Annotated in this window: 55 protein-coding genes (1 of these 55 running past the window's edge); 22 read left to right on the top strand and 33 right to left on the bottom strand. The window is 42.6% G+C overall.

Annotated elements, in window-relative coordinates; genetic code table 11:
* Together ACTJKG_RS22825 and ACTJKG_RS22830 are read left to right on the top strand one after the other, a co-directional pair.
* On the top strand, window positions 1-208 hold a 208-nt coding region (locus ACTJKG_RS22825; RefSeq protein ID WP_440740486.1), incomplete at its 5' end, for a hypothetical protein.
* A 115-nt stretch (window positions 209-323) separates the two neighbouring features.
* Window positions 324-1,694: a dipeptidase gene (locus ACTJKG_RS22830; RefSeq protein WP_440740487.1), complete on the top strand. Its 1,371-nt coding sequence runs from the start codon at window positions 324-326 to the stop codon at window positions 1,692-1,694.
* A gap of 181 nt (window positions 1,695-1,875) precedes the next feature.
* Here ACTJKG_RS22830 and ACTJKG_RS22835 read toward each other — a convergent pair whose 3' ends face one another.
* From ACTJKG_RS22835 to ACTJKG_RS22850, 4 genes are all read right to left on the bottom strand, one after another.
* The gene (locus ACTJKG_RS22835) at window positions 1,876-2,343 is read right to left on the bottom strand and encodes a GNAT family N-acetyltransferase (RefSeq protein WP_440740488.1); all 468 of its coding nucleotides are present in this window, start codon (window positions 2,341-2,343) and stop codon (window positions 1,876-1,878) included.
* Between the two features lie 81 nt (window positions 2,344-2,424).
* Window positions 2,425-3,042 carry a gluconate 2-dehydrogenase subunit 3 family protein gene (locus ACTJKG_RS22840; RefSeq protein WP_172336844.1) on the bottom strand — a complete coding sequence of 206 codons (618 nt, stop codon included), beginning with the start codon at window positions 3,040-3,042 and terminating at the stop codon, window positions 2,425-2,427.
* Between the two features lie 3 nt (window positions 3,043-3,045).
* Window positions 3,046-4,803: a GMC family oxidoreductase gene (locus tag ACTJKG_RS22845; protein ID WP_440740489.1), complete on the bottom strand. Its 1,758-nt coding sequence runs from the start codon at window positions 4,801-4,803 to the stop codon at window positions 3,046-3,048.
* 11 nt (window positions 4,804-4,814) lie between these two features.
* Window positions 4,815-5,819, bottom strand: coding sequence for a sugar phosphate isomerase/epimerase family protein (locus ACTJKG_RS22850; RefSeq protein ID WP_440740490.1), 1,005 nt, complete (start codon window positions 5,817-5,819; stop codon window positions 4,815-4,817).
* A 140-nt stretch (window positions 5,820-5,959) separates the two neighbouring features.
* Here ACTJKG_RS22850 and ACTJKG_RS22855 point away from each other — a divergent pair, with 140 nt between their 5' ends.
* A complete protein-coding gene (locus ACTJKG_RS22855) occupies window positions 5,960-6,736 on the top strand; it encodes an NUDIX hydrolase (RefSeq protein WP_172336841.1) in 777 nt (258 codons plus the stop codon).
* A 118-nt stretch (window positions 6,737-6,854) separates the two neighbouring features.
* A complete protein-coding gene (locus ACTJKG_RS22860) occupies window positions 6,855-6,980 on the top strand; it encodes a hypothetical protein (protein WP_256367809.1) in 126 nt (41 codons plus the stop codon).
* 43 nt (window positions 6,981-7,023) lie between these two features.
* Here ACTJKG_RS22860 and ACTJKG_RS22865 read toward each other — a convergent pair whose 3' ends face one another.
* The gene (locus tag ACTJKG_RS22865) at window positions 7,024-8,121 is read right to left on the bottom strand and encodes a mandelate racemase/muconate lactonizing enzyme family protein (protein WP_440740584.1); all 1,098 of its coding nucleotides are present in this window, start codon (window positions 8,119-8,121) and stop codon (window positions 7,024-7,026) included.
* 343 nt (window positions 8,122-8,464) lie between these two features.
* Here ACTJKG_RS22865 and ACTJKG_RS22870 point away from each other — a divergent pair, with 343 nt between their 5' ends.
* The 3 genes from ACTJKG_RS22870 (at window position 8,465) to ACTJKG_RS22880 (ending at window position 12,547) form a co-directional block, all read left to right on the top strand.
* Window positions 8,465-9,199 carry a DUF4290 domain-containing protein gene (locus ACTJKG_RS22870; RefSeq protein WP_440740491.1) on the top strand — a complete coding sequence of 245 codons (735 nt, stop codon included), beginning with the start codon at window positions 8,465-8,467 and terminating at the stop codon, window positions 9,197-9,199.
* A 273-nt stretch (window positions 9,200-9,472) separates the two neighbouring features.
* The gene (gene murA / locus ACTJKG_RS22875; RefSeq protein WP_440740492.1) at window positions 9,473-10,780 is read left to right on the top strand and encodes a UDP-N-acetylglucosamine 1-carboxyvinyltransferase; all 1,308 of its coding nucleotides are present in this window, start codon (window positions 9,473-9,475) and stop codon (window positions 10,778-10,780) included.
* A 201-nt stretch (window positions 10,781-10,981) separates the two neighbouring features.
* Window positions 10,982-12,547 carry an ArnT family glycosyltransferase gene (locus ACTJKG_RS22880; RefSeq protein ID WP_440740493.1) on the top strand — a complete coding sequence of 522 codons (1,566 nt, stop codon included), beginning with the start codon at window positions 10,982-10,984 and terminating at the stop codon, window positions 12,545-12,547.
* 316 nt (window positions 12,548-12,863) lie between these two features.
* Here ACTJKG_RS22880 and ACTJKG_RS22885 read toward each other — a convergent pair whose 3' ends face one another.
* The 10 genes from ACTJKG_RS22885 to ACTJKG_RS22930 form a co-directional block, all read right to left on the bottom strand.
* Window positions 12,864-13,742: a hypothetical protein gene (locus ACTJKG_RS22885; protein ID WP_440740494.1), complete on the bottom strand. Its 879-nt coding sequence runs from the start codon at window positions 13,740-13,742 to the stop codon at window positions 12,864-12,866.
* Window positions 13,743-13,836: 94 nt separating this feature from the next.
* On the bottom strand, window positions 13,837-15,198 hold the full coding sequence (locus tag ACTJKG_RS22890) for a pyridoxal-phosphate dependent enzyme (protein ID WP_440740495.1): 1,362 nt from the start codon (window positions 15,196-15,198) through the stop codon (window positions 13,837-13,839).
* A 600-nt stretch (window positions 15,199-15,798) separates the two neighbouring features.
* Window positions 15,799-16,653 (bottom strand): AMP nucleosidase, encoded by an 855-nt coding sequence (locus ACTJKG_RS22895; RefSeq protein ID WP_172336835.1) that lies wholly within the window; start codon window positions 16,651-16,653, stop codon window positions 15,799-15,801.
* Window positions 16,654-16,893: 240 nt separating this feature from the next.
* Entirely contained in the window at window positions 16,894-18,132 is a 1,239-nt protein-coding gene (gene clpX, locus ACTJKG_RS22900; protein WP_440740496.1) for an ATP-dependent Clp protease ATP-binding subunit ClpX, read from the bottom strand.
* A 145-nt stretch (window positions 18,133-18,277) separates the two neighbouring features.
* Window positions 18,278-19,006 carry an ATP-dependent Clp protease proteolytic subunit gene (locus ACTJKG_RS22905; RefSeq protein WP_076374519.1) on the bottom strand — a complete coding sequence of 243 codons (729 nt, stop codon included), beginning with the start codon at window positions 19,004-19,006 and terminating at the stop codon, window positions 18,278-18,280.
* 241 nt (window positions 19,007-19,247) lie between these two features.
* Window positions 19,248-20,606, bottom strand: coding sequence for a trigger factor (gene tig, locus ACTJKG_RS22910; RefSeq protein WP_172336833.1), 1,359 nt, complete (start codon window positions 20,604-20,606; stop codon window positions 19,248-19,250).
* A gap of 102 nt (window positions 20,607-20,708) precedes the next feature.
* The gene (locus ACTJKG_RS22915) at window positions 20,709-21,698 is read right to left on the bottom strand and encodes a c-type cytochrome (protein ID WP_440740497.1); all 990 of its coding nucleotides are present in this window, start codon (window positions 21,696-21,698) and stop codon (window positions 20,709-20,711) included.
* A 233-nt stretch (window positions 21,699-21,931) separates the two neighbouring features.
* Entirely contained in the window at window positions 21,932-22,651 is a 720-nt protein-coding gene (locus tag ACTJKG_RS22920) for a head GIN domain-containing protein (protein WP_172336831.1), read from the bottom strand.
* Window positions 22,652-22,837: 186 nt separating this feature from the next.
* A complete protein-coding gene (locus ACTJKG_RS22925; RefSeq protein WP_172336830.1) occupies window positions 22,838-23,449 on the bottom strand; it encodes a GIN domain-containing protein in 612 nt (203 codons plus the stop codon).
* A gap of 485 nt (window positions 23,450-23,934) precedes the next feature.
* Window positions 23,935-24,231, bottom strand: a complete 297-nt coding sequence (locus tag ACTJKG_RS22930; protein ID WP_172336829.1) for a hypothetical protein — start codon at window positions 24,229-24,231, stop codon at window positions 23,935-23,937.
* Window positions 24,232-24,331: 100 nt separating this feature from the next.
* Here ACTJKG_RS22930 and ACTJKG_RS22935 point away from each other — a divergent pair, with 100 nt between their 5' ends.
* Both ACTJKG_RS22935 and ACTJKG_RS22940 read left to right on the top strand, forming a co-directional pair.
* Window positions 24,332-25,162 (top strand): helix-turn-helix domain-containing protein, encoded by an 831-nt coding sequence (locus ACTJKG_RS22935; protein WP_172336828.1) that lies wholly within the window; start codon window positions 24,332-24,334, stop codon window positions 25,160-25,162.
* Between the two features lie 15 nt (window positions 25,163-25,177).
* A complete protein-coding gene (locus ACTJKG_RS22940; protein ID WP_440740498.1) occupies window positions 25,178-25,717 on the top strand; it encodes an adenylate kinase in 540 nt (179 codons plus the stop codon).
* A gap of 133 nt (window positions 25,718-25,850) precedes the next feature.
* Here ACTJKG_RS22940 and ACTJKG_RS22945 read toward each other — a convergent pair whose 3' ends face one another.
* The 3 genes from ACTJKG_RS22945 to ACTJKG_RS22955 form a co-directional block, all read right to left on the bottom strand.
* Entirely contained in the window at window positions 25,851-27,059 is a 1,209-nt protein-coding gene (locus ACTJKG_RS22945) for an MFS transporter (protein ID WP_440740499.1), read from the bottom strand.
* 82 nt (window positions 27,060-27,141) lie between these two features.
* The gene (locus tag ACTJKG_RS22950; protein WP_172336825.1) at window positions 27,142-28,062 is read right to left on the bottom strand and encodes an AraC family transcriptional regulator; all 921 of its coding nucleotides are present in this window, start codon (window positions 28,060-28,062) and stop codon (window positions 27,142-27,144) included.
* A 116-nt stretch (window positions 28,063-28,178) separates the two neighbouring features.
* Window positions 28,179-29,162 (bottom strand): phytanoyl-CoA dioxygenase family protein, encoded by a 984-nt coding sequence (locus ACTJKG_RS22955; RefSeq protein WP_440740500.1) that lies wholly within the window; start codon window positions 29,160-29,162, stop codon window positions 28,179-28,181.
* Between the two features lie 128 nt (window positions 29,163-29,290).
* Between ACTJKG_RS22955 and ACTJKG_RS22960 the strand changes: the two genes are divergently transcribed.
* Together ACTJKG_RS22960 and ACTJKG_RS22965 are read left to right on the top strand one after the other, a co-directional pair.
* The gene (locus tag ACTJKG_RS22960) at window positions 29,291-30,157 is read left to right on the top strand and encodes a helix-turn-helix domain-containing protein (RefSeq protein ID WP_440740501.1); all 867 of its coding nucleotides are present in this window, start codon (window positions 29,291-29,293) and stop codon (window positions 30,155-30,157) included.
* 60 nt (window positions 30,158-30,217) lie between these two features.
* Complete coding sequence (locus ACTJKG_RS22965) at window positions 30,218-30,892, top strand: SGNH/GDSL hydrolase family protein (RefSeq protein WP_440740502.1); 675 nt, start codon at window positions 30,218-30,220, stop codon at window positions 30,890-30,892.
* Window positions 30,893-30,959: 67 nt separating this feature from the next.
* On the opposite strand, the gene ACTJKG_RS22970 is transcribed toward ACTJKG_RS22965, so the two are convergent.
* From ACTJKG_RS22970 to ACTJKG_RS23000, 7 genes are all read right to left on the bottom strand, one after another.
* Window positions 30,960-31,562 carry a GIN domain-containing protein gene (locus tag ACTJKG_RS22970; RefSeq protein ID WP_172336821.1) on the bottom strand — a complete coding sequence of 201 codons (603 nt, stop codon included), beginning with the start codon at window positions 31,560-31,562 and terminating at the stop codon, window positions 30,960-30,962.
* A 228-nt stretch (window positions 31,563-31,790) separates the two neighbouring features.
* Entirely contained in the window at window positions 31,791-32,645 is an 855-nt protein-coding gene (locus ACTJKG_RS22975; RefSeq protein WP_440740503.1) for an oxidoreductase, read from the bottom strand.
* A gap of 104 nt (window positions 32,646-32,749) precedes the next feature.
* Window positions 32,750-33,346 carry a TetR/AcrR family transcriptional regulator gene (locus ACTJKG_RS22980; RefSeq protein WP_440740504.1) on the bottom strand — a complete coding sequence of 199 codons (597 nt, stop codon included), beginning with the start codon at window positions 33,344-33,346 and terminating at the stop codon, window positions 32,750-32,752.
* 95 nt (window positions 33,347-33,441) lie between these two features.
* Window positions 33,442-35,337, bottom strand: a complete 1,896-nt coding sequence (locus ACTJKG_RS22985) for a RecQ family ATP-dependent DNA helicase (RefSeq protein ID WP_440740505.1) — start codon at window positions 35,335-35,337, stop codon at window positions 33,442-33,444.
* A gap of 227 nt (window positions 35,338-35,564) precedes the next feature.
* Window positions 35,565-36,851, bottom strand: coding sequence for a citrate synthase (locus tag ACTJKG_RS22990; RefSeq protein WP_440740506.1), 1,287 nt, complete (start codon window positions 36,849-36,851; stop codon window positions 35,565-35,567).
* 262 nt (window positions 36,852-37,113) lie between these two features.
* Window positions 37,114-37,647, bottom strand: coding sequence for a DUF3347 domain-containing protein (locus ACTJKG_RS22995; protein WP_440740507.1), 534 nt, complete (start codon window positions 37,645-37,647; stop codon window positions 37,114-37,116).
* Between the two features lie 7 nt (window positions 37,648-37,654).
* Window positions 37,655-38,902 carry an ABC transporter permease gene (locus ACTJKG_RS23000; RefSeq protein WP_172336815.1) on the bottom strand — a complete coding sequence of 416 codons (1,248 nt, stop codon included), beginning with the start codon at window positions 38,900-38,902 and terminating at the stop codon, window positions 37,655-37,657.
* 248 nt (window positions 38,903-39,150) lie between these two features.
* On the opposite strand from ACTJKG_RS23000, the gene queA reads away from it, so the two are divergent.
* Window positions 39,151-40,200 carry a tRNA preQ1(34) S-adenosylmethionine ribosyltransferase-isomerase QueA gene (gene queA, locus ACTJKG_RS23005; RefSeq protein WP_076374303.1) on the top strand — a complete coding sequence of 350 codons (1,050 nt, stop codon included), beginning with the start codon at window positions 39,151-39,153 and terminating at the stop codon, window positions 40,198-40,200.
* A 192-nt stretch (window positions 40,201-40,392) separates the two neighbouring features.
* On the top strand, window positions 40,393-41,121 hold the full coding sequence (locus ACTJKG_RS23010) for a 2-C-methyl-D-erythritol 4-phosphate cytidylyltransferase (protein WP_440740508.1): 729 nt from the start codon (window positions 40,393-40,395) through the stop codon (window positions 41,119-41,121).
* Window positions 41,122-41,163: 42 nt separating this feature from the next.
* Here ACTJKG_RS23010 and ACTJKG_RS23015 read toward each other — a convergent pair whose 3' ends face one another.
* The 3 genes from ACTJKG_RS23015 to ACTJKG_RS23025 form a co-directional block, all read right to left on the bottom strand.
* Window positions 41,164-41,310, bottom strand: coding sequence for a lmo0937 family membrane protein (locus ACTJKG_RS23015; RefSeq protein WP_172336813.1), 147 nt, complete (start codon window positions 41,308-41,310; stop codon window positions 41,164-41,166).
* Window positions 41,311-41,412: 102 nt separating this feature from the next.
* Window positions 41,413-41,634 carry a DUF2795 domain-containing protein gene (locus ACTJKG_RS23020; RefSeq protein WP_002996718.1) on the bottom strand — a complete coding sequence of 74 codons (222 nt, stop codon included), beginning with the start codon at window positions 41,632-41,634 and terminating at the stop codon, window positions 41,413-41,415.
* 92 nt (window positions 41,635-41,726) lie between these two features.
* Window positions 41,727-42,275, bottom strand: a complete 549-nt coding sequence (locus ACTJKG_RS23025) for a cob(I)yrinic acid a,c-diamide adenosyltransferase (protein WP_172336812.1) — start codon at window positions 42,273-42,275, stop codon at window positions 41,727-41,729.
* A 242-nt stretch (window positions 42,276-42,517) separates the two neighbouring features.
* Here ACTJKG_RS23025 and ACTJKG_RS23030 point away from each other — a divergent pair, with 242 nt between their 5' ends.
* Together ACTJKG_RS23030 and ACTJKG_RS23035 are read left to right on the top strand one after the other, a co-directional pair.
* A complete protein-coding gene (locus ACTJKG_RS23030) occupies window positions 42,518-43,528 on the top strand; it encodes a chitinase (RefSeq protein WP_440740509.1) in 1,011 nt (336 codons plus the stop codon).
* Between the two features lie 15 nt (window positions 43,529-43,543).
* Window positions 43,544-44,593: a cyanophycinase gene (locus ACTJKG_RS23035; protein ID WP_440740510.1), complete on the top strand. Its 1,050-nt coding sequence runs from the start codon at window positions 43,544-43,546 to the stop codon at window positions 44,591-44,593.
* A gap of 124 nt (window positions 44,594-44,717) precedes the next feature.
* On the opposite strand, the gene ACTJKG_RS23040 is transcribed toward ACTJKG_RS23035, so the two are convergent.
* From ACTJKG_RS23040 to ACTJKG_RS23055, 4 genes are all read right to left on the bottom strand, one after another.
* Window positions 44,718-46,364 carry a serine hydrolase domain-containing protein gene (locus ACTJKG_RS23040; protein WP_440740511.1) on the bottom strand — a complete coding sequence of 549 codons (1,647 nt, stop codon included), beginning with the start codon at window positions 46,362-46,364 and terminating at the stop codon, window positions 44,718-44,720.
* Between the two features lie 44 nt (window positions 46,365-46,408).
* Window positions 46,409-47,149 carry an ABC transporter ATP-binding protein gene (locus ACTJKG_RS23045; RefSeq protein WP_172336808.1) on the bottom strand — a complete coding sequence of 247 codons (741 nt, stop codon included), beginning with the start codon at window positions 47,147-47,149 and terminating at the stop codon, window positions 46,409-46,411.
* A 124-nt stretch (window positions 47,150-47,273) separates the two neighbouring features.
* Window positions 47,274-47,564 carry an Asp-tRNA(Asn)/Glu-tRNA(Gln) amidotransferase subunit GatC gene (gene gatC / locus ACTJKG_RS23050; RefSeq protein WP_172336807.1) on the bottom strand — a complete coding sequence of 97 codons (291 nt, stop codon included), beginning with the start codon at window positions 47,562-47,564 and terminating at the stop codon, window positions 47,274-47,276.
* A complete protein-coding gene (locus ACTJKG_RS23055; protein WP_172336806.1) occupies window positions 47,561-48,292 on the bottom strand; it encodes a lysophospholipid acyltransferase family protein in 732 nt (243 codons plus the stop codon). The genes gatC and ACTJKG_RS23055 overlap by 4 nt, the downstream gene beginning before the upstream one ends.
* Window positions 48,293-48,404: 112 nt before the next feature.
* Between ACTJKG_RS23055 and trpS the strand changes: the two genes are divergently transcribed.
* The 6 genes from trpS to ACTJKG_RS23085 all read left to right on the top strand — a co-directional run bounded on the left by trpS (window position 48,405) and on the right by ACTJKG_RS23085 (window position 53,439).
* The gene (trpS, locus tag ACTJKG_RS23060) at window positions 48,405-49,400 is read left to right on the top strand and encodes a tryptophan--tRNA ligase (protein WP_440740512.1); all 996 of its coding nucleotides are present in this window, start codon (window positions 48,405-48,407) and stop codon (window positions 49,398-49,400) included.
* 123 nt (window positions 49,401-49,523) lie between these two features.
* Window positions 49,524-50,138 (top strand): deoxynucleoside kinase, encoded by a 615-nt coding sequence (locus ACTJKG_RS23065; RefSeq protein WP_172336804.1) that lies wholly within the window; start codon window positions 49,524-49,526, stop codon window positions 50,136-50,138.
* Window positions 50,139-50,176: 38 nt separating this feature from the next.
* Entirely contained in the window at window positions 50,177-50,857 is a 681-nt protein-coding gene (locus tag ACTJKG_RS23070; protein ID WP_440740513.1) for a hypothetical protein, read from the top strand.
* Window positions 50,854-51,588, top strand: a complete 735-nt coding sequence (kdsB, locus tag ACTJKG_RS23075; RefSeq protein ID WP_440740514.1) for a 3-deoxy-manno-octulosonate cytidylyltransferase — start codon at window positions 50,854-50,856, stop codon at window positions 51,586-51,588. The genes ACTJKG_RS23070 and kdsB overlap by 4 nt, the downstream gene beginning before the upstream one ends.
* A gap of 350 nt (window positions 51,589-51,938) precedes the next feature.
* Window positions 51,939-52,517, top strand: a complete 579-nt coding sequence (locus ACTJKG_RS23080) for a hypothetical protein (RefSeq protein ID WP_172336802.1) — start codon at window positions 51,939-51,941, stop codon at window positions 52,515-52,517.
* Between the two features lie 346 nt (window positions 52,518-52,863).
* On the top strand, window positions 52,864-53,439 hold the full coding sequence (locus tag ACTJKG_RS23085) for a dihydrofolate reductase family protein (protein ID WP_440740515.1): 576 nt from the start codon (window positions 52,864-52,866) through the stop codon (window positions 53,437-53,439).
* A gap of 409 nt (window positions 53,440-53,848) precedes the next feature.
* Here ACTJKG_RS23085 and ACTJKG_RS23090 read toward each other — a convergent pair whose 3' ends face one another.
* Entirely contained in the window at window positions 53,849-56,887 is a 3,039-nt protein-coding gene (locus ACTJKG_RS23090; RefSeq protein WP_440740516.1) for a glycosyltransferase family 117 protein, read from the bottom strand.
* 409 nt (window positions 56,888-57,296) lie between these two features.
* On the opposite strand from ACTJKG_RS23090, the gene ACTJKG_RS23095 reads away from it, so the two are divergent.
* A protein-coding gene (locus tag ACTJKG_RS23095) for a hypothetical protein (protein WP_440740517.1) crosses the window boundary here: on the top strand, window positions 57,297-57,671 show its 5' portion. The gene runs 723 nt beyond the window's last position; 375 of the gene's 1,098 nt are visible here — the first part of the coding sequence; the start codon lies at window positions 57,297-57,299; its stop codon lies off the right edge, out of view.

The following is a 57,671-nucleotide window of genomic DNA, read 5'->3' on the forward strand; positions in this document are numbered from 1 at the left end:
TTTTGCTGCCGGTACCAAGAAAGATTTAGGTCAGGCTGATTTTGCTGCCGGTACCAAGAAAGATTTGGGTCAAGCTGATTTTGCTGCCGGTACCAAGAAAGATTTAGGTCAGGCTGATTTCGCTGCCGGTACTAAAAAAGATTTGGGACAAGCTGATTTTGCTGCTGGCACTAAGAAAGATTTAGGCCAGGCTGATTTTACAGCCTAATTACAGAGATTTATATCTCCAATATTATAGAATAACAGTTCATGTGACTAACCGCATGAGCTGTTGCTGTTTTAAGTCGATAAACATCAATATATTTGCTGCAAATTCTATAACTATGCAGCATATAAAACAGTATGTAAACGAAAACAAGCAACGTTTACTTGACGAATTATTTGAACTATTGCGTTTTCCTTCGGTTAGCGCCGATCCTAAATACAAACCCGAAGTCTTAAAGACCGCTGATTACGTAGCCCAAAAACTACGCGATGCCGGGGCCGACAAAGTAGAGGTTTGCCCAACTGCCGGCAATCCTATCGTTTACGGCGAAAAAATAATTGATCCTTCAAAACCAACTGTGTTGGTATACGGTCATTATGATGTGCAACCGCCAGATCCACTGGAGCTTTGGGAAACTCCGCCATTTGAACCTACCGTACGCGATGGCAAAATATATGCCCGTGGCGCCTGCGATGATAAAGGGCAGTTTTATATGCATGTAAAAGCATTTGAACTGATGATGCAAACCAATACGGTGCCTTGCAATATCAAATTCATGATCGAGGGCGAAGAAGAAGTTGGCTCATCAAACCTGGCCATTTTTGTAAAAGCCAATAAGGAACGTTTGAAAGCCGACGTGGTATTGATATCTGACACCTCGATGATCAGCATGGAGCACCCTTCTTTAGAAACAGGTCTGCGTGGCTTATCATACCTGGAAGTTGAGGTAACCGGCCCTAACCGCGATCTGCACTCTGGTGTTTATGGTGGCGCCGTGGCCAACCCGGCTACTATACTGGCTAAAATGATAGCATCCCTACACGATGAAAATAATCACATCGCTATTCCGGGCTTTTATAATGATGTGGTTGATCTTACACCTGCAGAACGTACCGCGCTGAATAATGCGCCGTATGATGAGGCTGAATATAAAAAAGACCTGGATGTACAGGAACTTTGGGGCGAAAAGGGTTATACCACTTTTGAGCGCACCGGCACCCGTCCTACCCTGGAAGTAAACGGCATCTGGGGTGGTTATATCGGCGAAGGTGCCAAAACGGTATTACCATCAAAAGCAAGCGCTAAAATATCTATGCGCCTGGTACCTAACCAAACCAGTGAAAAGATCACCGAACTATTCACCAAACACTTTTTAAGCATTGCCCCGGCAAGCGTTAAAGTAAAAGTCACCCCACATCACGGCGGCGAACCTGCTGTAACGCCAACTGACAGCGTAGCTTATCGTGCGGCCCAAAAAGCTATTGCCGAATCATTTGGAAAAGATCCTATTCCTACGCGTGGCGGTGGTAGTATCCCTATTGTTGCTTTGTTTGAGGCTGAACTTGGCCTTAAAACCGTATTGATGGGTTTCGGGTTGGATAGCGATGCATTGCACTCTCCCAACGAAAAATATGATATTTTCAATTACTATAAAGGCATCGAAACTATCCCATTGTTCCACAAATATTTCGCGGAGCTAAGCAAGTAGTTAGGGTAAAGGATTTTTGGAGTAAAGAACAAGGATTCCTTCTTGAAGCCTTACGAAGCTTTAAAAACTTCGTAAGGCTTGCTTTTAAATAGGGATAAAGGATTTTTGGAGCAAAGAACAAGGACTTCTCCTTAAAGACTTACGAAGTTTCAAAAATTCCGTAGGTCTTACTTTTAAATTCTTATTCCAACTTAAGTTTCATCCCCTCATGCGAAGCGACGAAACCCAATGATTCATAAAACCGGATAGCATCAGGCCTTTTTTTATCGGAGGTGAGCTGCACCATATGGCAACCCTTTTCCTTTGCCCTGTTGATAGCATACTCAAACACCCTGGTTCCTATGCCTTGTCCACGATATTTGGAATGGGTTCTTACCGCCTCTATCTGTCCTCTTAAGCCGCCCTCATAGGTAAGGTATTGAATAAATGACAGTTGAAATGTTGCCACTTTCTCACCCCTCATTTCAACAACCGTCAGTTCTTGGTTTGGATCGCTCTGAATCTTTTCAAATGCCTGGATGTATTTGTCAGATATCACCTCTCCTGCTTTCTCTCTTCCCATCCCCAACGTATCATCGGCAAGCATGGCTATAATATCGACCAGATCTTCTTGGGTGGCCAGCCTGAATGTAAGTTCATTATTACTCATATCTAAGCAGATGTTTTGCTCTGGTAAAGTTAACACAAACTATGTCAGCATCAATCCAAGCCCGTTCCTGGATAAAATTACTCAGACACCTTCCAACCCATACTGCTTTAATACATCGGCAGGTACCCCCTCCCATTTACCGGGTGAGTTCCCTTTATAGCCCAGATCAGCAATACCGATCTTACTGGTAAAGAAACCGATAGCAGTCAACTCACGCATTTTATTAAAAAAAGTTACACCCGGCAGCATACCCGGCTTGGCCAACATGGGATAGGCTATCTGGCTGCATATAGCTTCCTGCTGCTGCTGGGTACAACTTTTAAATTCGCTACCGTACAAGTTCAAACACTTTACATCCAGCCAGCGTAAGCCGCCACGCATGGGCAAAGCATGTTCGGGTTCGTCCTTTACGATGAACTCTATAAAATCGGTCACTTTAGCATCTGAGGCGCTGCCGCTATGTTCGTCTTTAGGGATAATGATATCGGCCAGTATGGTTATCGTAGCCAGCTCATGATCAGTAAAGTATTTTTCAGACTGCAGGTGTTTATCCCTTTCCGTTTCATAAGCCTGACGACCAGGCTCGACTATGGTTTTACTATCTTCTGTTGGGGTATCCGGATTTGTTTTGCAGGCATCCAGCAGCACCACCGTTGATACCGATAAACCTATGGCTTTTAAACTCTCTCGTCTGTTCATCACTTATACGTTTAGTTTTCGTTTTTGATCCAAAATATACTCAGCTGTGCGCATCGAGAGCGCGAGGATAGTCCACGTAGGATTCTTTTCGGATTGTTGGGTGAATGCGGCGCCATCCACTACAAAAAGATTTTTACAATCATGCGCCTGGCACCATTTATTCAATGCAGATTTATCGGCATTATCCCCCATGCGCACAGTTCCTACCTCGTGAATCCCTTTACCTGGCTTATCCAATCCATACTTTTTATCGGGGCCCGCAGGCTGCCCAAGAGGGATGCCACCCATAGCTTTTATGATATCCTGAGTGGTTTGCTGCATGTGTCGGGCTTGTTTTATCTCTTCATCGCCCCATTTATAGTTGAACTTCAATACAGGAATACCATATTTATCAACCACGCTATTATCTATCTCGCAGTAGTTATCTGCCTTGGCGATATCCGTGCCGTGACAACCTACTCCGGCCAACGTACCATAAAAGCGACGGTAATCTTCCTTTAACGATTTCCCAAAGCCACCACCCGGTTTCATCTTGCCATCGGCCCCGGGCAAATACCCATTGATATAAGGTACCAGCGTACCTTCAAAACCAAAATACCCGCCGTACGATGGCATCATCATACCGCCAAAGATCTCCAGATGATACCCCCTGGCAAAATCGAGCTTTTTATGATCGCCCCACCAGGGTGCATATAAATGCAGGCTGCCTACTCCATCTTCATCAAACCGCTTGCGATTAAGTAGTTGGGGCAAAATAGCCGCGCCACCCGTCTGTGTGGAATCATGCAAATATTTACCAACTACATTGCTACTATTGGCTAAACCGTTGGGATGCTGTGCCGATTTGGAGTTGAGCAGTATCCGTGCCGATTCACAGGTACCTGCCGCCAGGATCACCGTTTTGGCTTTTACCGAGTACTCCTGCATATCATCCTTAAGAATATAGGATACACCATTTGCCAAACCATCACTTCCGGTCAATATCTCCCGCACTACCGCATTAGTAATTACTTTAAGATTACCCGTTTTAATAGCCGGGATCACCAGGCATGAGGATGCCGAAAAATCGCCATATATTTTACAGCTGCGATTACATTGCCCGCAAAAAAAGCAAGCTCCCCTATCCTTATTACCCGGCAGTGGCGCTGTAAGTACCGAACCCCGACCAGCAATCACTTTAATACCCAGGCCAGTAGCCGCTTTCTTTACAAACAACTCGTTAAGGCGAGGTTTAGGGGCAGGTAAAAAGATGCCGTCGGGGTCATTTTCTAATCCTTCATTGCTACCATACACGCCGATGAGCCGGTCGACCTTATCATAGTAAGGTTTAATGTCATCATAGGTGATGGGCCAATCGTCGCCTGCGCCAAAACTGCTGTAGCATTTAAAATCCTTAGGGCCCATCCTTAAAGATATACGCGCCCAGTGATTAGTACGCCCGCCCAGCATTTTGGCCCTGAACCATTTAAAATCTGTGTCACCTTTTTGGGTATAGGGCTCCCCCTCGATGTCCCAGCCACCGTAAGCGGCGTCAAAATCGCCCATGGGCCGTGTGGCATTACCACCACGCCGGGGCGACTCATAGGGCCATTTCAATTGTGCCGAATCTTTGGCTGGGTCGAAAAAAGGTCCGGCCTCCAGCATCAGTACTTTTATACCCGCGTGAGCCAATACATAACCGGCCATACCACCACCTGCGCCCGAGCCAATGATCACTATATCATATACCTCGGCCGACTTTTTGATCTGAATATCTTTCATACCGGGATGAGTTAAGCCACTTTACCAGCCTTTTCAACTAATTTTTTGGTAGCCAGTACACCGGCGTCATCATCCAGGTAATTGCTTTGGGGTGCGTACATTTTAAACAACCCTCCTTCGTACTCAATGCTCACCCAACCATTAAAACCCGACTTTTTAATAATGCCAAACATTTTATAGAAATCGGTTTCGGTATCATTGCCAGCGGCATCAAACGTATGACTTTTGGCGTGTACACCTTTAGCATAAGGCATCAGCTCGGTGATCCCTTTGTACCTGTCATACTCTTCCAGGCATTTAGTTTTCATATAGGCATCAATAGTTTGCGCCTCGGGTTTGGTGCGGTTGATGCAGAAATTACCAAAATCGGCCAGCGTACCGCAGTGTTTATCGTTAACGCTTTTCATTACCCCGGCCAGCCAGCCTCCGTTACAGGATATGCCTACGTGGTTTTCTACAATAACATCTATCTTACTTTTACTGCCATAGGCTATAAGTTTAGCCAGGCTATCAGCAGCGGCTTTGGCCACTTCTTCGGGTGCACCGTCACCTTCTACATTTACCCTGATCATGGGGCAGCCCAACAGAGCGGCAGCATCTATCCATTTATAATGATTTTCGATAGCTTTTGTGCGTTCGGCGGTATCCAGATGCCCCAGTACGCCCTCACCATCAACCATAATGCGCAGGTTGTAGCAGCCATTATCTGCCGATCTTTTTTTCAGCTCATTCAAAAAGGTGTTATCCTTTGCCTTATCAGCAAAAAACATGGAGCAGTAATCGAGCCCTTCAATACCGAATGCAGTTTTTGTTTTCATCGGAAAGTCGAGCGGGTCGAGCTTTTTGCTCCAGAACTGGCTCGCCAGCGAAAACTGTGATAAAGCCAGTTTAAAAAACAGTTCCTTGTCGGTATTTTCTGTCTTGGCATACAAAAAATCCAGGATAGCAGCAGCTATACTAATTCCCGCCGCGCCCATCGCGGTACGGGTAATAAAATCTCTTCTGTTTAAAGTCATAAGCGGGTTAATGGTAAAAGAAGGTTTCTATTTGGTAAATTTTACACAATAAAGTTATGGCTTAATTTCTATTTTGCAAATTTTACCAAATAGAATTTATTAGTTTTACTTTTAGGTCGATTTTGACGTACTTTAAGACTATGAACTCCATCAGTGAACTACAGGATTTTATTATCAACGGGCATAAGCATTACATGCCGCATATATCTATTGATGCTGCTATATTCGGTTACCACGATCACCAGTTAAAAATATTATTGTCGGGTTATAAAGCAATGGGAGGTTACTGCCTTCCCGGGGGATACATTAAACGTACAGAAACCCTGGACGAGGCCGCCAACCGCATTGTGGCCGAAAGCACAAGTCTGACGGATCTTTACCTGAAACAATATAAAACCTTTGGCGATCCCGACCGCATTAAATGGAACGAACTTGATTTTGAAAAATTCTCGAAAGAGGTGGGCGTACCCTATATTAAAGATAGCTGGTTGATAGACCAGACCATTTCTGTGGGATACTACGCCCTTACCGATTTTTCGTTGGTCACACCGAAGGCCGGTCTGCTCTCTGACTCTTGCAATTGGTTTAACATCGACAAGATACCTCCCCTGTTATATGATCATGATCAAATGGTTAAGGATTCATTGCATACCCTGCGTACGCAGCTGTATTATTATCCCATTGCCGAAAAACTACTGCCCGCTAAGTTCACCCTGACCGAAATACACGCGGTTTATGAAACCCTGTTAGGCAAAAAACTGGACATCCGGAATTTCCCTAAAAAGCTGGTGTTTTTAGGTTTGATTAAAAAATTGAATGAGAAACGAAACATTGGCCCACACCGGGCACCATTTTTATACAAATTTGATTTGAAAAAATACACGAAGGCCCTGGAAACCGGCACAACCTTGACGTAAATATGACAACGTTTTGTTCACATTAAATAAATACAATAATATGACACATTTCCTTATATTTACGTAAAACAAAAGCACCAGATAGGCAGTATTATTCATATATATAAAACATACTATTATGGAAACTAAGGAAAAATCAAAAGGCGAAGCCGTAAAGGAAGTAAGGGAAGTTAAAAACACTAAAGCCGAAAAGATCACAACGGCAAAAACCGCCAGTCGATTTAAGCGTAAGCCCTTGTTATAAAACCACACGATGGGGCTGTCGGCAAACGCCGTGCCCCCATTGCCTAAATCTTAAAATGCTCGCAACGGGCCAAAAAGGCCTCATTAGTATCAGCGCCTATACCCGGCTCATCGCCTATACTTAACTGGTAACCTTCATAATTTACGCCACCAATACAAGGGTCTTCCAAATGCCCCAACATACAGGTATCCATATCATAAAATTGAATATTTGGACTGGCATATACAAAATGCAGTTTAGCACTTAGGCCAATACGGCTTTCCAGCATCCCCCCCATCATACAGGCAATACCTTTGGAAGCCGCTTCATCGTGAATTTGTTTCGCTTCCAATATCCCGCCCGATTTTGACATTTTGATATTAATATAATGGCAGGACCTACTATTGATCTGTTTACGCGCATCATGATGATTGTATACGCTTTCATCGGCCATGATCTTCACCGGCGATAGTTGCATCAGCTGGGGCAAACGATCATCGTACCAGGTGCGCATGGGTTGTTCGCAAAATTCAATATCATATTGCCCCATAGCTTGCAGCGCAAAAACAGCATCGTCAAAACTCCAGCCTTGGTTGGCATCAATACGTATCCTGATATCTGAACCTATAGCTTCGCGGATCTGGCGGATGCGCTCCACATCTTCCACAGCATTTTTGCCCAGTTTCACTTTCAGTACAGTAGCTCCGGTTGCTTTAAAATCAAGCGCTTTAAGCGCCATCATATGCGGCCCGGCAATGCCAATGGTGATGTCCGATTCTACTTCTCTGCGTTCGCCACCCAACAAGCGATATAAGGGTACACCTGCATTCTTGGCCGCGATGTCAAACAAGGCGATATCAAAAGCGCTTTTAATAGTTGTATTACCGGCTGTAAAACTGTGGAGCTGCTGCATTCGGGCAGGTATATCCAGGGCATCCTGGCCTTTCCAAAGTTTAGCAAATTCACGGGCCATCACCAGGCAGGTATCCTGTGTTTCACCTACGATCATGGGAAATGCCGAACACTCTCCCACGCCATAAAAGCCAGCATCGGTATGTACGCGAATAAAAACATTCTGTGCATGATTCATCGTTCCCGTAGCAATAGTAAAAGGTTCCATGGGAATGCTAAAGCGGTATATATCAATATGGGTAATGATTATTTTGTTTTTCACGGGGTAGATTTTATGTTTTGATTGCCTAAAGTAACATTTTAGCTCTAATTTAAAGGATTTTGGATCGTTGGACTATGGGACCATGAGACTTTGGGATTATTGGACTATGGAATTATTAGATAGACAGACATTTTTCATCGCTTGTCCCAAAGTCTAACGGTCCCATAATCTAATAATCTCTTTAGAATAATTTGCACATTGATACTATTACCTTATATTTGCGTTACTACAATATAGTAACAATTCAATTTTAGCCTCATATCCCAATTCACGGGCATTTGTCTGGCTAATTTATAACCTTCTTAATAATAACATTACCAACAGCATAAACATGGCTCAACAAAACACGCCTGAATTTGACTATAACTCAACCAGGAAAAAACTTATCCTGTCTGAATATGGCCGCAACGTACAAAATATGGTTAAATACATTGTTGCGTTGCCCACTAAAGAAGAACGTAACCGCTACGCGCAAGTAGTGATAGACCTGATGGGTTTTTTAAACCCGCACCTGCGCGATGTGGCCGATTTTAAACATAAGCTTTGGGATCACCTACACATTATATCTGACTACCAGATTGATGTTGACTCACCATATCCAAAACCATCGCCCGAGGCTATACATATTAAACCGCAGCCCCTAAGATACCCGCATCAACGCATCAAGTACAAACATTATGGCAAAACCATTGAGCTGATGATCGAGAAAGCAAAAAGCATCGACGATCCTGATCGTAAACGCCATATGGTACAGGCTATAGCCAATTTTATGAAAATGGCCTACGTACAATGGAATAAAGATTCGGTTGCCGACGAAAGCATCCTGGCCGATCTGTACGCTTTATCTGGCGGTACACTGAAACTGGAAGAAAACATCAACCTTAACCGTGTTGAGTTCCGTCCGGCTCAAAACAACAATAACAACCAAAATAATCGCGGACGTAACAACAACAACAACCAAAATAATCGCGGACGCAACAACAATAACCAGAACAACAACCGCAACAACAACAATAATCAGAACAACCGTAACCGCAACAACGGTGGTGGTTCCAAGAAATATTAGTTCAATAAAGTTCATTCGTTCACTGGTTGATTAGTTCATCCGTGTTCTGAAGTACAAAACAATAACAGCCCGGTTATCTTAATGATGACCGGGCTGTTTGATTTTATTCCTGATAATACCTAATGAACAAATGCATAAAACCAGTGAACTAATGAACAATTGCACCAATGAACAGTCAGGAAATTTTATAATCTTTGCCCTGAGATAGCACACTTGTTTTGTTAAATTAAGTGTGCGTAAAAATGAATCATGATCAATCAATTATAAACTCCTATGACTAACGCATTTGTGATAAACGGCGGGAAACCGCTAAAGGGCGAGATTACTCCGCAGGGAGCGAAGAATGAGGCTTTACAAGTAATTTCGGCGGTTTTATTAACCGACCAAAAAGTTACCATCAGCAATATACCCGATATAAAAGATGTAAATAAGCTGATTGAGCTATTGGGTGATATGGGCGTTATTGTGGAGAAAACCGGCGATGATACCTACACCTTTATAGCAAAAGATATTGATCAGGATTTTTTCCAGTCAGAAACTTTTAAATCAAAAGGCGGTGGCTTGCGCGGATCGATCATGATCGTAGGTCCGTTGTTGGCCCGTTTTGGCAAAGCATCCATCCCAAAACCAGGCGGCGATAAAATTGGCCGCAGGCGTTTGGATACTCACTTCCTGGGTTTCGAAAAACTGGGCGCGCAATTTAACTATAACCCCGCCGATGGCTTTTTTAATGTAGATGCATCCAACCTCAAAGGTACTTATATCTTGCTGGATGAAGCTTCGGTAACCGGCACCGCTAATATTGTTATGGCGGCGGTTTTGGCCAAAGGCGTAACTACCATTTATAACGCGGCCTGCGAGCCCTATCTGCAGCAGCTTTGCAAAATGCTGAACCGCATGGGCGCCAAAATAAGCGGCATCGGCTCCAACTTACTTACTATTGAAGGTGTGGGCTATTTGGGCGGTACAGAGCATCGTCTGCTGCCCGATATGATTGAGATAGGCTCATTCATCGGTCTGGCGGCTATGACCGGCTCCGAGATCACCATTAAAGATGTAAAATACCCTGAACTGGGCATGATACCTGATGTATTCAAGCGCCTGGGAATAAAACTGGAGCTGCGCGGCGATGATATTTACATCCCCGCACAGGATCACTATGAAATAGAAACTTTTATCGACGGATCGATCATGACCGTTGCTGATGCCCCATGGCCCGGCTTTACGCCCGACCTGATCAGTATCGTACTCGTAGTAGCTATACAAGCCAAGGGATCGGTACTGATCCATCAAAAAATGTTCGAGAGCCGCTTGTTCTTTGTAGATAAACTTCTGGATATGGGGGCACAGATCATCCTTTGCGACCCGCACCGCGCCACCGTTATCGGGCTCGATAAACAGGTACAGTTACGTGGCATCTCCATGACATCACCGGATATACGCGCGGGGGTAGCCTTACTGATCGCCGCTCTATCGGCACAAGGTCAATCAACTATTTACAATATCGAGCAAATTGAACGCGGTTACCAACATATCGACGATCGTTTGAAAGCACTGGGTGCGGATATAACCAGAATATAATTTCTTGAGGTAAAAGGTTAAAGGCAAAAGGTTAAAGGTAGCTGCATCTATCAATTATAAAAACCTTTCGCCTTTGACCTTTATCCTTTCACCTTCCCTCTAAATCGTTACATTTCATCTTTTTGTTTTTTAAAGATTGTTATGTTACTTTAGCTTTTGGCTTTACCCCTGCTTTTGGCCCTTACAAAACCTACCAGAATAATGTCATACAAAAACCGGAAGTCAACCTATGCATATTTCATACTGATTTTTGTATTTATAAAAGTTGTTCTTAATTTATTTGCTATAAGTAATTTTGGCTTTCATCGCGATGAGTTATTACACCTGGTTTTAGCCGATCACTTGGATTGGGGTTATAAAGAAGTCCCACCGTTTATTGCTATTGTTGCCAAAGTATCCAACACCCTTTTTGGTCATTCGATTTTTGCCGCTCGTATTTTCCCGACCATTTGCAGCGGGCTCATTGTTTGGTTTACTGGTTTGATTACTGTTGAGTTTGGCGGGCGCAAGTTTGCCATCACCCTCACCTGCCTGGCACTTATATTTTCACCAGCGTTTGTTGCAAGCGGTTATCTTTTTCAACCAGTTGTGTTCGATCAGTTCTGGTGGGTATTAACCGTTTGGCTGCTGATCAAATACCTTAATACTACCGATGTTAAATACCTGTACTGGCTTGGTTTGGCGGTTGGCCTGGGTATGCTTACAAAGTACACCATGGCCTTTTTTACGTTTGCCATGATTATCGGCATCCTTATTAGCAAGCAACGTAAACTATTGTTTAACAAACATATACTTGGCGCCGCTTTAGTGGCCTTTTTAGTTTGCCTGCCTAACCTCATCTGGCAAATCCAGCATCACTGGCCGCTCATCCATCACATGAAAACCCTACGCCAGGAGCAATTAAGTTATATTAAACCAGCCGAATTTATTGAGCAACAATTACTGGTACATGGCGTGGCCTTTTTTGTTTGGTTCACCGGCTTCCTGTTCCTCATATTTTCTTTCAGATTGCGCAATTTTCAGTTTTTAGCTATTGCTTATGTGCTGATATTTATTTTTTTACTGGAGATGGACGGTAAAAACTATTACCTGTTTGGTGCATACCCTATGCTGTTCGCGGCTGGTGGCTTTGGTTTTGAACGCTGGTTAAAAACCAAAGGTTATGTGCTCCGTACTTTTACTATAGCGGTGTTTGTATTGCCTAACCTTATTTTACTACCCATGCTGCTGCCTATATTTTCGATAGAAAATACCCTGGCGTTTTTCAGGTTTGCTCATAAAAATATACCCGCTACAGATTTTCTGATCACCTGGGAAGATCAAAAACAGCATCCCTTAACCCAGGATTATGCCGACATGTATGGCTGGAACGAATTGGCTCAAAAAGTAGGCGAAGCTTATAACAAACTAACTCCTGATCAGCAAAAACAAACCTTTGTTTATGCCGATAATTACGGCGAAGCAGGTGCCCTGAATCAATACAGTAAACAATTCAACTTCCCCAAAGCCATATCACTTAACAGCAGCTTTACGCTGTGGGCTCCCGATAGCCTGAAGTGCAAATACCTCATCTATGTGGATGACAACAACGGCGAGAATATCCGCCAATTTGTAGCCGGAAAAATGATAGGCTCCTACAAAAAATTAGGAGAAATTGAGCATTACCTTGCCCGCGAAAAGGGTACCGGTATATATCTGATAACTGACATTAAAGCCCCACTACAGGAACGATATACCAAAGAACTGGCGAGGAAGAGGCTGGAGTAGAAGCCCCTCTAAATCCCCCCTAAAGGGGAGGCTTTAAAAGTAATATTTATTCATCTGAATAAGAAAAGCATTATCAGTTACAAGAACCTCTGAAGCGGAGCCGATAACTGAATCTATTCCGCATCTGGGACATAAAGCCGTAGCTCCCATGAGACTATCAATATCAGTCCATTCTTTAATTTCATGAGGGCTGAATGTTGAAATACAATAAAAGCAACCACAAACCTCACTCTGCCATATTTGGCTTTGGTGAAAGATTGAGCATTTATGTGCGTTTCTTAAATATGCGGAATCGTAAGTAACCATTATACGTTGATTACTCTTCCACAAGAGAATATTTCATCTTATTTTGTGCCGACATGATACCAGTTCTATTATCCGATATGATACCTTCATAGCTTATCCATTTACCTTTTTCGACCGAAAATACAGCCAGAGCCTGAAAACTCATATACATGGTAGTTTTTACGGGGCCGTTGCTCATTGGCACATTAAAATCCCCATCGATGTATTCTGCAATATCGTACTTGAGTGTCACCAGGTGTTCGCCATTCTTATTTTCGATTTTAATGGCTGTTACTTTATTCCTTTTGAATGAACTATCACATTTAAAATTTTGATCAGCATAGAGCAGATGCGTATCGATTGACCAGCTATCACCCTGCTTTATATTTTTGCCTGGAAGCTCAAATAACATGGCAATAATATTTTTCTGATCATTTTTATTATAAAAACTTTCAATACCACCGGTTTCATACACCGCTCCCCGAAGCACTACTCCCGAATTCATTTTTAGGAGAAGCTCTTGCATCTCGGCCATCTTTTTCTCATCAGCGTTCTGATTGGCTAGCTTCTGATCTTTTGGCTTGGATATTATTTCAATATCTACTATACCTTTTCTTTTTTCAGTCAAATGTGTAACCAGATCTGTTTGCTGAAAAGCCGCCGAAAGCTGCTTTAACACCTTTTGTGCCTGGTTTGTATTTGAGGAATCGGCCCCCATTGATTTAAAGAACTTGCCAAAATCAAGAGCTTTTTGGTTAGCGGTATCAATCGGCGTCATCGAGGTTTTATAGGCAAGTATCTGCCCGGGTTTCAACTTCCATCGCATAAATACTTCGTCGGAATTTTGTGCAAAAGCAGATAAACTCAAAATGGACAGAACAAAAACAAGGAGGAGACGAATAGTTGACATTAGTTTAGGATAAGCGATAAATATAGCTATTAATTGATATAAGTAAAAAGGTGCCATGCCACAGCACAACACCTTTTACCTTTATCCTAAAAAACTAGGCCGAAATAGCGTTAATGATATCGTATTGGGTAATGATCTCAATTTTACCTTGCCCGTCTTCTACCAATACAGCGATATTGTCCTTATTGATCATGCCCGAGATCTTATCGATAGAGGTATTCAGATCAACAAAGGGGAACGGCGCCGTAGTGATATTTTTGATCGGCTGCGATTTGATGGATGGGTTCTCGATCAATGAATCCAGGATGTCGCTCTCCGTGATCTTGCCAATCACCATACCTTTCTGGGTAACCGGAATCTGCGATATATTGAGCGATTTGATGGTATTGATAGCCTCCAGCACGCTTTTTTCGCAATCGATAGTAATGATTTCCTGCACCTCTTTTTTACTGATAATGTCGGCAGCGGTTAATTTGCCATCCTTTAAAAATCCGCGGTCGCGCAGCCAGTCATCATTGTACATTTTGCCCAGGTAACGGGTACCATGATCTGGGAAGATGATCACCACCACATCGCCTTCTTTAAATTTATCCTTCATCTGCAAAGCACCGGCTACTGCTGATCCGGTAGAGTTTCCGGCGAAGATGCCTTCTTTACGGGCAATTTCGCGCGTCATCAAAGCAGCATCCTGGTCGGTCACTTTTTCAAAATGATCAATCAGGTTAAAGTCGACGTTCTGCGGTAAAAAATCCTCGCCAATACCTTCGGTGATGTATGGATAAATCTCGTTCTTATCCATAATACCGGTTTCTTTATATTTTTTAAATACCGAGCCGTATGTATCAATCCCCAGTACCTGGATATTGGGGTTCTGTTCTTTAAGATAACGCGCAATTCCCGATATTGTACCACCGGTACCTACCCCTGCTACCAGGTGCGTGATCTTGCCACCGGTTTGCTCCCATATCTCTGGCCCGGTTTGCTCATAATGTGCCTGCGAATTGCTCAGGTTATCATATTGGTTTGGTTTCCATGAATTGGGCACCTCACGCTCCAGGCGTGATGATACAGAGTAGTACGAACGCGGATCCTCGGGCTCCACGTTGGTTGGGCAAACAATAACCTCAGCGCCAAAAGCACGCAAGGCGTCAAACTTTTCTTTTGATTGTTTATCGGTACTGGTAAAAATACATTTGTAACCTTTGATCACCGCGGCTATGGCCAAGCCCATCCCCGTATTGCCCGATGTACCTTCAATAATGGTACCGCCGGGTTTTAATTTACCGCTTTTTTCGGCATCCTCTATCATTTTAAGAGCCATACGGTCTTTGATAGAATTACCGGGGTTGGTGGTTTCTATCTTTGCCAATACCGTTGCCGGGATGTCTTTTGTTACCTTGTTTAACTTCACCAGCGGTGTATCACCAATGGTTTCTAATATATTGTTATACCACATAATTTAATCTACTAACCCGGTATACTTAGCCGGATAATTTCTCAAAATTAACTTTCTCAACGGACATTTCTCTACTGAATGGTAAATTAGATATACTACCAAACAAGAGCAACATAAATTTTATATTTTTTTATGGAATAGTTCATCAATCTACATCGTTTATGTATAACCCAAAAGCTTACATTTAAACTATGGTATCCGCAACCTATAACAACCTTTCGTTGTCATTAAAAATAACCATATTTATTTTATTGCTGATAGCTATTTGCGCAGTTCGGCGTTTTCACAAAAGCTCCTGAACCCGAGCAGGCAGAGCATATAAATTATCCGCAGACGAATATTAGGTTGCTTATACGGACATAAAAAACGGAGTGTATAAAAAACAAATATTATCCCGAACCTGGCACAAAGAGAGATCTTATACGTGCGATGTATCAATGGTATAAATCTTTCTCTGCCATTCAAAATGACAAGCAGGAGTAAGTATAATTATCATCCTGAGTATAGCGAAGAATCTATTCTCAACATATAATATTGTTGAATAGATGCTTCACTTCATTCAGCATAACAGTTTTAGCCGATCAATGCCGTCATGGCCAGTTAAAATTTCAAATGCTTAACCGTTAACCCGTTATTGATCAACTGCTTTAACGATTCGATACCGATACGCAGATGCGTTTCTACAAATTGCTCAGTTACAGATGAATCACTTTCGGCTGTTTTTACACCTTCCGGAATCATCGGTTGATCTGATACCAGCAACAATGCACCAGTCGGGATCTTATTGGCGAAACCTGTGGTAAAAATGGTAGCGGTTTCCATATCAACGGCCATGGCACGCAGGTCTTTCAGGTATTTTTTAAATACTTTATCGTGCTCCCAAACACGGCGGTTGGTGGTGTAGCAGGTGCCCGTCCAGTAATCGCGCGAAAAATCACGTATGGTGGTCGATATCGCTTTTTGTAAAGCAAATGATGGCAAGGCTGGTACTTCTGGTGGTAAGTAATCATTTGATGTACCTTCGCCGCGGATAGCAGCTATCGGTAATATCAAGTCGCCCACTGCATTCTTCTTTTTCAAACCACCGCATTTGCCCAAAAATATAACCGCCTTAGGATGTATAGCCGTAAGCAGGTCCATTACTGTAGCCGCAACCGAACTACCCATGCCAAAGTTAATGATGGTAATACCATTGGCGGTGACACTTTGCATTGGCTTTTCGATACCCATGATGGGTGCGTTATCATTCCACTGCGAAAACAGCTGGATATACTTCGAAAAGTTGGTAAGTATAATATACTCTCCAAAAGCTTCCAGCGGGCGACCAGTATAGCGGGGCAACCAGTTAACCACAATGGCATCCTTAGTTTTCAACCCTGATTTTACGGGGGAGTGCACTTCTTTTACTACCGGTGCATCGGTAGGATCCTTTTTTACATTCAATTGTTCATTCATATTTTTCCTTTTTGTTGTTTAGAATATCAAGTAGTTAGTTCATTTAGTATCAAGTAGCTAGTATCAAGACTTTCAATTTAGTATTAATTATACCGAAGTAATTATCATCCTGATACTAGCTACTTGATACCATTAACTACTTGATACTAAATAAAAACCAGTGTATACAACAAACCCCGGCGTTTCACCAGGGTCTGTGTTTATTATAATAAAGATAGCTACTTAATTGATATCAAATTGTTACGCTACTTTTAATTTTTTCAGATCTGATTTTTCAAATTTCTCGTGGGCATAGTCTAAAGTAACCTGCAGGCGTTTCACATCCTTTTTAGATGGGAACTCAAACATGGCGTCTATCATGATAGCTTCGCAGATGGAGCGCAGGCCCCTCGCACCAAGCTTAAATTCCATGGCTTTATCCACAATAAACTCCAGCACCTCATTATCAAAATCAAGCTTTACACCTTCGTATTCAAACAATTTTTTGTACTGCTTTAATAAAGAATTTTTAGGCTCGGTTAATATATTGGCTAAGGCATCCCTGTCAAGCGGGTTCAAATACGTAAGTACCGGTAAACGACCTATCAGTTCAGGTATCAACCCAAATGATTTCAGGTCTTGCGGGGTTATATATTTGTACAGGTTTTTCAGGTCAACCTCGCTATCGTCGCGTTTAAGTTTGTAACCAACGGTTTGCGTACGCAAGCGGTTAGCTATTTTACGATCGATACCATCAAACGCACCACCACATATAAACAATATGTTGCTGGTATTTACGGTGATCATTTTTTGGTCAGGATGTTTACGCCCGCCTTGCGGTGGTACGTTAACCATGGTACCTTCCAATATCTTTAACAAAGCCTGTTGTACACCTTCGCCGGACACGTCGCGGGTGATGGAAGCATTATCACTCTTGCGAGCTATTTTATCAACCTCATCAATATAAACAATACCTTTTTCGGCAAGGGTTACATCATAATCTGCCGATTGCAGTAAACGGGTGAGTATGCTTTCCACGTCCTCCCCTACATAACCGGCTTCTGTCAATACGGTGGCATCGCAGATACAAAACGGAACGTTCAATATCTTGGCCATGGTTTTTGCCAGCAAGGTTTTACCTGTACCGGTTTCGCCCACCATAATGATGTTTGATTTTTCGATCTCTACCTCATCCTTATCAATACGCTGATTTAAACGTTTGTAATGGTTATATACCGCTACAGACAAGATCTTTTTGGCATCATCCTGGCCGATGACATACTGATCAAGGTGGGATTTAATTTCGGCAGGTTTTAATAACGATGGCGCCGACGGTGAAGCTTTTACCTTACGTACCTTTAACTCCTCAGCCAATATTTCATTAGCCTGGTTAACGCATTTATCACAAATGTGAGCGTCAAGCCCCGCAATTAACATCAGGGAATCCTGTTTACCTGCACCGCAAAATGAACACCTGATTTCCTTACTGTTCTTATTCATCTGATTCGTTTGTAATTCAAAATTAACTAATTAGTGGCAGAAAAAAAAGTTTTGAACTATAAGTATTGGGTTTTGAGTTGAAATGAATATTTGTAAAACCCTCATTATCACCCAAAACCCCATACTCAAAACTTATTTCAGCAGCTTATTTATTCGCTTTGCCGCTGCCTTTTAAAATCTCGTCGACCATACCAAATTCTTTGGCTTCTTCGGCAATCATCCAATAATCACGATCAGACGCGTCCCAAACTTTCTGGAATGGCGCGCCGCTATGATCGGCAATGATCTGGTACAGCTCTTTTTTCAGCTTGGTGATCTCATGGTAAGAGATCTCGATATCTGACTGCTGACCTTGCGCACCGCCCGATGGCTGGTGAATCATTACCCTGGCGTGTGGTAATATAGCCCTTTTGCCTTCGGTACCGGCACATAATAATACCGCTGCCATTGATGCCGCCATACCTGTACAAATGGTGGCTACATCATTTGATATAAACTGCATGGTATCATAAATACCTAAACCAGCGTAAACCGAACCACCAGGTGAATTGATATAGATCTGGATATCGCGTTTGCTATCGGCCGACTGTAGGAACAGCAATTGAGCCTGGATAATGTTTGCAATATTTTCATAAATGGCATCGCCAAGGAAAATAATGCGGTCCATCATCAAACGTGAAAACACGTCCATCTGGGCTACATTTAACTGACGTTCCTCGATGATGTACGGGGTCATGCCGGTTGGGGTATAAATTCCGGATGGCATTCTGCTTCTGTCAACAGCCGAAATATATTTATCTACGTGTAAGCTGTTTAAACGGTGATGCTTAACAGCATAATTTCTGAATTCGTTCTTATCGATGTTACTACTCATGGTTTTTGTTATGTTATTTGTTTAGATGCAGGGATTACCTGCGATAAATATAGTTTTTAGTTGAATAAAAAGTAAATATTTTGAGTCCGGAAGCCGGAAAAGTCAGTAAAGTCCGAAAGTCCATACTCAAGATCTTTTTCTGGCTTGCGGACTTTCCTGACTTTCGGTCTTTTCCGATTTAAAACACCAAAAGCAACCTTTTGAGTTGCTTTTGGTGTTTTGTACAGAAGTAAAATTTAGCTTATTGCTGCTCTTTTACCAGCTCGCTGAAATCTGTATAAAGGATATCTTTTTTATCTAAAGTAATTACGCTTTTGATATAATCAAATACTTTAAGCGCCTTTACTTCTTCAAATATCTTGTTAGCATTCTCTTTGTTTTGAAGATATTGTACAGTGTACTGACCTAATTGCTCCTCAGGGATAGGTTGTGGGCTGTACATTCTGAATTGCTGATCCAGACGAACTTTTGCTAAAGCAAAAACCTCGTCATATTTAATCTCGATCTGGTTGTCCTTGATGATCTTGTTTTCAATCAGGGTCCATTTCAGGTTGGTTGCAAAATCATTGTAACCACCGTTCAATTCCTCATCGCTCAGTTTTTCGTTAGTGGCTTTTAACCAACGTTTCAAAAACTCATCGGGCAGGTTAAAATCAACCTTAGCTACGCTCAGTTTGTAAATATCGTCCTGTAATTTACGCTCTGAATCCTGAACCATCATGGTTTCAATTTCTTCAGTAATTTTAGCTGTAAATTCCGCTTCGGTAGTTACTGTACCTTCACCAAATAATTTGTCAAAGAACTCCTGGTTCAGATCGCTTTCTTCTAAACGGTTTACATTTTTAACCGTTAATTGGAATTTCGATTTTAACTCAGCCGCTTCGTCTTCTTCAATTTTTAATAAACCAGCAACCTTTGGTGCTTCGTTATCAAAAGCTTTCTGAATGTCCAGCGTTACTACATCACCTTTTTTCAGGCCGATCAATGATTTTTTTATTTTTTCATCCTTGATCTGGTCTAATCTAACTGATGTGGTATTGCTTATGCCCCCCTCAAAAACAGAACCATCTGGTGAAAGCTGAGCCAAATCCGCGTAAAGCACGTCATCATCTGCCGATACGTCAGGATTTGTCATTTTGCCATAGCTGCGGCGAATATTTTTGATACGTGAAGCCAGTGTTTCGTCATCAACTTTAATCACGTACTGGGTTGTTTTATCTTTTGATGAGAAGTTAATTTCAAACTGTGGAGCTAAACCCAATTCGTAGTTAAATTCAAAATTATCGTTAAAATCCCAGTTGTATTCTTTCTCGTCATCAACCTTTGGTAGTGGCTGACCCAATACTTCAAGCTTTTGCTCGTCGATATATTTATTTAAAGTATCTGATAACAAGTTGTTGATCTCATCAACCAAAATACTTTTACCGTACATTTTTTTGATATGTGCCGCGGGCACCATTCCGGGACGAAAGCCTGGCAGTTTTGCTTTTTTAGCGTTTTCTTTTATGGCTTTATCAACACGTGGCTGGTAATCTTCAGGGTTAATGTTGATCTTAACAACTGCGTTCAGGGCATCTACTTTTTCCTGTGTAATATTCATCTTTTTACCGGGTATTTTAATTTAATGGTTCAAAACGTAGCCTTAAAACCAATTCAGGCTATACAAATTTCGAGGCGCAAAAGTATGAATTTTATTTTAAATTTAATCACGCATTTCTGCCGGGGTAAATTTATTTACCCTGTTTTTTACGGGCTTAATTGTTTTGATGTAAGCGTACATAGCCTCCAGGTCGCTTACTTTCATTTTGCCGTATTTGTACCAGGGCATAATGGTTTGAAATTCGCCCGGTATTATTCTCTGGTGCTTATGGGTGCTATCGGCATATTGCGTAAACTTGCTTAAAAACTGCTCCTTAGTCCAGCTGCCAATACCAGTTTCCCGATCAGATGTAATATTTGCCGATCTGATGGTACCACCATTTGGCGAGGTATATTCATGCCCGCCGGCAAATTCCAGTCCTTCAATTATTTTACCTTTATTGGCCTGGCTGTGGCAATCTTTACAGGCGGCTATGCGTACCAGGTAAGCGCCATAGGCCAGCGTATCATGCTGATCGGGCACGGTGCCCAGGGTTGCTTTTGCCGGCATGGTATGCACCAGTATATTTAATGGAAAATCGAGTTGGCGCGCGGGATAATCGGTTCTTTGCGGTTTCAGCGTACGGAGATAGGCTATAATGGAGTAAACATCCTCCCGGCTCATTTTGGAGTACGACTCCCAGGGCATGATCGGAAATATAGCTGATCCATCCTTTTTAACACCCGTAGTAATAGCCCTGAACAGTTCGCCATCGGTCCAGTTTTTTAAATGGTATGGCGTAATATTGGGTACATAAACACTGCCCGGGAAACCAACATTAGCATCAAACTTTTCGCCACCGGCTCCTAATGTTTCCTCTTTTATGGGTCCGGCCAGTATTGTCCAGTCGCGGGTGGAGTGGCAATCCACACAGGCGGTTACATGATTGGCCAGGTATTTACCGCGCTCAATACGCTGCGGTGTGGCCTCAACTTTAATATTTTCGGGCGGGCCCACATTGGGCAAGGCCAGGGTAATGTAGCTTATACCGGCTACAACAATTAAAACAATGGCTATTACAATATAGCTCGCATACTTTAATATCTTTTTCATGACAGGGGTAATAATAAGGAGGCAAAACTAAGGAACTTTCCAGGGCCTTTTGCTCCGTATTTCCACGGGAAAATCAGCGTAGAATTACGTAAAAGCCTCACCCCAACCCTCTCCAAAGGAGAGGGAGCAAAACAACATGATATTAAAAGCCCCCTCCCTTGGAGAGGGTTGGGTGAGGTCAAAAAAAAAGCAGGAACCTTAGCTCCTGCTTTTACCCATAGTGGATATTTTACTTAGTCGACCTTTTCAACACTTGAGGCGCCCGATTTATTATTATTAATAGTTGATGGCGAACCTTTGTACCTGATCTCTGAAGCACCTGATGAATGGATATTCAGCGTTTTTAATACGTTGATCTTGCAGTGGGTTGCACCTGATGAATTGATAGTGTATTCGCCAACTACAAAATCAAAAGCGTTGATCTTGCCTACGCCACTAAAATCTACCTGATGTGTTGTTGCCTGTCCGGTTAAATTCAGTTCGCTTACACCGCTGCCATGGCTGTTTACGTTGGCAGCGTTCAAATCAAGGTTAACCTTGGTAGCGCCCGATAAACGAATATTCAGATCGCCGGTATTGATCTTTCCGGTTGATGATACTTCTACTGCCCCTGATGCTTTCAACTCCTCCAGCTTACGGATGCCAATGTTGATAACTACACTATCATCAAAACACACTGTTTTTGTGGTTTTGATAGTAAGCTTATCACCATCAACAGAGGTTGACACATATTTAAGCAGGTTATCGTCGCCGCTGATAGAAATACCCAGGGAACTATCCTGTTTCAGATGGATCTTATAGGCGCCCGAGATATCGATCTTGGTAAAATCATTGGCTTTACGTTGTTCGGTAGTTGTTTTTCCTGAGCCATGTACGCATACCAGCTTACATGACGATATGATCATTAATGATGCGCACGCGATAACCGCGACCGCTAAACCTGCTTTTTTCATAGTAATTAAGTAATTAGATTTTTCTTTGATCATAAAACTATTATGAGCCATAACTCATGATCGTTTATGCTATCTTTTATTTTTTTGACGCTGTTTATAATATTGAAGTTACATCAAAAATAAAAAAAGCTGCCACATTTAGTGGCAGCTTCTCAGAATATATGATGAACTTTTGCAAAAGTTGGATTAAAGACCGGCAAACTCGTTTGCTATATCTACCTTAGGTGTACCATTCAATTTGTCGGTAAAGCTTTCGGCAGCAAAGTTGTTATTATTTACACTTGATGTAATGCTATGATTTAAGCTGTATATAGTAGCGTTACCACTCAGGTCAATTTTCGCTTTATCATTCAGGTTAACATTTGCGGTATATGCATCTACATTTAAGTTAGCAGTAGCGTTATTGTGCAGGTTAACTTCCAGGTCAATGGCTGATAATTTACCAAATGTTTTTACCTGGGCGTTGTCGTAAGCGGTAATAGAACGCAGATCGGCAGCGGTTACCCAAACAACCAATTTTTCGGCTTTATATGATGTAACACGTAACACACCGTTTTCATTTTGAACAAGGGCGTTTTCGCCATAGTAGCGGTTGTAAACTTTTACCTGGTCGGCAGATCCGTCAGATACAAACAGTTCCACATTACCGCGAATCTCGATCTTACTGATCCTGCTTACTTCTTTTACCACGGTTGCGGTGTTACGGGTGTTGTTATTGTTGGTAGTTGCATAAGTTGTGCCTGCGATACCACCTACTAAAACTAACATAGTTGCGATGGTGAATAATTTTGTTTTCATGATATTAATATTTTGATTGTCAATTAATTGTATGTCCTTATTTTTTAAATACAACTATATGACGCCTCCATTTTTAAAACGTTACAGCTATTTGGGGCCAATTAGATGTACGGCCTTATTTTGTCGGTAAACGGCGGATTTGTATCGGTGAACGGCGAAAATATTTTTATGGAGAAATGGGGGAAATGGCTGATTATGGTGACCGCAGTCGCTCGGCTCCAGCCGAGTGACGATTATTTACAGGCCTATGGCCTGCGATCTGAGTATATTATGGTATAACATCGGCCGGAGGCCGGGTAATAGTGGTCACTCAGCCAGAGCCGAGCAACGGCAGAGTAGTATTATATTAATTATATATAATAAGAAGAGAGGTCATTCTGAACTTGTTTCAGGATCCCACAAGGCAGGTTAACCGTCGTGTTGTACACTTTGCTCATGGGGTGCCGAAACAAGTTCGGCATGACCCATAGTTTGAATATACGGCCTCAGTTAACCACCGCATTTACCGGTCTATAATAAACCTCACTGCGGCCATTCACAGTTTTGACCACAAAGCCGTGCTCAATAAGCCACTGCAGCACCAGGTAAATACTGCTGGTACTCACTTTAACCCCATTGATACGGATATGTCTGGACAAGGTATCCACATCGGCGTCCTGACCCAGTTTTAAAATATGCGCTATAATATGTTTTTTTTTAACCGACAGGCTATACTGATGTAGTTGACAGTATTGTACAAATTCGTCAGGAAGGGCTATTGCCGACAAGTTGAAGTGTGTCATAACTGTGACTCTATTGAATTACCGTTTTATATTTCAAAGAAAAAAATATATGCACGTACAATTGTTGTACATAGGGGCGATATAATTGTAAATTTACGACATGAAGAAAAAGCAATTTGCGCCCCTGGTAATTTGCGATGTGGAGGGTGCCGCCATCATGCAATCCCGGCACAGCCACACCTACTATGAAATTATTTATGTACACAAAGGCTCTGGCACACACATCCTTAATCAGAACCGCCTGCCCTATAAACCAGGCGACCTGTTTTTAATATCCCCGGAAGACGAACACTGTTTCGACTATAAAAAGTACACCTATGTTACCCTCATCAAGTTTACTGATGAGTTTTTTAGTTCGCAAAATCAGGCCATTCCGCATGTGGGTATCATGTTTAGCCCACAGGATCTGATGCGGCACAAACTATTAAAAGAGATAAAACTTACCTTCGATGAGCCTTTCAAAACCATTTTACGCAGTACTATTGATAATATTACCGCGTACAATGGGTCGACAGATATAGCCACCTGCCCCTATATCTTTTACCAGATATTGTCGCTCTTTGGTTTAATAACCCAGGCACTGGGACGTATCGACGCGCAATTGGTTAACTGCCCCCCAGGCAAGCAGGAGCTGATATCCTATATCCACCAGCACATTTATGAGCCCGAAAACATACAGGTAAAAAAGGTGGCAGCGCATTTCAATATCGCTCCCAGCTATTTTAGCGCCTGGTTTAAAAGAAATTTTGATATCAGCTACCGCGATTACATCAATGGGTACCGGGTTAAATTGATCGAGATACGTATCAGCAACAAAACTGCAACCCTGAGCCAGATAGCCGAAGAGTTTGGTTTTACCGATGTAAGCCACTTATCTAACTATTTTAAAAAACAAACCAATATTAACGCGAGCCATTACGGTAGGGTCTGAAGTCTATACTTAAATATGAAAATACACATCATGGGCGCATCCTGTGCCGGTTCAACAACATTAGGTGCCGATTTGGCCGAACGATTGAACTATCCGTTGTTTGATAGCGATAAGTATTTCTGGGAGCCTACCGAAAAACCCTTTACTTTAAGGCGTGATCCTGAACTGCGCAATGCCATGATATTACATGATACCGCCCAACAGCCCGATTGGATTCTCAGCGGATCGATGGTAAGCTGGGGATCGGAATGGCTGGACATGTTTGACCTGGTGGTATTTTTATACATCCCCCACCACATCCGGATGCAGCGCCTGCACAACCGCGAACTGGAACGCTACGGCGATGCCATTTTTACTGATCCGGAACGCGCCGCTAACTATCAGGCATTTATTAAATGGGCAGCTGGTTATGATGATAACACCACCAAAGGCCGTACCCTACAGGTACACCAAAATTGGCTAAACCAGGTAAGCTCCCCAGTTTTAGAGATTAAAGGCGATACTACCCTACAGCAACGAATAGACCTGGTTTTGGAAAAGATGAACGAGCTGTAACGCCTTAAAGACTTACGAAGTTCCAGTCCACCCAGTGTCCTCTGCGAGAGACCCTGAGTTATAAGCCACGCAGCCTCAGGGTCCCTTTCAGGAGACACTGAGAGGACAAAAATTCTTCTCTGTACTTTGAATCTTACGCGACACTATTGGCTATGTTCTCTTTTTTTAAAGATAATAAGGCCACTGTAATAGCCACCGAAAGCACAATATAAATGGTTGCAAAGCTACGCTGATCATGAATATTGATGAGGCTTACCAAGGCTGAGCTTACAATGGAAACCACAACATATGAACCGCCGCTGGTTATGCCGCTCGCTGTTCCGGCATAGGCGGGGAACCGCATAAAACAGTAAGTGAGATAAATGTTATACATAAAACCGGCCAAAAAGTGCAGCATGACCACAAAAATCAGCAACGAAAAAATATTGAAATAGCCGGCATAAAACACACCAAACATAAACATTAGCAAAGCCACACCAAATTGTATCAGGTTGCCGAGTTTTAATTTTTTATGAAAAGGTTTATCTATCAGCATCCGGCTCAGCATACCACCCGTTAATAATGATACACCAGAACATAACGAAGCGTATCCCGTAATTACAGGGGAGTAATTAAATACGTGTTCGATAATAAAGGGGGCAGACATACCAAAGATGATCACCATGGAATAGCTTAATCCCAAAACAAGCACACCAATACTAAAATCCTTTGCCGATAAAAACTCCCGGTAGGTATTTAAAATGGTTTTAATGTGAAAGGGTTTATAAGCCGCAATGGTTTCGCCGCTGTATATCAACTCTAAAACCAGCATCACCGATCCGTATAAGGCCAAAAAATAAAAGTTAGCCTCCCAACCGATAAAGCTTTGCAGGTAACCACCCACAAAAGGCGCTACCACAGGCGCGGTTGACCATACTACAGAAAGCAAGCTGGTATATTTTTTCCGCTTATCACCGGTATATATATCTATAAAAAAGGTTCGCTTTGCCACCATGATCAGCGAAATCACCAGGCCCTGAAGTGCCCGCATTACAAAAATAACTTCGATGCTTTTGGTAATAACAATGGCAAGGTTACTCAATACAAACACCAGTAAAGACACAAGCGCTATCTTATACCGGCCAAAACTATCTACAATACTGCCTACAAACAATTGAGATACACCATAACTGATCAGGAAAATAGAGAGCGTTAACCTGATATCAGATGGCGTGGCGTGAAGGTCGTTCACCATTTGAGGAAACGATGGCACATAAACGTCTATTGCGAAACCCGATATGGGTATGATCATAAATGCTAAAATAGTACCTATCCATTCGTTTTCTTTTTTAAGCCGCTTCATATTACTTCTAAATTTTCTGATGCAAAATTAGAAATAGCCGGGCGTACCTATATTACACCATTCAAAGCAATTATTAAACAATTCAAACATTTTCGACTAATTGACCTCGAAATGATTTTGGACTGCTGCCGGTTTGCTTTTTGAAAAAAACATTAAAATGCTGCGGATACTCAAACCCAAGGCCGTTACCAATTTCCGAAATATTCCAGTCGCTGTTCTGGATCAGCGCGACAGCTTCTACCGCAATCCGTTCATTGATAAGCTGCGTGGTTGATTTTCCCAATACAGCTCTTAACGAATGATTGAGGTGATTTACATGTACATGCAATTGATTGGCAAAATCTGCCGGAGTTTTATACAAGATGCCATTTTGCGGTGATTCTACAGGGAACTGGCTATCCAGTAATTCTATAAAATTATTTACCAGGCGATCTCTTTTTTGTACGCCGACATCCTCGGGACTAAGCGCACTTTGAATTTTTATGGCTGTGTAAATAATCAGCCGGAGTATATTTTCAACCAGCTCTTTTTTATAAGCAAAGTTGCCGTTGTATTCATTATACATCAGGCCGAAGTAATACATCAGCGTATCGTATTGTTCTTTATCCAAAAAAATGATCGGATAAACACTATTCTTAAACAGCTCGTACAATTTTTTAAATTCCTTCCTGAGCTCTGTACTCAGATATTGCTCATTGAAAAGGCATATATAACCATCCTGTTCGCTTGAAAGCCCTTTCCAGCCAAATTTCACATTCGGACTGGAAAAAATGATAGCGTACCGGTCAATAGCTACCTCACCGTTTGCCGTATACAGCATTGCTTTGCCATATATCAAACATATCTTGTAATAATCCCTGCGCTGAAAAGGGAACGCGCTTAAACAATTATTCCGCTTCAAAACATTAAAATGGCTCGTAGTACCCTTGGTATTGAGCAACTCAGATGGGATTTCCCTATTGGTGAGTTGATAATAATGTAATAATGTTTCTACCTGCTCCATGTTACAAAATTAAACAATTCAAATAAAGCAGATAGTATCTATCCTTAATCTTTATGTCATTATCAGTAGATTGATCCTGATCATCAGGGGTGGTTTAAAAGCCAGGGCACTGCGATTCACCATTTATCCAAACCCAGCAACTTTTTACCCAGAGGTGAAAGTTCCGCGACGGGATTTTTCTTCTCCCGTTCCAGCGGATCGCCCGGGAAAGCGTAGCCTTGCATGGCCTCCCTGTTTTGCCAGCTGTTGATGCGCCATTGCCGCAGCTCCTCATTATGTTCCTGCGCGGGCATCATAGCCACATACTGGGCAATACGTACTTTATTACCACTGGTATTGGGCCTGATGCCGTGCGGTTGTAAACTATTGAAAATCAAAAGATTACCGGCTTCCAGCTTTACTTTAACAATATCAAAGCCCGTAGTATCGGGTTTATAATGGTCGCGATCAGCGGGTTGGGTCAGTTTCCAGGTATCATAGGTGCGGTAAAGTTCGGGGATACATTGAAAGCCGCCCATGTTTTCGTCGGTTTGATCGGCCAGTGCCAGCACGCCCTGCACATTTTGTGGCCTGGTTTCGGGATCGTAATCCCAATGGATAAAACCCTTGTACTCAAAACCGGGCCGTACCGGAAAATTCAGGTTGGCGCGGTCGATATTGGCCCAAAGCTTTTCGGTACCCCAGATATCGGCAAAAGCCTGGTGCACACGAGGATACTGGCGGTTGTCCCACAAATACTGGTGATTGTAAATTTCAACCATACCGGTATTATTGAGTTCTTTCATTTGCATTTGTACATTGGGCCTTTTATACCAGCTTTCTATATCGTTGGGGTCTTTATCCTCATATTGCCACAGGTAATCGGCTGTGCGTTGGGCCATTTCTTTGGGTATGGCGTTCTTAACAACTACGTAGCCATTGGTGATCCAGAAGGTCCAGTCGTCTTCGCTCAGCACGCGTAAGGGTTCGCCGTTGCTGCGGTCGTTCAATTTTACCTGGCTCGATTTGGCCGCGGAGGGATTGCCAGGGATATCTTTATGAGCCTCATCAGGGTTCATTGTGGGAGCCATAGCGGCCATTGTTTTGCTTGTTGCATCCATGATCTACGTATTGATTAATAATTCAAAATTATCGGGATACAGCAGATGATATATTCGTTACAGTGATCAATATTTGCTCTACATTGACCTATTTACTATATTTAGAATAAAAAATATAACAATGTAAGATGAACCAGATACAACTGGAGCGGGTAGAATTTGAGCCGGGAAAATCATTCAAACTGTTTTCGCCCAGGTTGCGCAACACTTTTCTGTGGCATTATCACCCGGAGGTGGAGCTGGTGTATGTGGAGGCCGACGCCGGCATCCGCCATGTAGGCACCCATGTTTCGAGCTATACCCAAAGCGACCTGGTATTTATCGGCCCCAATCTCCCCCACCTAAATTTTGATTATCGCCTGCGCAGCGACTATCACCAAATAGTAGTGCAGTTACGGACTAATTTTATGGGTGATGCCATCAAGTACGCGCCCGAGCTTCAACTGGTGAATAAGCTATTTAAAAACGCCGCATACGGTATTGCCTTTCATGGCGATACCCGAGCCCTGGTGGCGCAAAAGTTGAAAGCCATTGGAAACCTGAGCAATTTTGATCAGCTGCTGGAATTGGTGAACATTTTTCGCATACTGGCTGATTCTAAAGAATATACCCTACTCAATAACGATGAAAGCAGTACAGATTTTATCTTGAAGGACAAGATCAGGATGGGCGCTATTTACGAGTACATTGATGCCCATTACGCTAAAAAACCAGATGTAAATGTAGTAGCCGGAAAGGTAAATCTCACTACATCAGCTTTTTGCCGGTATTTTAAACGGCAAACCCATATCACTTTTACCGATTTTGTAAACCAATACCGTATCGAACGCGCCAAAAATCTGCTCATGCAGGATAAAAACATCACCGAAACCTGTTATGCTGTTGGATTTGAAAGCTTGAGTTATTTTAATAAACTGTTTAACAAATTAGTTGGTCAAAATCCATCAGCGTTTAAAAAGAGATGGGTTGCCGGTTCGGCTCCTGCAAAAAGCTGAACTGTGGCTTATACCCTAAAAACAAAGATTTTATATATTTAGCACCACAATACAACACTTATGAAAATAAACCTGTTAATCATTGTACTCCTTTTGCTTTCAGTAATATCATCAGCGCAAACCCGGCTGGTCAAAAACCTGCAGGCGGGCAAGCCGCAGATCCTGGTGGTTTATGGCACCAGTTTAACCGCGGGTGCCGGCGGGCATGCCTGGGTAGATGCCGTTGCTGCCGATCTGAACGCCAAGTATAATAATAAATTAACCGTGTATAACGCGGCTAAAAGTGCCATGTGGTCAACCTGGGGTGTACAGCACCTGGAAGATAGCGTGATCAGTAAAAAGCCCGATGCTGTTTTGATTGAATTTAGTATGAATGATGCTTTCCTGAAGTACAAAACCAGCAGGGAACTGGCCGGGCTTAACCTTAATTACATGATCGATCGTATCAAATTGCTTAACCCCAACTGCGAGATCATCCTGCAAACTATGGACATCCCACTTGACAGACACGCGACCGACAGACCCGAGCTCAACAGCTATTATGATCTTTACAGGCAGATCGCTAAAAAACGAAAATTGTTATTGATTGATCATTATCCGCATTGGAAAGCAATACTGGATAAGGGGAAAGAGGAATATTTAACCTATGTACCGGATGGCCTGCATCCGGACCCTGATGGCGCCCGTAAGATCATAGCACCATATGTGATTGAAAAGCTGGTGGCAGGGAAATAGCTATAAAAAGACAAAGCCACCTGGCTTCAGGTGGCTCTGTTCGGTTGTGAACCTGTTGTGATGGTGATTATAAACCTGCATACTCATCTGCTTTAACTTTTGCACCATTCAATACTTCGTTGGTGTGTTCGGCTATCAGGTTTGATCCGTTTACACTTGAGCCATAGCTACGGTTTAAGCTATATTCATTAACTGTACCGCTTAGGTTTGCGCAAGCTTTATCGTTCATGGTAACACGGGCACTGTAAGCATCTAATTTTAAAGTAGCAGAAGCGTTGTTGTATAGTTTCACATCCAGTTCGATGGCAGAAAGATTACCAAATGAGCTGATGTTAGCATTGTCATAAGCCGTGATAGCTGACAGTTCTTTTGCTGTAACCCAAACTACTAATTTTTCGGCTTTGTTATAAGAGCTGATGCGTAACACACCGTTCCTTGATTGCACCAATGCGTTTTCAGCATAATAGCGGTTGTAAACCTTTACTTCGTCGGCTGTGCCGTTTGAAACATATACCTGAACATTACCATAAACTTCGATCTTGTTGATACGGGTGATGTCGGTTAAAACGATGGCCTTGTTGTTATTATTATTAACGGTGGCTTGTGCTTGATTTCCTAATCCAAATACCATAGCTGCTACGGTAAACATGGTGATTGCTAAAGTTTTCATAATTTTAATATTTTGATTGTCAGTTGATTAATATTGTTATTTTAAATACACCAATATGACGATCGCACTAAAAAAACGTTACAGCGATATAGCCTGTAATAGTTGTACGCCGGGATTTTGTCGGTAAACCAAAGAATGTAGTCGGTGAAAAGCGGAAGATTTTTTAACAAAAAAAGGCCCTGTTACCAGAACCCTCTATATCATACCAAATAATTGTACTTCTCGCGATTAGTTTTGCTGTATATAACTGTGATCTGTACTGGTTGAAACCGCCTGCCATTGCTCAATCAACTTGCTGGTTTTTTCCAGGCTGTTTTTAGCGGTTTGGAAAGCATCGCTGCCTAATGGCAAATGCAATGGAGGATTTTCGGTATGGACCAGATCGGCAATTACTTTAGCCAGTTTTGCAGGATCACCAGGCTGGTTACCGTGAAGCGCGCCTGCACCAGCCCTCATCGGGCCAACGGTGCTATCATAATCGGCAATAACGTTCTTTGATTCTACATATGATTCGGCACTCAGAAAATCGGTACTGAACAGCCCAGGCTCAACAGCGGTTACCTGTATACCCAGTGGAGCCAATTCCAAAGCCAAACCTTTGGTTATACCTTCAACCGCGAATTTGGTTGAACCATACAAAGCCCAGCCCGGGATGACATCAAAGCCAAACAGAGAGGATATATTAATAATATAGCCGGAACGTTGTGCCCGCAGGTGAGGTAAAACCGCGCGAACTACATTCAACAGGCCAAATACGTTGGTATCGTATTGTTTTTTCACTTCGGTATCGGTAGCTTCTTCAATGGCGGTTACTATACCATAGCCGGCGTTATTGATCAGTACATCTATCTTACCAAAATGATTGATGGCTTGTTTTACAGCCTGTTGCACCTGTTCTTCGTTGGTTACATCCATAGTTACCACCAGTAAATTGGGATTGCTGCCCAGCGATTCAAATAGTTCCTGGCCTTTGCTACGTACGGTACCTACTACTTTATCGCCGCTGGCTAATGCCGCTTTTACAATTTCGCGTCCAAAACCTTTTGAAGCGCCTGTTACAAATATTACTTTTTGAGTTTTCATGATCGTTTTAATTATATGTTGTTTGTTGATTTATCTATATTTGAGACTATTTAGTCGCTTTTTATTGCTAAAAAAAGACCAATACCTATTGATCCTTCTGTTCTTTATTTCTTGGTTAATACATAGCTTTTCAATTCTGCTTTAAACATATCAATCAGGTTTTGCATGTGCTTGTCGCTACCTGTTACTCTGGATACCAGCATACCGCCTTCCAGGGCAGCAAAAGTTTTCAGCACAAAACCTCCCGCATCAATATCTGCGGCAAGTTCTTGATCAGCTATGCCCTGTTTAATGATAGCGGTTAGTGTTTTTTGAAGCCCCTCTATCCGTTGTTTCATGTTTTGTTTAAGGGTTGGGTTAGTATCATCAACCTCTACACCAAAATTCAGCACCGGGCAGCCGCCATCGATATAAGAAGTTAAAGGGTGTTGATAAACATCCATAAAGGCAAATAGCTTATCCTGAGCCGTTTGCTGCCTGGCCATGTCGCCGGCAATTTTAGCCGAAAGTTTATCCAGCAGGAACTCCACCATCACCGTGGCTATTTCGTCCTTGCTTTCAAAATGCCGGTACAACCCACCTTTGGCCATTTTAGTGGCGGCCAATATATCATCAATGGTGGTACCCGCTATACCCTTTTGGTTAAAGATGGGCGCCGCCTGCTCTATGATGAATTGCCTTGTTCTTTCTCCTTTGCTCATTATATTGTGAAATGACAACACAAAAGAGACTAAAAAGTCTCAAATACACAATAGGCAATTGTCACGCAAGCATCATGATTTAAAACGGGAGGATTTCAGGAGAGATAATACTTCTCGCCGTCGGTTTTTATTTTGCCGGCATCCAGCAGCAGGCGAATGGTTTCCATCTTTTCCTTCTCGGTGCCCACGTTAATGGTATTCACCAGTGTACCGATATCCGGTGTGGCTATACCCAAAAACTGTACAATTTCATGGGTGATGTTGTCAAATATCTCATCGGCGTTTTTCTGGCGTTTTTCTTCGAGGCAAATGTCGCATACGCCGCATTTACGGGCGTTAGCCTCATCAAAATAGGCCAGCAGCATTTGGCTGCGGCATTTTTTGGCCGTAGCATAGGCAAAAACCGCCTCCATTTTCTGGCGATAGGTTTCCTTGCGTTCTTCAATATATTTCTTGTTGATGAAGAGACGGTCGGATTGCTGCCGGGGCTTTAAATAAGTGACCTGCGGCTGATCTGTTTGCTGTAAATAACTGATCAGTCCAAAGCTCTGTAATTGCATCAGGCCATCGATTACCTGCTGAACGTTCAGATGAGTGCGCCGGGACAGGTCATACTCTTTTAGTCGCACATAATTTTCAAACGAACCGCCGTATGAGCGCAGCAAGGTTTTAATAAAAGGATCCCAGCCGGCATTCTGTATCTGGAAGTTATACAACACCTCATTCACCACCTCAAACCGGAAACGCGACGGCAGAAACACACTCTCGTTGAACGCAAGGTATTCGTCTTTTTCCAGGAATTTGAGCGCATTGAGTGTTTTAACAGCATCCAGCTTAAAGCGGCTGCAAAAATCACCCAGGTCAAGACCAAAGCTCAGACCCTCGCCTGCACCATATGCTAATTGATAATAATTAGCCAAACAATGGTACACATGTTTGATCTCCGCCACTGTGGGAAAATTCAGCACAAACATTTTTTCCTGCCTTAGCCTGTCGGAGTGGGTATATAGTAAAATAGCATAGGCCTTGTGCTCATCACGTCCCCCACGGCCACCTTCCTGGTAGTAAGCTTCCAGGCTTTCGGGCATATCCTTGTGGATCACAAAGCGCACATCTGGCTTATCTATTCCCATACCAAAAGCGTTGGTGGCTACAATGATGCGGGTGCGGTTATTTTTCCAGCTTTCCTGTTTTTCGGCCCGTTGATCCATGGATAAGCCGGCATGATAATAGTCGGCTTTGATGCCACTTTCGTTATAAAACTTGGCAATATCGGCAGCATCCTTTCGGCTACGTACATAAACAATACCACTGCCTTTTACACCACGGGCAATATCCAGCATCTTTTGCAGCTTATTTTCGGCATTTTGCACTACATAACTAATGTTGCGGCGTTCAAAGCTTTGCTGGTAAACAACCGCGTCTTTGAATAATAATTTCTCCTGGATGTCGAGCTTTACTTCGGCCGTAGCAGTAGCCGTAAGTGCTAATACGGGTACTGCGGGATGCAATTCCCGGAGATCGGCAATATGCAGGTACGGCGGACGAAAATCATAACCCCATTGTGATATACAATGCGCTTCGTCAACAGCTATCAGGTTTACTTTCATATACCTGATCCGCTCGCGCACCAGTTCGGATAGTAGACGCTCGGGCGATAGGTACAGGAACTTAACTGAACCGTAAATACAGTTATCCAATGCCAAGTCTATCTCCCGCAAACCCATCCCTGATACAATGGCTACGGCGTTGATGCCTTTGGCTTTCAGGTTTTCTACCTGATCTTTCATCAGCGCTATCAGAGGCGATATTACGATGCATATTCCCTCTTTAGCTAATGCAGGCACCTGGAAACAAACAGATTTACCACCGCCAGTAGGTAACAGGGCCAAAGTATCACGACCTAATAAAACAGACTTGATGATCTCAGCCTGCATCGGCCGGAAGCTATCGTGATTCCAGTACTGTTTTAATATTTCCTCTATGGTCATTATTAGTTCATGGTAGATGGTTCATGGATCATAGTTGATGGTTCATAGATAACCGTCTGAAGGCAACCAGGAACAAATTTGTCATCCCTCACTTGCAAACTACAAACATATTCATTCAAAGTCAGAGACTTCGAATGACCTGCAAAAAAAATAGCGATGATTAAATCATCGCTATTTTTGATAGTTGAATACCATGAACCATCAACTATGATCCATGAACCAAAAATTTATCTTTTTTCCGCGTCAACGTACTCCCGCTCAGTATCGCCGGTGTAGATCTGGCGAGGGCGACCGATTGGTTCTTTGTTTTCTTTCATTTCTTTCCATTGTGCTATCCATCCCGGTAAACGGCCCAGGGCAAACAGCACGGTAAACATTTCTGTTGGGAAACCTAATGCACGGTAGATAATGCCTGAATAAAAGTCAACGTTCGGATATAATTTACGCTCCACAAAATATGGGTCTTTCAGGGCTACTTCTTCCAACTTTTTAGCTATTTCCAGTACCTCGTCATTGATGCCCAGCTTCTCTAATATATCATCGCAGGCTTTTTTAATGATCTTGGCGCGCGGGTCGAAGTTTTTGTATACACGGTGGCCAAATCCCATCAAACGGAACGGATCATTTTTATCTTTGGCTTTGGCTATCCATTTATCGGTGTCACCACCATCATTTTTGATCTTTTCCAGCATCTCAATAACCGCCTGGTTAGCACCACCATGCAGCGGACCCCATAAGGCAGATATACCGGCAGAAATAGATGCGTACAGGTTGGCATCCGATGAACCAACTATACGTACGGTTGATGTCGAACAGTTTTGCTCATGATCGGCATGAAGGATCAACAGTTTGTTCATTACATCAACCACTACCCTGTCAACCTTGTAATCTTCCGTACGCTCGGCAAAGGTCATATACAGGAAGTTGGTCACATAATCAAATTTATTTTGAGGATATACAACCGGGTGACCCAATGATTTTTTGTAGATCCATGATACTACCGTGCTCATTTTAGCCAGTAATTTTATGATCTCCAGGTTAACTTCCTCGGTAGTAAGACCTTGTTTTAATGATTCAGGATTGAAAGCAGCCAGGGCGCCAATCAATGATGATAACTGACCCATAGGATGTGATTTTGACGGGAAACCATCAAAAAACTTCTTCATATCCTCATGCACCAAAGTATGGCGGCTTATCTGGTATTGAAAATCGGTAAGCTGCTGCTCAGTTGGTAATTCACCATAAATAAGCAAATAGGCTACTTCAATGAAACTGGCGTTTTCGGCCAGCTGTTCAATTGGGTAACCACGATATTTTAGTATGCCTTTTTCTCCATCTAAAAAAGTGATGGCACTTTTGGTAGCACCTGTATTTTTATAGCCGATGTCCAGCGTTACGTAACCGCTCAAATCCCGGAGTTTTGAAATATCAATCGCTTTTTCACCTTCTGTACCCTCAATTACCGGGAGTTCAAATGTTTTATCACCAATCTTTAGTTGTGCTGTATCCGACATAGAAAAATATTGTTGCAACAAATGTAATTAAATCTGTGTGTTATAACCACCCAGATCGTTTACTGTTTGTAAATTTTATGTGCAAATCTATTAATTAGTATCAAGTAGCAAGTATCCAATATCAAGATTTTTGACATTTCCGAATGCAGGGTTGCAGCGGTCTCAATTTTAGTAGCAAGAAGTTAGTATCAAGATTTTTAAAATTCCAGAATACAGAATTGCAGCTGTCTTGATACTAGCTACTTGATACTAAAGCTAAAATTTAATTGATCTGCTCTTTAACCTGTCCGCAGGTTTTCATGTGCTCGGGGAAGTATGGATTTTCGATGGCTTTATTTACCGATAGCCAATAGCCGCCTTTACCACTATCGGCCATAGGGCAAAAATCAACGTATATGGGAGCCGATTTAAATTTAGAACCTTTTATGAGGGTGATTACATCTTTACTCAATATCAAAAACAAGTCGCGCTGTTGCTTGATATCATTGCTGGTTGCTATCTGGTGAGCAAGCGTGGCGGTTTCTGTACAACCTTTAATACCGGCCAGTTTATCCTCAAGCATACCAGCAGTACTTTTAATGCCTTTGATATTCGATCTCAGGAACTGATTTTTGAGACCTATATAATTATTAAATACATCGGCGGTGTTGGATGTATCGGCAACTTTGGCTACAATAACTTTAGCACTATCTTTTTTGATAGCTGTTTCTTGTGCAGGTTTGCTGACTTGTTTACAGGCAGCCGCGCCAATCATAAAGCCTGCAAGTAAGGCGAAGTTAAAAAAATTGATCTTCATATGAGTATTAATTTGTGCGTATAGCCTCAACAGGATCGAGCCGTGAAGCCGAGTACGCTGGAATAATGCCCGAAAATACACCTATTGTTACTGAAGTACCAATACCTACTATAATATTCTTCAAATCAAGTACTACTTGAATGTCAAAAACAGCCTTAACACCAAAAGTTAAAAGATAAACAAGCAAAAGACCAATTAAGCCCCCCAATAAGCAAAGCACAACAGATTCAATTAAAAATTGAAGTAGTATGAAATAATTTTTAGCGCCTAATGATTTTTGAATTCCAATGATATTGGTGCGCTCTTTTACCGAAACAAACATGATATTGGCAATACCAAAACCACCAACCAAAACAGAGAAACCACCAATAATTAAACCTGCCACATTAACTACACTAAACAAACTATCCAGCGCATTAGTAAGCATAGTGGTACGATTAAGCGAAAAATTATCCTCCTGCCCGGGCCTCAAACTCATGATAGAGCGCATCAATCCACGAAGCTCGCTTTCTACATCGTCAACCGGGATACCTTTTTTTCCTCTTACAATAATCTGTGGCTGATATTTTTCGGCTTGCACATCAAGCAAATTGTGCGCAAAATTAAGCGGCAGCAAAACCTCCTTATCGGTAGATATGCCCAGCATGTCTTTCCCTTGTTTGGAGAATACACCTACTACAGTAACGTAACGGTTCATTACTTTAATCTGTTTACCTACGGCATCTCCCGCCGGAAACAAACTTTCGGCTATATCAAAGCCGATATTAACAACAGGGGCACCTGTTCTGGATTCCATTTCGGTAAAATACCTGCCGCTTGCAAAATCAAAGTTCCAGGTTTTATCATGATCCTTTGAAGCGGCATCTATCTGAGCACCTTCAACGGTATTGCTTTTATATTTAATGGTGCGGTTATCTATAGATATCTCGTATGATAAGGCTTCGGCGGTTTGGCTGCGGCGCTGTAACTCCTCAAAATTGCGCAGTTTGGGTACCGGGCGTTGTAAATATTTCCACCAGGGAAAATCGCTGCCGCCAACCCATGGCCATTTTTGGACATAGATACTATTGTTACCCAACTTGTCGACACTCTTTTGCAGGTTATTGCGCAGGGTATCTACCGCCGAAAAAACCGCTATTATAGTAAATATGCCTATGGTTACCCCAAGCAGGGAAAGCATGGTGCGCAGTTTATTTTGTCTTAGCGCATCATAAGCAAACAAAAAGCTTTCTCTGAAAAGTTTTAAAAATAGCATACAACTTATTTTGATCTCGATGGTTAATCATTCTGTTACACGGGCTTACAACCTACAGGCTGTATCATATTTTTGTAAAATATGTCCGCATGGAATATTTAGTTTTTTAGACGATATTACAGCTGTTAAGTTACATTCTTTTTATATATAAACTGAATAATATGCCAGCCATCTTGTTCATAAAAAAATCCGTGAAACTAACAAAAAAAATTAATACATTTGCGCCCTGAAAATTCATAAATACAAGCATGAAATTATCTCAATTCAAATTCAATTTACCAGAATCATTAGTAGCACACAATCCATCTGCCACCCGCGACGAAGCCCGTTTAATGGTTTTACACAAAGATTCAGGAAAAATTGAGCATAAAATATTTAAAGATGTACTTGATTATTTTGATGACCAGGATGTAATGATCCTGAATAACACCAAGGTATTTCCTGCACGTTTGTATGGTAATAAAGAAAAAACAGGCGCTACTATTGAAGTATTTTTATTACGCGAACTCAATAAAGAACTGCGTTTATGGGATGTACTGGTTGATCCGGCCCGTAAAATACGCGTAGGTAACAAATTATATTTTGGTGACGACGATTTGTTGATTGCCGAAGTTGTGGACAACACCACTTCACGTGGCCGTACCATCCGTTTCTTATTCGATGGTACCGACGAGGAATTCCGCAGAAATGTGGAAATCCTGGGCGAAACACCGCTGCCAAAATACATCAAACGTAAAGCTACAGCCGAAGATAAAGAGCGTTACCAAACCATTTTCGCTAAACACGAAGGCGCTGTTGCCGCCCCCACTGCCGGTCTGCACTTTAGCCGCGAGCTTATGAAACGCCTGGAATTAAAAGGTGTTGATTTTGCCGAAGTTACCCTGCATGTGGGTTTAGGAACCTTCCGCCCGGTTGAGGTAGAGGACCTGACCAAGCACAAAATGGATTCTGAGCAATTCATCATCGAGCAAAAACAAGCTGATATCGTAAACCGTGGTATCGAGCGTAAAAAACGCATTTGTGCCGTAGGTACTACTTCTATGCGCGCCATTGAATCGGCAGTATCTGCTGGCAAAACACTGAAAGCTGCTAACGACTGGACAAGCAAATTCATTTTCCCGCCGTATGATTTCAGCATCGCTAACAGCATGATCACCAACTTCCACACACCGGAGTCGACTTTATTGATGATGGTGTCTGCATTTGGCGGTTATGAGTATGTAATGAATGCTTACGAAGTTGCCGTTAAAGAAAAATATCGTTTTTACAGCTATGGCGATGCCATGCTGATCATCTAAGCTTAGATGTAAGATATCAGATTTGAGATACGAGAATTTCTTGTATCTCATTTTTTTTGCTTTAGATTTGGGAAACTTAAGCATTTAGTCATCCTGAACTTGTTTCAGGATCTCTCAGGACGGTTACCGCTATAGTAAACCTTACATGTGGGATGCCGAAACACGTTCGGCATGACTATACGGAGCATTAAAATGAACGAACAAAATCTCACATCTCCAATCTCACATCTCCAATCTCAAAAAAACTACGCCATTATAGTAGCCGGCGGAACAGGTACCCGTATGCAATCGGCTGTTCCCAAGCAGTTTTTGCTGCTTAACGGCCTGCCTGTTTTAATGCATACCATACTGGCTTTCATGCAATCGGCTATCAAACCGGATATTATTTTAGTTTTACCAGCCGCCTATCATAATTACTGGAGAGAGCTTTGCCATACCCACCAATTTGACACCCCTCATCAATTGGTTACCGGCGGCGAGGCTCGCTTTCATTCGGTAAAAAATGGGCTTGATCTGATAGCGGCTGATGATGACACTTTAGTAGCCATTCATGATGCGGTACGTCCACTTACCAGTGGTTATATTATTGAAAAATCTTACCAACAGGCCCGGGAGCACGGCAGTGCTGTTGTAGCTGTTAAAAGCCGCGATTCGGTTAGGCAGCTGATCAATAACAGATCTGTAAGTTTATTGAGGGATCAGATCTACCTGATACAAACCCCGCAAACTTTTAAGGCGGGCTTGTTAAAAAAAGCCTACGAACAACCCTATAGTGAAAACTTCACCGACGATGCCAGTGTGGTTGAACAATATGGAGCCGAAATACATCTTACCGAAGGCAGTCATCAAAACATCAAGATCACTTTTCCCGAAGACGTAGCCATAGCCGAACTGCTTTTAAACAAAAAGCCACAGGCTTAATACCCGTGGCTTATAATTTTTAGTTGCATGAGCAGGTAATTGCTATGCCCTGCGGATAATTCCTAAAAGCACGGCTATAATGGCTATAACTAATAAAATATGGATCAATCCGCCAACGTGACCGAAGAAAAACCCAAATATCCATCCTATTACCAGGATAACGGCGATAATGTACAATAGACCTCTCATTTTGATGTGTTTTAAGTGATAAATATTTTAGGGTTATTACTAAAATCATTCCAAAATGAGCTATTAACAAAAAAACCCTCCAAAAGAGGGCTTTTTATGCTGTTAATATTCGTCTTCGTTAAAAAAGAAATCGTCTTTTGTCGGGTAATCCGGCCATATTTCTTCGATGTTTTCATACGGTTCACCATCGTCTTCCAGTGCCTGCAGGTTTTCAATAACCTCAACAGGAGCTCCTGAACGGATAGCATAATCAATTAATTCATCCTTTGTTGCGGGCCAGGGCGCATCTTCAAGGTGAGATGCCAGTTCAAGTGTCCAATACATGTTTCTCTATTTATATTTAATTTCAGTAAATTTACTTTTTCGCAAAAGTATAACATTTTCTATTGGAAAATCAAGATTTTTTTTCACATTTTTCAAATGCGGGGTATCCATTGATTTTCAGGTATTTTATGCTCGTTTGCAATTTTACGTGCTAAAACAAACAGGTAATCGCTCAGCCTGTTCAGATAAATATTCACTTTTTCATCAACCGGGCTTTCCTCAGCCAAATGAACTGTTATCCTCTCGGCCCTGCGGCAAATACATCTTGCAATATGGCAAAACGAAATGGTATTATTCCCTCCTGGCAAAATAAAATGACGCAATTCAGGCAATTTTTCATTCATGGTATCCATTTCCTGCTCCAGCAATTCCACATCCGTCAAATGCAGATCAGGAATAATCATTTTTGACCGTTCCGGATCGGCAGCCAATGAGGAGCCTATTGTAAACAATCTGTCCTGTATCTGCTTCAATATGTCCTTATCATGGTCAGAAATCTCCTGATCGCGGATAAGGCCTATATAAGAGTTGAGCTCATCTACCGTTCCATAACTCTCAATCCGTATATGATGTTTGGCTACCCGGGTTCCTCCTATTAATGATGTAAACCCTTTATCACCCGTTTTAGTATATATCTTCATATTTTATCCGGCAGCATTTATCCTTTAAGTTCAATATACGTGTATATATTTTGTATTGATACCATTGTAGTATAATTTTTGCTAATAAAGTGTAAATTTTTAAATGATAGGCTTTAAACTTGCATAAAATGAGAATCAAGAGATAAGAGTAAGGAATCAAGAGAATATTACAGTAACGAATACGTTTTTATCTTACCTTGATTCCTTACTCTTATCTCTTGATTCTTCTTAAAACAAATACTATGAAATCGATCATATTATCATCAAAACTCGTTATTATACCTTTTGCAGCACTGGTGGTCTCGGCCTTTAGCTGTGGCAACAGCAATGGCTCCAAAGCGCCTGCTACTACAACCGCTGCTCCCGAAAAAGTCGCATCCATATCCACCCTGATCAGCGAAAAACAGTTCAATGATCTTTTTCCGCAGCGCGATAAGTTTTATACTTACGCCGCCTTTATCAAAGCAGCCGACGAACTGGGACAGATAAGCATAAAAGTTACCCGCAGGGCCACATCAGTTTACCAATATATACGCACCGATAAAAAAACAGGCAAAACAAGTACCGTTCGTCAGGATGTGGATTGGAACGAGGACTGGGCTAAAAAGAAACCTGACAGCACTTTCACGGTAGATTATGGTAATTTCTGTACGCAATTTAGTACCGAAGCTAATAAAAAGGAATTGGCGGCCTTTTTTGCCCATATAGCCCATGAAACCCGCCATGGTGTAAATGCAACCTATACCGACGGATTGATGTTTATTCATGAAAGCAACACCAGCCAGGCCTATATTTCCGAGAGCGACGAATATCCGCCTGTGGCTGGCAAAAAGTATTATGGTCGTGGCCCCATGCAGCTAAGCTATAACGGCAATTACGGCCTGGCTTCTACCTGTATATTTGGCGATTCCAAAATTTTATTGAACAACCCAGACCTGGTGGAGACCGACCCTGTAGTGGCTTTTAAAGCCGCCATTTATTTCTGGATGACTCCCGAAACGCATAAACCATCGGCGCATGATGTGATGACCGGCAAATGGCAGCCCAATGCTGTTGATAAAGCAAAAGGCCGCACACCAGGCTTTGGCATGACCATCAATATTGTTAACGGAGATGTAGAATGCAATAAAGGCGAAAACATGTACAACATGAACGACCGTATCGGTTTTTACCAGTTCTTTTTAAAGAAACTGGGCATTACCGATACCAACTGCGCCTGCTCATGCGGCAAAATGGAACCGTATAAATATTAGGGCGTATATTTACACATGCGTTTTTTTCTTTCGATAATTATCCTGTTAGGTTTTGGCCTTTCGGCATGGGCGTTGCCTATGCCTGATACTGTTAAATCGGGCAAGCATATTCCAGGTCGTCCTGCGTCAATATGTATTATTGGCGATACGGCCAATGTAAACACCACTGTTAAGGCCGGACTGGTGATGATTGGCGGCGGCAGGGATGTTGACGAGGCCTTTAAATGGATGATAGACCGCAGCGGCGGCGGCGATGTGGTGATCATCCGCGCATCGGGCAAAGACGGCTATAACCCTTATATCTATAACCTGGGTAAAGTAAATTCGGTAGAAACCCTGAAGATCGATTCGCGGGCATTGGCCAATAACGATACGGTAGCTTACATCATCCGCAATGCCGAAATGCTTTTTATATCAGGCGGCGATCAATCCAACTACATGAACTATTGGCGGGGCACCAAAACTATGGATGCCATCAATTACCTGCTCAATGTAAAACACGCGCCCGTTGGCGGCACCAGCGCGGGCTGTGCCATTATGGGCGGTATATATTACAGCGGCGAAAATGCCAGTGTTACCGCCGAGCAAGCCCTGACCAATCCCTACAACCCATTGGTGAAATTATATCATGACGATCTGTTGCATGCCCCCTTCCTTCAATCAGTTATTACCGATCAGCATTACATCACCCGCGACAGGCAGGGCCGCCATGTGGCCTTTTTAAGTCGTATTGTAAAGGATTGGAAACTATTTGCCAACGGCATAGCAGCCGACGAGCACACCGCGGTTTGCGTTGACGAAACCGGTCATGCGGTGGTATTTGGTACCAGTAAGGCCTATTTTTTATTGACCAGTAACCAAAAACCACCAGAAACATGCGAACCGGGCAAGCCTTTAACGTGGGATAATAACCACCAGGCTATCCAGGTGTATGAAGTACAGGGCTCAGCAACCGGCAACGGAAGGTTTGACGTAAGCAATTTTAACCCCACACAGGCATCAGGCGGGAAGTGGCAATGGTGGTGGGTAGAGGCTGGAAAATTAAAGCGGCAGGAAGTGCAGTAAAGTACGGAGAGCGATACCAATTACAAAGGTAAGGCGTCATGGAGCTCCGTCGAAGCATGGAGGCAGGCCTCTGCACGCAAGTCCTCGACGGTGCTCAGACTGACAGCCTTTTTACTCAGCTAACCTACTTCAACACCGCTGGCAAAATATACTGCTGCATTATTTTATCAACTTGCGGATGTGCGTAGGGTTTGTTATAAGCTGTAGCGGTAACAATCACTACCAGTGGCACATCGGTAAAAACAAATATTTTGTTGCCCCCATTGCCAGAGCAATAGAATGTTTCGTACGGTTGATTATTGACGGTGTACGTTTTGTTCCAGAACAGGTAACCATAATACCCCTCGCCTACCACATCTTTTGGCAGGCTAAGATATTTGGTGAACGATTGCTTTACCCAGCTTGCCGGGATAATCTGTTTACCGTTCCAGGTTCCATTGTTTTTATAAAGCTGCCCGAATCTGGCATAATCCAATGAACGCATCTGCAAACCACCTGCGGTACTGGGAACATGCTGCGGAGAATACGACCATTGATATTTTGTTATTCCCAATGGTTTAAACAGCTTTTCGTCCGCGTATTTTTCTAAACCACCGGGAGCCGTTTTATTGATAATATCGCCCAACAGCATGGCCCCGGCAGTAAAATAGTTCCATTGTTTACCGCCTGTTTTAGTGCTGTCTACACGCAGATCCAGCGTAAATTTTGCCCAATCGGGCGTAGGGTACATATTTTCTTCGTTGCCGGGCGAATCGTTGTCGTTATCGTCCCCGTCAAATATCGAGCTCATGGTGAGCAGGCTTTTTAGGGTGACACCTTCTTTACTGGCTGAGTAATTGTTGAATTTTTTGAGATCGTAAAAATCCTTGAGTGTTTGGCTCTCACTTTTTATAAAACCATCATGAATGGCAATCCCCATCATAGCCGAAGCAAAGGTTTTACCTACTGAACGCGGATCATGCAATGAATCGCGGGCACTACCATTAAAATATTCCTCAATCAACAGTTTCCCATTTTTGATGACCACTATACTGGTAATATCTTTCAGTTTGTTTTGGACAATTAAGCCATTCAGTTCCATGATCTTTTGGTGATCAAATGGTTCACCAGAAACAGGCCAGCCGCTATTGACTTTTATAGTCTGTATTTGAACAGCTTTCGCATCGGCGGGCGGCACCACAAATTGAAGCTCGCCACTGGCAATTACTTCACCAGTTTTTAAATCGGGGATACTAATATACGGGCGCACCTCTATTTTCAATAAATGACTGCCTGTATTCAACGCGTCATCACCACCACGGGCTATAAAACGATACCAAAGCCCTCTTCCCCAGGAATCCTCGTTACGGTTACTGATCAACGGAACGCTTATAGTTATTTTGGTATTTTTGGTAGCCGGTAAATTGGCGCCCTTGTTCAAATTTTCCTGGTAGATCTGCCTGCCATCAACATAAAAAGTGAACTGAAAATTCCCTTTATTCAAATCGTCTACAATTAGAGACGGATTAAGCTGATGCTGGTAGTTGGTTAGGGAATTGGCAATAAAAAGCCTGATATACAAATTGTTTTGGGACCTGGCCTCATATGTACGGAGTAGATCGGCCTGTTTAAGCCTTTTTAAATCGATAGTATCGGCCAGGAAAATTACTTTTCCTACGTTTGCCTTGTATACGGGTAACGGGATAAGTTCGGGCTGGGTAATATTACCGGTTTGGGCAAACGAATAGCTGACAATCGCGAAAGTCAGAACAAAAAGAATATAACGTTTCATTATTTTTTTTCTTGATTCCTGACTCTAAAAGTCCTGCATCTTCTTTACACTTCCTCTACGCGCCTGTTTACGGTTTGTATTTCGGTATTGGCATAGTCCTTCTCAACCAGTCCATCGCGCATACGTACAATGCGGTGGGCATGCAGGGCTATATCTTCCTCGTGTGTAACCAGGATAATGGTATTGCCTTTGGCGTGGATATCTTCTATGAGCCCCATGATCTCGATGGATGTTTTGGTATCGAGGTTACCGGTAGGCTCATCGGCCAGAATAATAGATGGATTATTGATCAAGGCGCGCGCTACAGCCACACGTTGGCGCTGACCACCCGATAGCTCATTGGGTTTATGATCGATACGATTGCCCAAACCCACATTTTTAAGCGCGTTGGTGGCACGCTCTGTACGGGTCTCTTTGTTAATACCGGCATAGATCAATGGCAGGGCTACGTTATCAAGGGCGGTATTACGGGGCAGTAAGTTAAATGTCTGGAAAACGAAACCGATCTCGGAGTTACGCACTTCAGCCAGCTCATTATCGCTCATGTGGCTTACATTAATACCATTCAAAATATATTCGCCTTTTGATGGCGTATCCAGGCAACCCAGAATATTCATCAAGGTTGATTTACCCGAACCTGATGGACCCATCAATGCTACAAACTCACCTTTATTAATATTCAGGGTAACTGATTTAAGCGCGTGGATCACCTCGGCACCGATCACGTATTTACGCCCGATATCTTTAATGGTTATTAATGGTTTGTCAGTATTCAATGGCTCCATATATATTTTTAGTTTTGACTAAGGTACACTTCTGAATGTTACAATAATTCAAAATTAAAAAGTCAAAATTCAAAAACGAATAAGCAGGTTTCGACTTTTTAATTTTGAATTTTGACTTTGCAACTTATTTCTCGATCACTTTGGCAACCAGGAAGTAGTTTTCATCGTGTTTTGGAGCGTTTTCCAGCGCTTCCTGGTGGGTTACCTGTTGTTTTACCACATCATCGCGCAACACATTAGCGTCGCCAGTCATGTACACCAGGGGCTCAACACCGGTTGTATCCAGTTCATTCAGTTTTGCCATAAAGTCAAGGATCTTACTCATATCCTTGATCATTTCCTGTTTTTCTGTTTCATTAAGTTCCAAACGGGCCAAGTGGGCAACTTTTTCAACTGTTTCTTTATCAATGGTCATGCCTGCTGCAATTTTTGTTTAATAATAGCGTGAACCTCATCGCGTAGTGCATCAGCGTCATCTAAAGTTAAATGGGCCGTTTGGATGGGTTTATGTACAAATATATCACAAATTCCGGGTCTGCTGCCAAATTCAAGGCCGGTATCCCAAAGTACCTTCCAGGTATCGGGACAACTGATCGGGATGATGGGAACCTTCATTTCGATAGCCAGCCTAAAGGGGCCATTCTTAAAAGAGTGTAACGCGGGCGGATAAACATCGGGAATAGTAGCCTCGGGAAATATTACCATACTTACTCCCTCATTCAATTTTTCGGCTGCTTTTTTAAACGCCCGGAACGACGACATTTTACTTTCCCGGTTTACAGTGATATCAATAGTATTAAAAAAGAAGTTCAGTATAAAATGGCTTCGAAGCTCCTCCTTAGCCATAAAACAATGGTTATTGCGCAAATGCACACTTATGGCCGATACATCCAGATTGGAAGTATGATTAGGGCATATGACATAAGTGCGGCTCCAATCAATGGGTTCTTCAAAGGTAGCCCGGTAAAATATGCCCGAGCTTGCCGAACTAATAAAGGCAATAAACTGGCGCAGCTTATTGATGTATTTATAAAGACCAGTTTTTTTTGATAGCAGAAACAACACCGGCCAAAAAAGTATAAAAAAGAAGCCCACACTATACCGGTAAAAATAAGTGTGTATCCTTTTTAATGCTAATTTCATGGCGACCAAAATTAGAAAAAATACTCACTTAAGCGCAAACCAAACTGATTTGTTAAATATCCACACCTTTCATCCGTATCAGAAATAGAAAAATTCCTTACTTTCGCAACCTATGGAAACTGTTGTTAGTGGCATCCGTTCAACCGGAAATCTGCACTTAGGAAATTACTACGGAGCGCTGCAAAATTTTATAAAAATGCAGTCGGAATATAACTGCTTTTTCTTTATCGCCGACCTCCACTCGTTAACCACGCACCCTACTCCTGCCGATCTGCATACCAATGTAAAGCAGGTTCTGGTGGAGTACCTGGCTGCCGGCATCGATCCGGATAAGGCTACTATTTACGTACAATCAGACGTACCCGAGATATCCGAACTATACTTATATCTTAATATGAACGCCTATTTAGGCGAATTGGAACGCGCTACCTCTTTTAAAGACAAGGTGCGCGCCAACCCCGATAACGTGAACGCCGGTTTGCTTACCTACCCGGTATTGATGGCCGCAGATATTATCATCCATAAAGCCACCAAAGTGCCCGTTGGTAAAGATCAGGAACAACACCTGGAAATGGCCCGCACCTTTGGCAACCGCTTTAACAGGCTGTACAATCATGATTATTTCCCCGAGCCTTACGCGTTTAGCTACAGCGACAACCTCGTGAAGATCCCGGGACTTGATGGTAAAGGAAAAATGGGTAAATCAGAAGGTGAAGGCAATGCTATTTTCCTGGGCGATACCCCTGAAGCTATCCGCAAAAAAGTAATGCGCGCGGTGACCGATGGCGGGCCAACCCTTGAAAACCAAACCAAACCACAGGAGATCCAGAACCTGTTTGATCTGATGAAGGTTGTTTCATCGGCCGATACTGTGGCTCATTTTGACAACCTGTACAATACCTGCAGCATCCGTTATGGCGATTTGAAAAAACAGCTGGCCGAAGATATGATCATCGCTACCGCCCCTATCCGCGATCGTATCAACGCCATTGCCGGCGATGCCGCTTACCTGAGCAAAGTAGCCCAGCACGGTGCCGATAAGGCCCGCGAAAGCGCTGCAAAAACCATACGTGAAGTAAGAGAAATTATAGGTTTCAGGAAATTTTAATTGTCTGAATCAGGATTAACAGAATTAAAGAATTTTCAGAATTAGCTTGTAAAAGATTTTTATAATTCTGATGATTCTGTAAATTAGGAAAATTCTGATTCAGAAAATTACAACGAATAACGTATGCACATAGCTATTGTAGGAAACATAGGAGCGGGCAAAACTACCCTCACCGAAATGCTGGCCCGGAACTATGGATGGGAACCATTGTTTGAAGCTGTTGACAATAATCCCTACCTCGAAGATTTTTACAGCGACATGAAACGCTGGAGCTTTAATCTCCAGATCTATTTCCTGAACAGCCGTTACCGCCAGATAGTTGACATACAAAAAAGCGGTCGCAATATTTTGCAGGATCGGACCATTTATGAGGACGCCTATATTTTTGCCGAAAACCTGCATGATATGGGTCTCATGACTACCCGCGATTACGAAAATTATCAATCCATATTTGATAACATCACCGAGTTTATTAAACCACCCGATCTGCTGGTATATCTCAAAGCCTCCGTACCCACCCTGGTAAGCAATATACAACGCCGGGGCCGCGAATATGAGATCGGCATCCGCCTGGATTATTTGTCCAAGCTGAACGAGAAGTACGACAAATGGATCAAAAACTACAAGCTGGGCAAGCTATTGATATTGGATAAAGACAATCTTGATTTTGCCAACAATACCGAAGACATGGCCACCATTGTTCAGCTCATCGAACGGGAAATTAACGGGCTGTTTTAGGATGTTGTACGTTTGACGTTGTACGTAATACGTTCGATATGAAAAAGCTACTCATTATTGCTTTATTGCCGCTTTTGTTTGGTTGCAAGCCCAAAGTAAATAATGAGCCCAAATTAAATGCCAATGGCTGGCAGGATCTTGACCTCGGAGCTTTCAAAATATCGATCCCTCCAAGCTGGAAATATCAACAAGAACAAGGTAGGGATTCTTTTGTAGGGGAAATTAAAGCCGCTAACGCGCTGTTCTCTTTTGATTTTAGCAGCATGGGTTACGCCAATAGCTTAATAGAAACAGAACAACAATATTTAAAACGTGAAGTGTGGCAATATAATTGCCATTTTTGTAAGTCGGGTGTTACCTATGTAAATAACCAGACACCTGACAGGGATACTAAAAAAAATATGCATATTCCCACCTCTAAACAGAAAGCCAAGTACCCTGAAGCCGATTATATTGTTGATTTAACTTATAAAGACAGTACTGTTTACATCCCCATTGAAATACCTGCTGAAATAAAAAGCCATCATATTCAACTTGATACAACCGAAAAGTACATTATCAAAACCATCTGGCCAAAAGTTCCTTCAAAAGGAATAACGGGAGTTTATTATCAAAGCAGATCATCAACATTAAATTTTCAAATGGCTGCCCACAATTTGTCAAAACAAGATCAGGACCTGGCTTTGCAAGCTTTTAAAACCATTGTAATTAAAAAATGAAAGTATTAGGTATCATCCCCGCCCGTTACGCGTCGTCCCGTTTTCCGGGTAAGCCCCTGGTTGATATTGGCGGCAAAAGCATGATACAGCGGGTTTATGAGCAGGCCAAAAAATGCAGCAGCTTAAGCGAGGTGGTTGTAGCTACCGACGACGACCGCATATTTAACCACGTACAGGCTTTTGGTGGCGTTGCCGTGATGACGGCTGATACCCATCAAAGCGGCACCGATCGTTGTGCTGAAGTGGCCCTGTTGCACCCGGAGCAGGATGTGATCATCAATATACAGGGTGATGAACCTTTTATAGATCCCGAACAGATCGGCAAACTGGCGACCTGCTTTACCGACAAGGAAACCCAGCTGGCAACCCTCATCAAAAGGATCAAAACTGAAGAAGAACTGTTCAATACCAATTCGCCCAAAGTGGTGGTGAACAAATTATCCGAAGCCGTCTATTTTTCACGCTCTGCCCTGCCACATATCCGCGGTCAGGAGCCCGAGAACTGGCTGGAGTTTTATACTTTCTTTAAACACATTGGTATATACGGTTACCGCGCCGATGTATTACAACAGATCACCAAACTGCCCGTATCGTCACTGGAAAAAGCCGAAAGCCTGGAGCAACTGCGCTGGATAGAGAACGGTTACCGCATCAAAGTTGCCGAAACCGAACTGGAAACTTACGCTGTTGATGTACCGGAAGACCTGTTGAAATTGAAATTTGATCAGTAAAAATCCTGCTTTAACGCTTCTCATCCAATAGTTCATGTACAGAAGGTTTTTCTCAAACATTATTTAAGTTGTCATTTCGAACGAACCACAAGAGAATTGAGCATTGGAGGTGAGGAGAAATCTTCTAAAAGCAGATACTCAGTTATGCTAAGCGTATAAGATTTTTCGCTATCGCTCAAGAGATAGTTTCTCCTCGCGCCACTATTTTTCCCCAGCATACTCGTTCGAAATGACATTTTCCATTAATCCTGCTCAATACAATTTAATCGTTTGATTAAAATATGGCATTCATATAACACTATGGGGTTAAACATGTAATAACTTTGCCTTTACATTAACCACACAGTGCTATGAAATCCCTATTGAAAAAAGCCGCTATTTGCATAGCTGCTACCCTATTTGCATTAGGTGTAAAGGCGCAAAGCCAGGATTATGTGATCACAACCAAAGGCGATTCAATACCATGCACTATCAAGATCCCGCTAATATCCTGCGGTGATGGTAATTATAAAACAAGCTCCAGTGCCCCGGCCATCAAGATAAAACCCGAAGAAGTTAAAGAATACTATATCAGCAAAAAAAATACCCTGTATCGCTCTGTTACTAAAGAAGGAAAAACCAAACCCGAGTTCCTACTTGTTTTGGAAACCGGAAAAATAAGTCTGTACGAAGAAGCTACCGAGGTTTATGTAAACAATACCGTTACCACGGTTACCAAATGGTACGTCAGCAAAGGCTCAGATATCGTCCGCCCTTTAAAAACCGACGATGTATTTATGTCTAAATCAAAAAAGCAGCGTAAGGGGGAGTTTACAACATTGATCAGCGATAATCAGGAGGTTTATACCCAATACACCGCCGAAAACAAATTCAGCTTTAAACGGATCAGAAACCTGGTTCAGCAGTATAATACCACAAAAAGTATTTAAAAACACCCCCAATATACCATCAAGTTAAAGGGCGTTATAAACCCCATCGGGGTTAAAGCTTTGTAGAAAAAAGTCTCGGTTTCAAAGCCAGTGCCGTAGGTACTGTACTCAGGTTGCATACCTACGGCATGCTAAATTTTATGTTTTTTTTCTACAAAGCTTTTACCCCTACGGAGTATATCCGCGCCATTGTTGGTGTTGTCACCAACAACTTATTATCATCGACCAAGCAGGATCTGTCGTAATTGCCCCCGTTATTTGTCGGTTTTTCCCTATTCTATTATCTATATTTCCCTGAGATTTGTATCGCATACAAAGCAATCATTTTAATTAAAATAAAACCAATATGGGAAAGATAGTATTATTCATGCACGCGTCGCTCGATGGCTTTGCAGCCGGTACAAAAGGCGAAATGAACTGGATCCATGTAGACGAGGAGATCTTTAATTTCGTTGAGGAAAGGATCGCGCAGACCAATACGGCATTATATGGGAGGGTAACCTTTCTGATGATGGAAAACTATTGGCCAACGGCAGCGGAGCAGCCCGGTGCAAGCAAACACGACAGGGTACACGCCGCCTGGTACAAAACCGCGCATAAAGTGGTACTATCAAATACGCTAAACCAGGCAACATTCACCAATACCACGGTACTTGGTGAGGACTATGCTGCGGCCCTTAGTAAATTAAAAGAGGAAACAACAGGAGATATCCTGTTATTCGGAAGCCCTACCACAGCACACTCCCTTTTGGCAGAAGACCTGATCGATGAATGCTGGCTTTTCGTTAACCCGGTATTGTTGGGTTCAGGGATTCCGGTATTTAAAAATATTAAAGAAAAACAGTCGTTAAAACTCCTGAAAACGCACGTTTTTAGCTCAGGTGTAATTTGTTTGCAACACGAAGTGCAGCGCGAAAATTAATTAGTAAAAAAGTCTGCCTTCAACCGAGGCAGACTTTTTTGTTTCCTTCAGAACACACTCACCCATCGCCGTTGTTGGTGTTGTCACCAACAACAATCTACACGAGTAATTAACCAGAACGTATAATGTTGGTGACAACACCAACATTGGCGGAGAAGGCTTTAAAATGCATTTTATTCCTGCGCTCGTTTGCAACCACAGATGTTGGGAAGAAGAAAAAAGCGGGAGGATGTGCGATTCCCCTCTTGAGAGGGGTGGAGGGGTGTGTTTTTCTGCTTGATGAACACACCCCTGCTATTGCGCAATCCCGTGCGCCCCCTCTCAAGAGGGGAATTTTTGTCCACGCAGGGTCTCCTCTCCGAGAGACCCTGCGTTTAGCGTTGTGCAGAGAAAAACCCTTGTTTACTTATTACTCCTGTCTGTTCAGCAAAGCTGCAAACTTATTCCCGTAATCATCCAGCTGTGCCTGGTATTGCTGATGCAGGGCGGTTTCTTTATAATTTTTGGTGGTATCGGCCAGTCCGTTCAATACATATAGCTGAAACTGCACCTCATTAGGATTCAACGCTTCGGGCTTGTTCTGCAGCAGGGTATAATTATAAGCCAGCTGATCGGTCAGATAGTCATCAATCCCCTTTACATAACGGTTGGCCAGCTCCTTATCATTTAGCTTGTAAGCCACTTGTGCCAGTTGCAGTTTACGATGCGCCGAGTCGATATTGGGGTTGATATCGGGCATTTCCTGGTCAAATTTATGTAGCACATTCAGCGCCAGATCGTTCCGGCCATCCTTGATCAATCCCTGGGCCAGGTCATGGAAGGTTGTCTCCATAAAAGGATAAAACTCAGTTTTGGCCACCGGGTCAAGATTCCGGGCATGTTTAAAATTGCCGAATTTGAACTTGGTCATCACATTATTATAGGCCACCAGGCTGTTTACCTTGCCCAGCTGGTTTTGTACAGATGTATCGGCTTTAAATGGTATCAGATGATATACAAACCCTTCTTTATACAAATAAGGCTGTAAGCCGCCCATGCTCTCAGGCGAATACCCGATACTAAAGCAAATAGGCCTTTTCCAATTATTATGGGCTATAATATCCATAATGGCCAGGTTATCTTTAAATATATATTTGCCCGGGTACTTCCACTCCATTTCCTGGGTGAGTTTATCTTTTTGCTGCGCAGTTATTACGCCGTTTTTCAGCACCTCATCCGGGTTGATACTCATTTTAAAATTTTTTGTGGGCAGATAGTTCATGGTTTCGCCGCTTTGATACTGCACCTTGGTACGACTATCGTCCGAAGTGATAAAATCAAACACTTCCTTTACATCTACCGATCCCGGTATTTTGGCATCGTTGTAGGCAATTACATCGCGCGTACCCAGCCTGTATTTTTCAAAGGGCATGGTTAAAGGCAACGGAGCCGATTGGTTCATGGGTTTATCCATTTGGTGTATATACCAGTCCATCCCCAGCAAACTATTACATACAATACGCACATCGGGCCTGATGCCTTCCACCTCCTGGTCGTACCAAAGCGAATAGGTATCATTATCGCCATAGGTAAACAGGATAGCATTCTTGGGGCACGATATCAGGAAATTATAGGCCATGTCATGCGGAATCATTTTGGTGGAGCGGTCATGCGCCCCCCACTCCTGCCGGGCCAGCAGTATCGGGGCAACCAACAGACAAGTTGCCACCGATGCCAGCGCAGCACCGCGGGCGTTTACCCTGCGGCGTAAAAGATCATGAATAGCCAGTACCCCCAACCCTATCCAAATAGCGAAGGCGTAGAAGGAACCCACGTACGAGTAGTCGCGCTCGCGCGGTTGCAGGTTTACCTGGTTAACATACAATACAATGGCCAAACCGGTAAAAAACCAAAGCAGGCCGATTACAGTAGCGTCGCCCCTTCTTTTTTTGAAATGATAAACCATTCCTAACAAGCCAATAACCAATGGCAGGGCGTATAAAGGGGTATAAGTATTTGAGTTGATGATAGATTTAGGTAGATGACGCGCACCGTCAAACAGGCCCGATGTCCAGTTGCCATCCGTTGATGCGGTACTGGTTTGCCCATCAATGTCATTGTACCGACCAACAAAGTTCCATAAAAAATAGCGCCAGTACATCTGGTACATCTGCCAGCTCAGCATCCACCGCATATTATCGGCAAAAGTTGGGCTTTGCCCATCGGGCAGGTTAAGCCATTGCTTATAAAATTGTACGTTCTGGGCAAAGTCCTGGTCGCCCTCGGTGCTGTGCATACGGGGCATAATGGTGTTATGATCAAACATATAGTTTTGTTTCTTTCCGTACATCTCGTAGCGGTTGCGGCCCTTGCGGTACAAGGCGTTGCCTTCGCTCTGATCAATAACCTTGGCGTCAAACATGGGGCCGTACAGCAGCGGATTATCACCATACTGAGCTCTGTTAAGGTAATTGTTCAGGGTAAAGGCGTTATCCGGATGCGTGTTGTTCAGGTTGGTATTGGCGGTAGCACGGATAGGGATATACATAAATGACCCGTACCCAAAATAGATAAAGGCCAGGCATACTAAAGCCAGGTTTAAAGCAGCTTTTTTATGTCGGATGCTATACCTGATAGCGCCAACCAGCGATGCAATGATAGCCAGAAAAACAAACGCCGCCCCGCTGCCAAAACCCAAACCCAGGGTATTTACAAAAAACAGATCGGCATAAGCAGCTATTTTGATGGTGTATTCCCTGATGCCGTATTGCACCAGGCCCAGGATCACAATGCTGATCAGAAATACTACGATGCTGCTTTTTATAGTAGGATTTTTATATCTGCGGAAATAATAAACCATAGCTATGGCCGGTATCGTAAGCAGGTTAAGTAAATGGATACCGATAGAAAGGCCCATAATGTAGGCGATGAGTACTATCCATTTATCGGCGCCGGGTTCATCAGCATGGGCTTCCCATTTCAGTATCGCCCAAAACACAACAGCGGTACATAGTGATGATAGGGCGAAAACAATAGTTTCCACAGCCGAAAACCAGAACGTATCGGTATAGGTAAAAGCCAGCGCACCTACCAAACCGGCGCCCATAATGGCGATCATTTGTGAGGAGCTGATGTCCTGGTCTTTAGTCACCAGTAACTTTTTTGCCAGTGCGGTTATCGTCCAAAACAAGAACATGATAGTTGCCCCACTCGCCAGCGCCGAACCCAGGTTGGTAAAATAAGGCACCTTAGTAGCATTACCGAAGGATAACAGCGAAAACAATTTGCCCAGCATGGCAAACATCGGGTAACCGGGCTGGTGCGACACCTGTAAACGGTAAGCACAGGAAATAAACTCGCCGCAATCCCAGAAACTAACAGATGGCTCCAGGGTTAAAACATAGGTGGTAAAAGCGATAAGGAGGCAAAGCCAGCCCAACAGGTTGTTGATCTTATTGTAGCGTATCATAAATAAGGTTGTAAAGTTTAGTCATATGTAATTGAACACCAAGTTCGGGCTAAAGGGTTAAAAGTCCATGCACATTAACATTCCTTAACATCTTTTAACAGATTTTAACATATTGATTTTAAGGAGATAGCATATATAAGAAGTTTGTCATGCTGAGGAATGAAGCATCTATTAACCGATGTGTATTGTACATTTGTACAATGCAACAACAACATAAATAATATATTAAAAATCAGTTATTTATAAACATTATCATTCGTTATTCATAAAATAAATCACCCCAAATCTTTCTCCAATTAACTAATTTTCAATACCTTGCTTACTGAAACATATTTAACCTATAATTTAAACCAACTTTAATACCTGCTTAATATTCACCTCATATTCACATCAACCTTATTTTACATGTATGTTTATTAAAAAATGGTCATGCGCTATAGCCCTGCTGGCTGTGGTAGCTGTTGGCTGTAGCAAAAAGGATAGCCCTGTAGTGCCCAATCCACCAACGCCGCCAACATCACCCGTAAAAACAAATTATAAAAAGATTCAAATAGATTCGGTACGCAAGGTTCTTGAAATTGAAAAGTATAAAATTGTAAGAGACAGTATTTGGAAAGACAGCTTGGGCATTAGCTTTTTTGTATTAGACAGTGTTTCTGAATTTGGTGTAACTCCTAAAAATGAAGATGGGGTATATCCCGGAAGTTTATTTGCTGTTGCTGATTTAAAAAAGCTCGCTTTTACACCCATTACCAACTATGAAAAATTACCAATAACAGTATTT

This window comes from Mucilaginibacter sp. 22184, assembly GCF_052045695.1.
GTDB lineage: Bacteria > Bacteroidota > Bacteroidia > Sphingobacteriales > Sphingobacteriaceae > Mucilaginibacter.

Bases quoted from the DNA above. Each gene is read 5' to 3' on its own strand.
- ACTJKG_RS22850 (WP_440740490.1), bottom strand. From the start codon at position 5,819: ATGACTTTAAACAGAAGAGATTTTATTACCCGTACCGCGATGGGCGCG.
- ACTJKG_RS22870 (WP_440740491.1), top strand. From the start codon at position 8,465: ATGGCTCAACAAAACACGCCTGAATTTGACTATAACTCAACCAGGAAA.
- kdsB (WP_440740514.1), top strand. From the start codon at position 50,854: ATGAAAGTATTAGGTATCATCCCCGCCCGTTACGCGTCGTCCCGTTTT.
- ACTJKG_RS23045 (WP_172336808.1), bottom strand. From the start codon at position 47,149: ATGGAGCCATTGAATACTGACAAACCATTAATAACCATTAAAGATATC.
- ACTJKG_RS22950 (WP_172336825.1), bottom strand. From the start codon at position 28,062: ATGGAGCAGGTAGAAACATTATTACATTATTATCAACTCACCAATAGG.
- tig (WP_172336833.1), bottom strand. From the start codon at position 20,606: ATGAATATTACACAGGAAAAAGTAGATGCCCTGAACGCAGTTGTTAAG.
- ACTJKG_RS23065 (WP_172336804.1), top strand. From the start codon at position 49,524: ATGCACATAGCTATTGTAGGAAACATAGGAGCGGGCAAAACTACCCTC.
- ACTJKG_RS22975 (WP_440740503.1), bottom strand. From the start codon at position 32,645: ATGAAAACTCAAAAAGTAATATTTGTAACAGGCGCTTCAAAAGGTTTT.
- ACTJKG_RS22945 (WP_440740499.1), bottom strand. From the start codon at position 27,059: ATGAAGCGGCTTAAAAAAGAAAACGAATGGATAGGTACTATTTTAGCA.
- ACTJKG_RS22920 (WP_172336831.1), bottom strand. From the start codon at position 22,651: ATGAAAAAAGCAGGTTTAGCGGTCGCGGTTATCGCGTGCGCATCATTA.
- ACTJKG_RS23015 (WP_172336813.1), bottom strand. From the start codon at position 41,310: ATGAGAGGTCTATTGTACATTATCGCCGTTATCCTGGTAATAGGATGG.
- ACTJKG_RS22830 (WP_440740487.1), top strand. From the start codon at position 324: ATGCAGCATATAAAACAGTATGTAAACGAAAACAAGCAACGTTTACTT.
- ACTJKG_RS22835 (WP_440740488.1), bottom strand. From the start codon at position 2,343: ATGAGTAATAATGAACTTACATTCAGGCTGGCCACCCAAGAAGATCTG.
- ACTJKG_RS22960 (WP_440740501.1), top strand. From the start codon at position 29,291: ATGAACCAGATACAACTGGAGCGGGTAGAATTTGAGCCGGGAAAATCA.
- ACTJKG_RS22905 (WP_076374519.1), bottom strand. From the start codon at position 19,006: ATGAGTAGTAACATCGATAAGAACGAATTCAGAAATTATGCTGTTAAG.
- ACTJKG_RS23020 (WP_002996718.1), bottom strand. From the start codon at position 41,634: ATGTATTGGACACTTGAACTGGCATCTCACCTTGAAGATGCGCCCTGG.
- ACTJKG_RS23040 (WP_440740511.1), bottom strand. From the start codon at position 46,364: ATGAAACGTTATATTCTTTTTGTTCTGACTTTCGCGATTGTCAGCTAT.
- queA (WP_076374303.1), top strand. From the start codon at position 39,151: ATGAAATTATCTCAATTCAAATTCAATTTACCAGAATCATTAGTAGCA.
- ACTJKG_RS23025 (WP_172336812.1), bottom strand. From the start codon at position 42,275: ATGAAGATATATACTAAAACGGGTGATAAAGGGTTTACATCATTAATA.
- ACTJKG_RS22885 (WP_440740494.1), bottom strand. From the start codon at position 13,742: ATGTCAACTATTCGTCTCCTCCTTGTTTTTGTTCTGTCCATTTTGAGT.
- ACTJKG_RS22855 (WP_172336841.1), top strand. From the start codon at position 5,960: ATGAACTCCATCAGTGAACTACAGGATTTTATTATCAACGGGCATAAG.
- ACTJKG_RS22880 (WP_440740493.1), top strand. From the start codon at position 10,982: ATGTCATACAAAAACCGGAAGTCAACCTATGCATATTTCATACTGATT.
- ACTJKG_RS23030 (WP_440740509.1), top strand. From the start codon at position 42,518: ATGAAATCGATCATATTATCATCAAAACTCGTTATTATACCTTTTGCA.
- ACTJKG_RS22925 (WP_172336830.1), bottom strand. From the start codon at position 23,449: ATGAAAACAAAATTATTCACCATCGCAACTATGTTAGTTTTAGTAGGT.
- ACTJKG_RS22860 (WP_256367809.1), top strand. From the start codon at position 6,855: ATGGAAACTAAGGAAAAATCAAAAGGCGAAGCCGTAAAGGAAGTAAGG.
- ACTJKG_RS22970 (WP_172336821.1), bottom strand. From the start codon at position 31,562: ATGAAAACTTTAGCAATCACCATGTTTACCGTAGCAGCTATGGTATTT.
- ACTJKG_RS22845 (WP_440740489.1), bottom strand. From the start codon at position 4,803: ATGAAAGATATTCAGATCAAAAAGTCGGCCGAGGTATATGATATAGTG.
- ACTJKG_RS22955 (WP_440740500.1), bottom strand. From the start codon at position 29,162: ATGGATGCAACAAGCAAAACAATGGCCGCTATGGCTCCCACAATGAAC.
- ACTJKG_RS22940 (WP_440740498.1), top strand. From the start codon at position 25,178: ATGAAAATACACATCATGGGCGCATCCTGTGCCGGTTCAACAACATTA.
- ACTJKG_RS22935 (WP_172336828.1), top strand. From the start codon at position 24,332: ATGAAGAAAAAGCAATTTGCGCCCCTGGTAATTTGCGATGTGGAGGGT.
- ACTJKG_RS22895 (WP_172336835.1), bottom strand. From the start codon at position 16,653: ATGAATGAACAATTGAATGTAAAAAAGGATCCTACCGATGCACCGGTA.
- murA (WP_440740492.1), top strand. From the start codon at position 9,473: ATGACTAACGCATTTGTGATAAACGGCGGGAAACCGCTAAAGGGCGAG.
- ACTJKG_RS22930 (WP_172336829.1), bottom strand. From the start codon at position 24,231: ATGACACACTTCAACTTGTCGGCAATAGCCCTTCCTGACGAATTTGTA.
- ACTJKG_RS23000 (WP_172336815.1), bottom strand. From the start codon at position 38,902: ATGCTATTTTTAAAACTTTTCAGAGAAAGCTTTTTGTTTGCTTATGAT.
- ACTJKG_RS23070 (WP_440740513.1), top strand. From the start codon at position 50,177: ATGAAAAAGCTACTCATTATTGCTTTATTGCCGCTTTTGTTTGGTTGC.
- ACTJKG_RS22995 (WP_440740507.1), bottom strand. From the start codon at position 37,647: ATGAAGATCAATTTTTTTAACTTCGCCTTACTTGCAGGCTTTATGATT.
- ACTJKG_RS23055 (WP_172336806.1), bottom strand. From the start codon at position 48,292: ATGAAATTAGCATTAAAAAGGATACACACTTATTTTTACCGGTATAGT.
- ACTJKG_RS23090 (WP_440740516.1), bottom strand. From the start codon at position 56,887: ATGATACGCTACAATAAGATCAACAACCTGTTGGGCTGGCTTTGCCTC.
- ACTJKG_RS23035 (WP_440740510.1), top strand. From the start codon at position 43,544: ATGCGTTTTTTTCTTTCGATAATTATCCTGTTAGGTTTTGGCCTTTCG.
- ACTJKG_RS22890 (WP_440740495.1), bottom strand. From the start codon at position 15,198: ATGTGGTATAACAATATATTAGAAACCATTGGTGATACACCGCTGGTG.
- ACTJKG_RS22915 (WP_440740497.1), bottom strand. From the start codon at position 21,698: ATGAAAAAGATATTAAAGTATGCGAGCTATATTGTAATAGCCATTGTT.
- trpS (WP_440740512.1), top strand. From the start codon at position 48,405: ATGGAAACTGTTGTTAGTGGCATCCGTTCAACCGGAAATCTGCACTTA.
- ACTJKG_RS23010 (WP_440740508.1), top strand. From the start codon at position 40,393: ATGAACGAACAAAATCTCACATCTCCAATCTCACATCTCCAATCTCAA.
- ACTJKG_RS22985 (WP_440740505.1), bottom strand. From the start codon at position 35,337: ATGACCATAGAGGAAATATTAAAACAGTACTGGAATCACGATAGCTTC.
- ACTJKG_RS22965 (WP_440740502.1), top strand. From the start codon at position 30,218: ATGAAAATAAACCTGTTAATCATTGTACTCCTTTTGCTTTCAGTAATA.
- ACTJKG_RS23080 (WP_172336802.1), top strand. From the start codon at position 51,939: ATGAAATCCCTATTGAAAAAAGCCGCTATTTGCATAGCTGCTACCCTA.
- ACTJKG_RS22840 (WP_172336844.1), bottom strand. From the start codon at position 3,042: ATGAACAGACGAGAGAGTTTAAAAGCCATAGGTTTATCGGTATCAACG.
- ACTJKG_RS22990 (WP_440740506.1), bottom strand. From the start codon at position 36,851: ATGTCGGATACAGCACAACTAAAGATTGGTGATAAAACATTTGAACTC.
- gatC (WP_172336807.1), bottom strand. From the start codon at position 47,564: ATGACCATTGATAAAGAAACAGTTGAAAAAGTTGCCCACTTGGCCCGT.
- clpX (WP_440740496.1), bottom strand. From the start codon at position 18,132: ATGAATAAGAACAGTAAGGAAATCAGGTGTTCATTTTGCGGTGCAGGT.
- ACTJKG_RS22980 (WP_440740504.1), bottom strand. From the start codon at position 33,346: ATGAGCAAAGGAGAAAGAACAAGGCAATTCATCATAGAGCAGGCGGCG.
- ACTJKG_RS23085 (WP_440740515.1), top strand. From the start codon at position 52,864: ATGGGAAAGATAGTATTATTCATGCACGCGTCGCTCGATGGCTTTGCA.